The following is a 55102-nucleotide window of genomic DNA, read 5'->3' as shown; positions in this document are numbered from 1 at the left end:
TCGTCCAGGTTGCCGCCCTCGGCCGCGCGCACCATCTGCGTGGCGCACTCGACGATCTGGGCGCGCTGCGCCGGCGTGGCGCGGCGCGCGGCGCTGGCGGCGATCAGCTGTTCCAGCGCCCGCCGGGTCTGGATCAGGTCCATGTGGTCGGCCAACTGGATCATCGACACCCGCAGGCCGCGCCGCGGCTCCTGGCGGATCAGGCCGGCCGCCACCATGCGCAGCAAGGCTTCGCGCAGCGGGGTGCGGCCCAGGCCGGTCTTTTCGACCAGATCGGCTTCCACCACCGCGCTGCCCGGCTGCAATTGCAGGGTGGCGATCATGCTTTCGATCTGGTCATAGGCGACGTCGGCCGCGCGCCGTTTGGGTTCTGCTCCTGCCATCAACGGTTGTCTTCCTTCGTTTTGCGCCACTGCGTGTAGGCCAGCCATTCGCCGACGAACCCGCGCCGGAAGAACGACACGCACAGCACGAAAATCAACCCGATGACGATGGTGACGACATCGCCCAGGGTGGCCAGGTAATTCTGCAGGCTGACGACCAGCGTGGCGCCCACCACGGGGCCCCACACGGTGCCGATACCGCCCAGCAGCGTCATCAGCAGCACTTCGGTGGAGGTGGCCAGCGACACGTCGTTGAGCGCCACCAGCTGCAGCACCAGCGCCTTGAGCGAACCGGCCAGGCCGGCCACCGAGGCCGACAGCACGAACGCCAGCAGCTTGCACCGATCCGTATCGTACCCCAGCGAAATCGCCCGCGGCGCGTTGTCGCGGATGGTCTTGAGCACCTGTCCGAAGGGCGAATGGATGACCCGGTAGACGAACAGGAACCCCAGCACGAACACGCCCAGCGTGAAGTAATACATGTTGGTGTCGGCGCTCAGGTCGACCAGGCCCAGGAACTTGCCGCGCGGAATGCCCTGCATGCCGTCCTCGCCGCGCGTCCACCTGACCTGCACCGCCATGAAATAGGCCACCTGCGACAGGGCCAGCGTGATCATGGCGAAATAGATGCCGGTGCGGCGGATCGCCAGCCAGCCGATCGCGTAGCCGATGGCGGCGGCCATGGCCACGCCGCACAGGATGGCCAGCTCCGGCGGCATGCCGGCGGCGCCGTACAGGATCATCATCTCGCCGGCGGCATAGCCGGCCCAGCCGAAGAAGGCGGCGTGGCCGAACGACACCAGGCCGGTGAAGCCGGTCAGCAGGTTGAACGCCAGCGCGAACAGCGCGAAGCACAGCACCTTCATGACGAACACCGGGTACACCACCTGCGGGAACCACGGAACCAGCAGCGCCGGCACCAGCAGCAGCGCCAGGATGCGGATGGAAAGAGGGAAGCGCGACACCTTATTTCTCCTTGCCGAACAGGCCCGCGGGGCGCGTCAGCAGCACCACCGCCATCACGATGAACACGACCACGGTGGACGCCTCGGGATAGAACACCTTGGCCAGGCCTTCCAGCAGGCCCAGCGCCAGGCCGGTGACGATGGCGCCCATGATCGAGCCGAGGCCGCCGATCACCACCACCGCGAACACGATGTTGAGCAAGTTGGAGCCCATCAGCGGATTGATCTGCATGACGGGCGCGGCCAGCACGCCGGCCACGCCGGCCAGCGCCACGCCGAAGCCGTAGGTCAGCGTGATCATCACCGGCACATTGACGCCGAAGGCCTGCAGCAGCCGGGCGTTCTCGGTGCCGGCGCGCAGCAGCGCGCCCAGGCGGGTGCGCTCGAACAGGTACCAGGTCAGCAGGCACAGCGTCAGCGACGCCACCACCACGAAGGCGCGGTACGCCGGCAGGAACATGAAGCCCAGGTCGAAGCCGCCCTGCAGGATCTCGGGCGGCTCGTAGCCCACCCCGGAAATGCCGTAGAAGTAGCGAAAGCCGCCTTCCATCATCAGCGCGATGCCGAAGGTCAGCAGCAGGCCGTACAGGTGGTCCAGGTGGTAGAGCCGCTTGAGCAGCGTCTTCTCGATCACCACGCCGACCGCGCCGACCAGCAGCGGCGCCAGCACCAGCGCCGCCCAGAAATTGATTTGCGCGCCCGGGCCCAGCAGCTGCGGCAGCTGGGTGAAGCCGATCCACGCCAGGAATGCCGCCATCATGAACTGGGCGCCATGGGTGAAATTGACGATGTTGAGCAGGCCGAAGATGATGGCCAGCCCCATGCTGAGAATGGCGTAGAAGCAGCCGTTGATCAGCCCGACCAGCAGTTGGGCCAGCAGGGCGGGAAGCGAGATGTCGAACATAGTGGGCGGCGGGCGGACACGGGACGCGTCGGTTTGCGGGAGGCGCGCGTTGCCGCGCGCCGCGGGCGGATCGAACCGGCGCCGGGCGCGGACCGCCCGGCGCCGGCGGGCGTCATGACTTGTTCAGCGGGCAGGCGGCCTGCGGCTTGGGGAACACCTCGTCACCCTTCAGCACGGCCTTGACGTGGTAGTAGTCCCACGGCGCCTTGGATTCGGCCGGCGCCTTCACCTGCAGCAGCAGCATGTCGTGCACCAGCGCGCCATCGGCGCGCAGCTTGCCGTTGCGGATCACGGCGTCGTTGATGGTCATCTCGCGCAGCTTGGCCATGACCGCCGGCGCCTCGTCGGTGCCGGCCGCCTCGATCGCCTTCTGGTACGACAGCGTGGCCGAATAGACGCCGGCCTGCGACGCCGTCGGCATCTTCTTGGCTTTCTCGAAGAACTTCCTGGCCCAGGCGCGCGAGGCGTCGTCGTAGTCCCAGTAGAACGCCTCGGTCAGGTACATGCCATGCGCCTTGGCCAGGCCCATGCTGTGCACGTCCGAGATGTAGGTCAGCAGCGGCGCCACGATCTGCTTCTTGGTGATGCCGAATTCATTGGCCTGCTTGACCGCGTTGACGGTGTCGTTGCCGGCGTTGGCCAGGGCGATCACGTCGGCCTTGGAGGCTTGCGCCTTCAGCAGGAACGACGAGAAATCGTTGCCGGGGAAGGGGTGGCGCGAGACGCCGACGACGCTGCCGCCGTTCTCCTGGATGACTTCGGTGGCGTCCTTTTCCAGCGAGTGGCCGAAGGTGTAGTCGGCGGTGATGAAGTACCAGGTCTTCTTGCCTTCCTTGACCAGCGCGCGCGCCGTGCCGGCCGCCAGCGCGTAGGTGTTGGTGGTCCACTGCGCGTTCAGCGGCGAGCACTTCTCGCCCAGGATCGCCGTCGACAGGCCGGCGGACGGCATGGTCACGCGGTTCTTCTGGCGCGCGATCTCCATCACGGCCAGCGCGGTCGACGCGGTGGGGAAGTCGGTGATCATGTCGACCTTGCCCTGGTCGAACCATTCGCGCGCCAGGTTGGCGGCGACGTCGGGCTTGTTCTGGTGGTCGGCGGCCACCACTTCGACCGGCTTGCCCAGCACCTTGTTGCCCATTTCCTCGGCCGCCATGCGCGCCGCGATCACCGAGCCGTTGCCGGCCAGGTCGGAATAGACGCCTGACAGGTCGGTCAGCACGCCGACCTTGACGATGCCGTCGCTGATGCCGGCCTCGGCATGGGCGACGCCCGCCAGGCCAATGGCGCACAGCGCCGCTGCGATTCGATTCAATTTCATCTGACTACGCTCCGTATGGGAATGGGGGGACTGCGGTCGGAAGCACCACGGGAAACTGCAACGACGGGGAACTGCCCGCGACGGCCCTCAGATGCCGAGCAGGGCGTTGAGGCGGTCCTGCGACCGCTCGACTTCGGCCCGCTCGATCACGGCGGCCACCTGGCCATGCTCGATGACGTAATGGCGGTCGGCCAGGTGCCGGGCGAAGCGGAAGTTCTGCTCGACCAGCACGGTGGTGTAGCCGCGCTCCTGCAATTGCCGGATCACCCGGCCCAGCGCCTGCACGATGACCGGCGCCAGGCCTTCGGTGATTTCATCGAGCAGCAGCAGGCGGGCGCCGGTGCGCAGGATGCGCGCCATCGCCAGCATCTGCTGCTCGCCGCCCGACAGCCGGGTGCCGGGGCTGTGGGCGCGTTCCTTCAGGTTGGGGAACATCGTGTAGATCTCGTCCACCGACATGCCGTCCGGCCCCACCGTGGGCAGCAGCATGAGGTTTTCCTCGGCGGTCAGCGAGGCGTAGATGCCGCGCTCTTCGGGGCAATAGCCGATGCCCCGGCGCGCGATCTTGTGCGGCGGCAGGCCGATGGTTTCCTGGCCTTCCACCTTGATGGAGCCGCTGCGCCGGCCCACCAGGCCGAGCACCGACTTCAGGGTCGAACTGCGGCCGGCGCCGTTGCGGCCCAGCAGCGTGATGCACTCGCCGGCCTTCACGTCCAGGTCGATGCCGTGCAGGATGTGCGATTCGCCGTACCAGGCATGCAAATCGCGGATCTCCAGCATGGCGCGCGCGGTGGTCTTGTCATTCATCGTCCGCTCCCATGTACGCTTCGCGCACCGCGGGGTTCGCGGACACCTCTGCGTACGGGCCTTCGGCCAGGATCTCGCCGCGCTGCAGGACGGTGATGCGGTCGCAGATGTCGGCCACCACCTTCATGTTGTGTTCCACCATCAGGATGCTGCGGCCGGCCGAGACCTGCTTGATCAGGTGCTTGACGCGGTCCACGTCCTCGTGGCCCATGCCCTGGGTCGGTTCGTCCAGCAGCAACAGCTCGGGTTCCAGCGCCAGCGTGGTGGCGATCTCCAGCGTGCGCTTGCGGCCGTAGGGCAGGTCGCCGGCGGCCACGTCCAGTTGCGCGCGCAGGCCGACCTGGTCGAGCAGTTCCTCTACGCGCGCATGCAGCCGCTCCAGCGAGCGTTCGGAACGCCAGAAGCAATAGTCCACGCCCAGCTTGCGCTGCAAGGCCACGCGCACGTTCTCGCGCACCGACAGTTGCGGGAACACCGCCGAGATCTGGAACGAGCGCACGATGCCGCGCCGCGCCGTCTGCGCCGGCCGTTCGCCGGTGATGTCGACGCCCTCGTAGACGATCTCGCCGCGGGTCGGGATGTGGAACTTGGTGAGCAGGTTGAAGACCGTGGTCTTGCCGGCCCCGTTGGGACCGATCAGCGCATGGATCGCGCCGCGCCTGACGCTCAGGTTGACGTCGTTGACCGCCACGAAGCCGCGGAATTCCTTGGTGAGGCCGCGGGTCTGAAGGATGATGTCGCTGTGCATGGTGTCCGAGAGGCTGGCGGGAGGACGGCGCGCCACGGTCCTGCGGGCGCGCCGGTCCTGCTTCGGGCTGGGTCGTTTACTTCGACTTGTATTGCCGCGGCCGCTTGGCCAGCGCCGCTTCGATGATGCCGGCGCAGCGTTCGCGCTCGGCGCCCACCAGCGGCAGGCGCGGACGGCGCACGTGCTCGTTGCCGACGCCGGCCAGGGTCTCGGCCAGTTTGATGTTCTGCACCAGCTTGGTCGACACATCCAGGTGCAGCAGCGGCGTGAACCACTGGTACAGCGCCAGCGCTTCCTGCCACTTGCCGGCCTTCATCAGGTCGTACAGCGCCACGGTCTCGCGCGGGAAGGCGGTCACTAGGCCGGCCAGCAGGCCGTCGGCGCCCAGCGCCAGGGCTTCGAACGACAGGTCGTCGACGCCGATGAACAGCTGGAAGCGATCGCCCAGTCTGTTGCGCAGGTCGGTCACGCGGCGGATGTCGTCGCTGCTTTCCTTGATCGCCACCAGCCATTGGCAATCGGCCAGCTCGGCCATGTGCTCGGGCTTGAGGTCCACGCGATAGGCGACCGGATTGTTGTAGATCATGCAGGGCCTGGCAGCGGCCTCGGCCATGGTGCGGATGCTTTGCATCGCCTCGCGCGCATCGGCCACGTAGATCAGCGAGGGCATCAGCATGAAGCCATCCACGCCCAGCTCGACCGCCGCCTTGATGAAGCGCAGCGCCTCGCGGGTGCTGGTCTCGGACACGTTGGCCAGCACCGGGATGCGGCCGCGGCTGACTTCCACGGCGCAACGCGTCACCGCCAGCTTTTCCTCCAGCGTCAGGGTGCTGGCTTCGCCCAGCGAACCGCAGGTGACGAGGCCATGGACGCCGTTGTCGATCAGGAAGCCGAAATGCTCGCGCATCGCTTCGAAGTCGAGGGTTTCGTCGGCATGGAACTTACTGGTTACGGCAGGAAAGACGCCCTGCCAACGCACGTTACTCAACTGGATTCTCCTCGGATGGCCGGCGCCGCGAAGGAAGAGCGGCGGGTGGGAGAAAGTCTAATATCCGTTAAATATATTTAGAAGATATTTTGATATGGGAGTTTCCCGAGAGCGGGTTTTCCCCCGGGAACAGACGCGCTGGGTTGGATGAGGCGCTGGCGACGCGGGCCTGCCGCGTCAACCGGCCTTGCGCCGATAGGCGCGGCTGGCGTCCTTGATGAACGTCTTCACGGCGTCGTCGTACTGCTCGCCGCTGCGGAACGCGCCCGAATGGGTGGCGCCCTCGATCTTGACCAGCCGCTTCAGGTCGGGCGAGACGCTGCGCGCGGCGGCGTAGAGCTCGTCGCTCATGGTGTGGGGCACCACGCGGTCGGCGGTGCCGTGCATGAACAGCATTGGCGTGTGCATGGCGGCCAGCTTGTCGACCGAATCGAACGGCTGCGTCACCAGCAGGCTGGCGCCGGGCACGCGGCCCCACTTCAGGGTCGCCAGCATGGCGCTGATGCTGGTGAAGCTGGATTCGACGATCAGGCCGGCGAAGTCGGGCTGGTCCGGCCGCGCCGCCAGGTCGATGGCAATGGCGCCGCCCAGGCTATGGCCGTAGACGAAGCGGCGCGCCGGGTCGGGCTGCAGGCGGGCCAGTTCCTTCAACCCGGCCATCGCGTCTTCCAGCGCGCTGGCCTCGGACGGCAGGCGCGGCGTGGACGCGCCGAAGCCGCGGTAGTCGATCGCCAGGATCGAATAGCCCTTGCGGGTCCAGCCGTCGATGCGGAAGGCGCTGCCATTGAGGTTCCAGCGCGCGCCATGCAGGTACAGCACGGTGGGCGCGTCGGCCTGCGGACTTTGCCAGTACCAGGCGCGGACCTTGTCGCCGTTGGCCAGCGTCAGGTCGTAGACCTGGGTGCCCTTGGCCGGCTCGCGCCACCACGTCTGCGGCTCGGATTGCGGCGAGAAGATGGTCTGGCGCTGCCAGGAGTCGAGCTGCGAGCAGCCGACCACGCTGGCGGCGGCGAGCACGGCGGCGCCGATCAGGCGGCGCAAGGTCAGTCGGGGCAGGGCGGGCATGGGGAGTTTGACCCGCGCCAACGGGCGCGGTTCCGCCGCCAGCATACAACGCGCGAGGGTGGCCAGCCGCGTCAAGCGGTGTCCGGATGCATCTCCCGCGCCAGCGCCAGCCAGGCCTGCGCCGCGTGCGACAGATAGCCGCCGCGGCGCCACACCAGGCCCATCTCCCAATCCGTGCCGGCATCGCGCAGCGGCACCCGCGCCACGCCCGTGTGCCGTTCCTCGTTGGCCTTCAGGCGCGGCAGGAAGGCGACCCCCAAGCCGGCCATGACCAGCGCCGCGATGAAGTCGGTCTGGCCGCTGCGGGCGGCGATCGCCGGGGCGAAGCCGGCCCGCTGGCAGGCGTCCAGGATGACGCGGTTCAGCGCGAAGCCGGTCTCGAACAGGATGAAGGGAGAGTCGCGCAACTGCTCCAGGCCGATGGCGGCGGCGCGCGCGCCGGCGTGGTCGGCGGGCAGCAACGCGATCAGCGGCTCGCGCGCCACCGGCTGCCAGTCGAGTTCGCCGGATTCCGGCCGCAGCGAGGCCGCCAGCTCGATCTCGCCGGCCATCACCATTTCCTCGAGACGATGGCCGCCATGTTCCAGCAGGCTGATCTCGATCTGCGGATAGCGGCTGCGAAAGCGCGCGAACATCGGCGCGAACAGCGCGTTGCTGCCCAGCGGCGGCAGGCCCAGCCGCAGCACGCCGCGCTTCAGGCCGCGCAGCTCGTCCAGCTCGGCGTACAGATCGTCGCGTTCGGCCAACATCTTGACCGCGCGCCGGTAGACGATCTCGCCGGCCTCGGTCAGCCGCGGCGGCTGCGCCTGGCGGTCGAGCAGGGGCATGCCGATTTCGTCCTCCAGCTGGCGCACGGCCTTGCTGACCGTGGGCTGGGTGGCGAACACGGCCTTGGCCGCCTGGGAAAAACCGCCTTGGCGGACCACCTCCACCAACGCGCGCAAGGGGCGCAGATCCATGGTTATGCCTGATTGGAATGGGTTGAATTCGACAAATTCATTTTATCTATGCCCCGGCCAGGCGTAAAACGTTTCCATCCGCTGGAATCTTTTCCCATGTCTCGCCCACGCCATTTAGTCCTCCTGCGCAGCGTGCTGCGCCGCAGCCGCTTGCTGCAGATCGTCCTCATCACCCTGTTCGCCCTGTTGGGCCAGATGCTGGCCAACGCGGCCGGCCTGCCGGTGCCGGGCGGCGTCATCGGCATGGCGCTGGTGCTGGCGTTGCTGGCTTCGGGCCTGCTGCGGGTGCGCAACGTGCATCGCGGCGCCAGCTGGCTGCTGGGCGAGATGCTGCTGTTCTTCGTGCCGGCGGTGATGTCGCTGCTGGAGCACCGCGAATTCCTGGGCGTGCTGGGCGCCAAGCTGCTGGTCGTGATCCTGCTGGGCACGGCCCTGGTCATGGCCGGCACCGCGCTGACGATCGACCTCTGCTATCGCTGGATGAACCGCCATGCGGGCTGAATTCAATCTGCTGTTCTGGCCGCTGGCCACCGTGCTGGCCTATGCCTGCGCGCGCCTGTTCTACCGCCGCTATGCGTACTGGTGGACGTCGACGCTGGTGGTGGCGCCGGCCTTGCTGCTGATGCTGGCGTTGCTCCTGCACACCGGCTATCGCGACTACATGTCCGGCTCGCACTGGCTGATGATGATGCTGGGCCCGGTGATCGTCGCCTTCGCGCTGCCGCTGTACGAGCTGCGCGCGCTGATCCGCCGCTACTGGCCGGTGCTGGCGGCGGGCGTGGTGGTCGGCAGCGCCATCGCGGGCCTCAGCGCCTGGCTGCTGGGCAGCCTGCTGGACCTGCCACCCGATCTGCGGCTGAGCCTGTTGCCGCGCTCGGTGGCCACGCCGTTCGCGGTGGCGGTGTCATCGCACGTCGGCGGCGCGCCCGACCTGACCGCGGTGTTCGTCATCGTCACCGGGGTGTTCGGCGCGGCCATCGGCCAGTTCATGCGCCGCTGGCTGCCGCTGCGCTCGGCGCTGGCGCGCGGCGCCCTGTTCGGCATGGGCGCGCACGGCGCCGGCACCGCCAAGGCGCGCGAGCTGGCGGCCGAAGAAGGCGCGGTGGCCGGCCTGGTGATGGTGATGGCGGGGCTGTTCAACGTGCTGGTCACGCCCGCCGTGGTGGTGGCGCTGCTGGCCTGACCCCGCGGCCGCGCGACCGGCCGCGTCAGTGGAAGGCTTCCAGCGCCACCGGATACAGCGAGGCCACCAGCAGCAGCGCCATGCTGATGTTGAAGGCGCGGATCGCCCACGGCTTGTGCAGCACGCGCCGCAGGGCGGTGCCGAAGGTGACCCAGACGCCGATGCTCGGCAGATTGACGATGCCGCAGACCACGGTGGCGATGACCAGGTTGGCGAAGAAGCCGGCCTGCGGCGTGTAAGTGGCGATCACGCCGACGGCCATCACCCAGGCCTTGGGGTTGACCCACTGGAACGCGGCGGCCTGCAGGAAGGTCATCGGCTTGCCGCTGACCGCGCCGTCTTCCATGCCGCCCGAATTGGCGATCTTCCAGGCCAGGTACAGCAGATAGGCGGCGCCCACGTACTTGAGTACCGTGTACAGCTGCGGCACCTGCTGGAACACCGACCCCAGCCCCACGCCCACCAGGAAGATCATCAGGGTGAAGCCGAGGTTCACCCCCAGCAGGTGCGGCATGCTGCGGCGGAAACCGAAATTCAGGCCGGACGCGGCCAGCATGACATTGTTCGGCCCGGGGGTGATCGAACTGACCAGGGCGAACAGCGCCAGGGGACCCAGCAAGGACAGGGAAGCGAGCGGCACATCGGCCAGGCTGGCGGGGAACAACGTCATTTCTTGACTCCAATGATCGCGCGGCGTCCGCCGGCGATGACCACGATGACGGCGGCGGCGAACAGGTATGTGCCCGGATCCACCGCTTCGTCGAAAAACAGGGCTGCGGCCAGCACCGTCAGGAACGGCTGCAGCAATTGAATCTGCCCGACCCGGGCGATGCCGCCCGCGGCCAGGCCGCGGTACCAGGCGAAAAATCCCAGGAACATCGAGCCGAAGGCCAGATAGGCGCAGGCCGCGATCACGTTCGCGTCCGGCCAGCCGGGCTGCCGCGCGGCCATCCAGCCCACCGGCACGGCCAGCACTGGCGCGCTGATCACCAGCGCCCAGCAGATGGTGCGCCAGCCGCCGAGCGTGCGCGCGGCGCGGGCGCCCTCGGCATACCCCAGGCCGCCCAGCAGCACCGCCAGCAGTAGCCAGAAATCGCCGATCGACAGCGTGCCGTGGCCCTGGCGCAAGGCGAACGCCGCCACCAGCACGGCGCCCACCGCGGCCCAGGCCCAGAACGCGGGCGACGGCCGTTCACCGCTGCGCCAGGCCGCGAATACGGCGGTCGACAGCGGCAGCAGGCCGTTGAACACGGCGCCGTGCGACGACGGCACGGTCTGCATCGCCAGCGACGAGGCCAGCGGCCAGCCGACCACGATGCCCAGCGCGGCCAGGATCACGCCCGGCCATTCGGCGCGTCCGGGCCGGCGGCTGCGGGTCAGCCACAGCAGCGCCAGGGCCGGCGCCGCGGCCAGCAGGGCGCGTCCCAGGCCCACCAGCAGCGGCGGCAGTTCCGTCACCGCCACGCGCGTCATCGGCAACGTCAGCGAAAACACCAGCACCCCCAGGAAACCGTAGCCGTAGCCTTCCCAGGGCGACGCGACGGGGGCGGCCTGGATGGCGGGATACGGCACGGAGCGGCTCATGGCGGGGCGTTCGAGAAAAGGGGCTGTCCGCGGGACTTGCGGGTTGTAGCCATTGCTGTCACTCTACGCATAGTCATCGGTACAGTACCGGTACACTTATACATGTCACTTCAACCACTGGCCTGGTGAAATCCCCATGACAGTTGCTTCGCCCTCCATGCCCTGGCAGCCCGTGCGCCAGGCCGACGCCACGCTGGTGGCGCAATTGGCCGATGGCCTGGCCCGGCGCATCGACGAGCAGGGCCTGCGTCCGGGGACCCGCCTGCCGTCCATCCGCAAGATGGCCGAGCAGTCCGGCGTCAGCCGCTTCACGGTGGTGGAAGCCTACGACCGGCTGGTGGCGCGCGGCCTGGTGCAATCGCGCCGCGGGGCCGGTTTTTTCGTGCGCGCCCGCAGCGGGCCGCTGGCCCCGGTCCCCGTGCCAGCGTCGACGCAGAATCTGACGCCGCCGGCGCGGGTCGATATCGCCTGGCTGCTGCGCAGCATGTTCCGCGAGGGCGGCGGCCCTGGCATGCCCGGCGGCGCCGGCCTGCTGCCGGCCGACTGGCTCGATCCCGAAATGGTGGCGGGCGCGGTGCGCGCCGTGGGCCGTTCGGTGCGCGGCCATCTGGTGTCCTATGGCCATCCGCAGGGGTTTTCGCCGCTGCGCCAGCAGGTCGCCGCCTCGTTGCAGAGCGAGGGCGTGCCGGCCCATCCCGAGCGCAACCTGCTCACCACCAACGGCGTCACCCACGCGCTGGACCTGATCGCCCGCCTGCTGGTGCAACCCGGCGATACCGTGCTGGTCGAGGACCCGGCCTGGTTCGTCATCTTCGGCCGCCTGGCCGCCTTCGGCGCCCGCCTGATCGGCGTGCCGCGCGGGCCGGACGGCCCCGACACCGCCTTGCTCGAGCAACTGGCGGCGCAGCACAAGCCGAAGCTCTTCATCATCAACAGCGCGGTCCACAATCCCACCGGCCACACCCTGTCGGCCGGCGCCGCCTATGACATCCTGCGCATCGCCGAGCGCCACGATTTCATGGTGGTGGAAGACGACACCTACGGCGAGCTGCATCCGGGCGGCGCCATGAAGCTGGCGGTGCTGGACCGGCTCAACCGCGTCATCCTGGTCAGCGGCTATTCCAAGATGCTGGCGGCGAGCCTGCGCGTGGGCTATCTGGCCGCCAATCCCGACATCCTGCAGAAACTGGCCGACCTGAAAATGCTGGCCGGGCTGACCTCGCCCGAGCTGGGCGAACGGGTGGTGCACCGGGTGCTGATGGAAGGGCAGTACCGGCGCCATATCGAGCGCGTGCGGCTGCGGGTGGACGAGGCCCGGCAGCGCTGCCTGAAAGGCCTGCAGAAGCTCGGCCTGACGATCCCGCACGAGCCGCAGGCCGGCATGTTCGTGTGGGCCGATTGCGGGCGCGACAGCGAGGTGCTGGCCCGCGCCGCCGCCGACCAGGGCATGCTGCTGGCGCCCGGCACGCTGTTCTCGCCGTCGCAGGGGCCGTCGACCATGCTGCGCTTTTCGGTGCCGATGGTCGATGACCGCGGCGTCTGGAATCTGCTGGAAAAACTTTTCGCCTGAAACGGCTCCTACAATACCAGGCAGTCACCCCCCATCAAGGAATCGCCATGTCCGCACCGATCAAGCCCCTCACCGAGAATTTCGCCGTCGCCCCGCAACTGGGTCCCGACGACATGGCCGACGTGGCCGCCGCCGGCTACAAGAGCGTCATCATCAACCGTCCCGACTTCGAGGGCGGCCCCGACCAGCCGACCGCCGCCGACGTCTCCAGGGCCGCCGCCGCCGCCGGCCTGAAAATCGAATACCAGCCCGTCGTGGGCAGCGCCATGACCGCCGCCGACGTGGTCCGCTTCGCCGAACTGCTGCGCACCCTGCCTGGCCCCGTGCTGGCGTACTGCCGCACCGGCACCCGTTGCACCAATCTGTTCGCCGCCGCCCAGCAGCTGGGTTGACGCGCATCAAGGACCCCGGGTTCGCTTGATGTGAACCTGGCGGGTTTCCGGTAGCATGGAGATTCCTCTCAAACAGGAGCAGGCAAGATGTTCAAGAAGATCCTGATTCCCACCGACGGCTCGCCGCTGTCGGCCCAAGCCGCCAACGCCGGCATTTCCTTCGCGCGCTCCGTGGGCGCTGACGTCGTCGCCCTCTACGTGACGCAGCCGTTCGCCGCCACCATCGGTTTCGACGGCATGGCCGCGGCCTACGCCATCACCGACGAAGACTACGAAAAGGCCTCGGCCGAGCAGGCCGACAAGTACCTCAAGCAGATCACCGATCGCGCCGACACCGCCGGCGTGAAGTCCGAGGCGCGCGCCGTGTCGAACTTCAACGTGGCCGACGGCATCGTCCAGGCCGCCGCCGACGCCGGTTGCGACCTGATCTTCATCGGCAGCCACGGCCGCAGCGGCCTGTCGCGCCTGCTGCTGGGCAGCGTCACCGCCAAGGTGCTGTCGCTGGCCAGCACCGCCGTGCTGGTGTACCGCGTCAAGGAAGAAAAGAAGTAATCCCGGCCCCCGCGGCCTGAGTCAGGCCGCTGTCAGGCCCGCCGGCGCCAAGGCCGTGCCCAGCCCCTCCCACCGAGGGGCTTTTTCTTGCCCGCGGCATTCCCTATGGCGCTTATGGCTAAAGCTTGTAAACCGGCTCGCGGCGCGTAATATTTACGGATAAGTGCGGGCGCGGTTTCGCAACACCCGAGCACACCTCTCAACGCGGCATGGCGCCCGCCGCGGCAGTATCCGGTCGGACCTGCCGCCCATTCCTGGTGATTACTGCAAGGAACGAGGCCATGACTCGCAAGACGCCTATCGAGCTATACCGGAATATCGGCATCAGCGCCCACATCGACGCGGGCAAGACGACGACCACCGAGCGCATCCTCTTCTATACCGGTATCACTCACAAGATCGGCGAAGTGCATAACGGCGCCGCCGTGATGGACTGGATGGAGCAGGAACAGGAACGTGGCATTACCATCACGTCCGCCGCGACCACCGCCTTCTGGAAGGGCATGGGCGGCAACTATCCCGAACACCGCATCAACATCATCGACACGCCGGGCCACGTCGACTTCACCATCGAGGTCGAACGCTCCATGCGCGTGCTGGACGGCGCCGTCATGGTCTATGACGCGGTCGGCGGCGTGCAGCCGCAATCCGAGACGGTCTGGCGTCAGGCCAACAAGTACCGCGTGCCGCGGCTGGCCTTCGTCAACAAGATGGACCGCGTCGGCGCGGATTTCCTGCGCGTACAGCGGCAGATCACCGAGCGCCTGAAGGGCGACGCGGTGCCGGTGCAGTTGCCGGTGGGCGCCGAGGACGGCTTCGAGGGCGTGATCGACCTGGTCAAGATGAAGGCCATCATCTGGGACGACGCCAGCCAGGGCGTGCGTTTCGAGTACCGCGACATCCCGCCGGCGCTGCAGGCGCAGGCGCAGGAATGGCACGACAAGATGGTCGAGAAAGCGGCCGAGGCCAACGAGACGTTGCTGGAGAAATACCTGGGCGGCGAAGCGCTGACCGAAGCCGAGATCAAGCAGGGCCTGCGCCAGCGCACGGTCGCCAACGAGATCGTGCCGATGCTGTGCGGCAGCGCCTTCAAGAACAAGGGCGTGCAGGCCATGCTGGACGCGGTCATCGACTACCTGCCGTCGCCGGTCGACGTGCCCGCCATCAAGGGCCACGACGAGCGCGACCACGAAATCGAGCGCCATCCGACCGACAAGGAACCGTTCTCGGCGCTGGCCTTCAAGATCATGACCGACCCGTTCGTCGGCCAGCTGGTGTTCTTCCGCGTCTACTCGGGCGTGGTCAAGTCCGGCGACTCGGTCTACAACCCGATCAAGGAAAAGAAGGAGCGCCTGGGCCGCATCCTGCAGATGCACGCCAATGAACGGCGCGAGATCACCGAGGTCTACGCCGGCGACATCGCCGCCGCGGTGGGCGTCAAGGACGTGACCACCGGCGACACGCTGACCGACCCGTCGCACGTCATCGTGCTCGAACGCATGGTGTTCCCCGAGCCGGTCATCTCGCAGGCGGTCGAGCCCAAGACCAAGGCCGACCAGGAAAAAATGGGCATCGCCCTGGGCCGGCTGGCGCAGGAAGACCCGTCGTTCCGCGTGCGCACCGACGAGGAATCCGGCCAGACCATCATCTCCGGCATGGGCGAGCTGCACCTGGAAATCCTGGTCGACCGCATGAAGCGCGAGTTCGGCGTCGAGGCCACGGTGGGCAAGCCGCAGGTCGCCTACCGCGAGACCATCCGCAAGAGCTGTGACGAAGTCGAAGGCAAGTTCGTCAAGCAGTCGGGCGGCCGCGGCCAGTACGGCCACGTGGTGCTCAAGCTCGAACCGCAGGAACCGGGCAAGGGCTACGAGTTCGTCGACGCCATCAAGGGCGGCGTGGTGCCGCGCGAGTTCATCCCGGCGGTGGACAAGGGCATCCGCGAATCGCTCAACGCCGGCGTGCTGGCCGGCTATCCGGTGGTCGACGTGAAGGTGACGCTGTTCTTCGGTTCGTACCACGACGTGGACTCGAACGAAAACGCCTTCAAGATGGCCGGCTCGATGGCCTTCAAGGAAGGCATGCGGCGCGCCGATCCGGTGCTGCTGGAACCGATGATGCAGGTCGAGGTGGAAACGCCCGAGGACTTCACCGGCAACGTCATGGGCGATCTGTCGTCGCGCCGCGGCATGGTGCAGGGCATGGAAGACATCGCCGGGGGCGGCGGCAAGGTGGTGCGCGCCGAGGTGCCGCTGGCCGAGATGTTCGGCTACTCCACCTCGCTGCGTTCACTGACGCAAGGCCGTGCCACGTACACCATGGAGTTCAAGCACTACGCCGAAGCGCCGCGCCAGGTGGCGCAGGAAGTGATCGCGGCCCAGGGTTCGGGCCGCTGAATCCCGATCTGCCCGGAACAAGGGCCACCCGCGCGGGTGGCCCTTTTTTTCAGGCCGGGGCGGCAGCGCCAGCCGTCGTCGTCCGCATGCGCGAGGACGCCAGCTTCACGCCCAGCAGGATCATCACGAAGCCGTAGGCATGGAACAGCTGCGGCGCCTCGCCCAGCAGCGGCCAGGCCAGCAGCGCCGCATACACCGGCACCAGGAACATCGACAGGCCCGCGGTGGCGGGGCCGGCGCGGCTGATCAGCCGGCCGTAGACGTAATACGCGCCCAGGCTCGGCACGATCGCCAGGAACAGCAGCACCGCCGCCAGCCGCGGATCGCTCCAGGGCGGGGTGGCGCCGGCGGCGGCCTCGATCGCGGCGAACGGCGCCAGCGCGATCGCGCCGCCCAGCATCATCGCCGCCAGCCGCGCGCCATCGGGCACCGCCGGCAGCGTCAGGCGCCTTTGCAGCACCGTGTAGAACGCCCAGCCGGTGGCGGCCAGCAGCACCCACAGGTCGCCCTGGCCGAACGCCAGCCGCGCCAGCGCCCAGGCGTCGCCCCGCGTGAGCACCACCAGCACGCCGCCCAGCGCCAGCACCAGGCCGGTGGCGCGCAGGGGCGAAAGGGGTTTGCGCCAGAGAATCGCCTCCAGCAGCGCCACCAGGATCGGGCTGCACGAGAAGATCAGGGCGATGTTGGTGGCGCTGGTGCTCTGGGCGCCGATGTACTGCGGCGCCACCGCCACGCCCATGCCCAGCACCGCCAACGGCAGCAGCGTGGGCAGGCCGCGCCACAGCGCCTGGCGATGCCGCAGCAAGGCCGGCGCGGCCAGCGGCAACAGGATCAGGAAGGCGATCAGCCAGCGGCCGAAAGCCAGGAAAACGGGGGGAAGGGCGGCGTCATGGGCCCAGCGGGCGGCCACCATGTTGGAGGCGAATAGCGCCGGCGCGGCCAGGAGCATGGCGGTGCCGGACAGGCCCAGGCCGGTTCTTGCGGGTACTGCTGCTGCGTGAGACATGATTTCCCGCCGCGCGGATCGGCGCGCGGCACACTGCGGTGGACTACACCGGCGCCGGTGCCGGGTTGTGCCGCGGCGCGGGCGCTGGATCCGACGGGCGGGGTAATGCCCGTCTTGCTGGAAAGTCTACGACTGGGTCGGGAAAATAGGTTTCCTGATTCTCGCCATTCTGGCGGTGATAAAGGAATATATATCCTCTAGAATCCGGTTTTGCAGGGATATTCTCTTTTACGGATTTTCCGCCTTGTCCAACCCGCCCAAAATCGACGAAACCGACCGCAAGATCCTGCGCGCCCTGCGCGCCGACGGCCGCCTCACCAACCTGAAACTGGCCGAGCAGGTCGGCCTGTCGCCCACCCCCTGCTGGAACCGGGTCAAGGCGCTGGAGGACGCGGGCGTGATCGAGGGCTACGCGGCCCTGCTGAACCAGAAGGCGCTGGGCCTGCCCGATACCGTCATGATCGAGGTCACGCTCGAACACCACGACGATGACACGCTGGCGCGTTTCGGCGAGGCGATCACGCGCCTGCCGCAGGTGGTCGAGGCGTTCCTGGTGACGGGCGAATACGACTACCTGATCAAGGTCGCGGTGGCCGGCACCGAAGGCTACGAGGAATTCCTGCGCAAGCGGCTCTACAAGCTGCCCGGCGTGCGCCACAGCCGCTCGACCTTCGTGCTCAAGCGCCTCAAGCACACGCCGTCGGTCGAACCCTGACGGCGCGCGCGGCTCAGCCGCGCAGGAACGATTCGATGGCGCCGTTGAAGGCGCGCGGGTTGCCCAGGTTCATGCCGTGCGACGAGCCGGCGATGTCCAGCCGCCGCGATTGCGGCAGCCAACTCTCCAGGGCGTCGAGCACCGCGGGGTAGGGGGCCGGGCTCAATGCGCCGCCGATCAGCAGCGTTGGCAGGGTCAGCGAGGCGATCTGCTGCGGGCTCAGCGCGGCCGGTGTCACGCGGGCCTGGCCGAACAGCGTGCCGGCGTTGTCGCGCACCATTTCCTTGAACCAGGGCACCATGCGTTGCCAGGTGTCCGGCACCGTCACGGTATCGACGAACAGCGCCAGGCCTTCTTCCACGGCGCCGTCGCGGATCAGTTCGAGCGCCCGTTGGCGAAAGCCGCCCCGGGCATCGTCGTCGCCGGGCAGCGGCAGGCCGGGGTCGGCCAGCGTCAGGCTGCGCAGCGCGTCGGGGCGGGCCAGCGCCGCTTCCAGCGCCACCCGGCCGCCGCGCGAATGGCCCACCAGGTGGGCCGGCTCGCCGGCCACCTGGTCGATGAAGGCCAGCACGTCGGCGGCATGCTGCGCCACCGAGAAGCCGTCGCCTTCGCCATCCCAGGCCTCGGGCCAGTAGCGCCGCAGGCAGACTGCCAGCACGCGGAACGAGCGGCCCAGCGGCGCCATCTGCGATTTCCAGTAGCGGCAGTCCGACAGCGACCCGTGCACCAGCACCAGGGGCGCGCCCTCGCCGTATTCGGTGTAGGACATGGCGTAGCCGCCGACATCGACGGTTTGCAGGGGCAGGACGGGTTCGGAACGCATCGGGTTCGAGTAGGGAAAGCCAGGCCGGCATTCTAGCCCGTTAGCCCCCGTGGGCGCCGCCGTTGGGGCCGGGCGGCCGGGCTGATACACTCGATTCCCCCCTTCTCCCTCTCGCACGGAGCGCGCCCGATGTCCCCCGCCGATCTTCCCGAATCCGCCCAACGCGTTGCCCGCCTGCTGGCCGACCTGGGCCATGACAAGCCCGTGGTGGTGCTGCCGCAGACCGGCAAGACCTCGGCGGAAGCGGCGGCGGGCCTGGGCTGCGAAGTGGCGCAGATCGCCAAGTCGATCATCTTCCGCCGGGCCGCGGACGACGCGCCGGTGCTGGTCATCGCCAGCGGCATCAATCGCGTCGACGAGGCCAAGGTCGCCGAGCAGGTTGGCGCGCTGGCCAAGGCCGACGCCAAGTTCGTGCGCGAGATGACCGGCTACGCCATCGGCGGCGTCTGCCCCATCGGCCACGCGGTCAAGCCCGTGATGCTGCTGGACCAGGACCTGTTCCAGTACGACAGCCTGTGGGCGGCGGCGGGCCATCCGCACGCCGTGTTCAACCTGACGCCGCGGCAATTGGCCGCCATGACCGGCGCGCCGGTCGCCGACGTGGCGCAGCGCGCCTAGCGTTTCCAGGTAGTGAGCGCGCCGCCAGGGCGCGGGGGAAAAGGGCGTCCGCCGTATCAGTGCGGGTGGGCTTCCAGGTCGTCGATCAGCACCTGCAACCGTCCCTGCGAGCAGGCCTCGACCCGGCCGCGCACGCCGTACACGGCGGCCAGCGAGGCCGGCGTGATGACCTCGGCCGGCGCGCCCGCGGCGACCAGCTTGCCGCCGTGGATCATCACCGCCCGGTCGGCGTGCTGCAGCGCCACGTTCAGGTCGTGCAGCACGATCACCGTGATCAGGCCGTGCTGCGCGGTTTCCTGTTTCAGCAGCCGCATCACATGGAACTGGTAGTTCAGGTCCAGCGCCGACAGCGGCTCGTCCAGCAGCAGCACCCGCGGCCGCCGCACCAGCGCCTGGGCCAGTCCCACCAGTTGCTTCTGGCCGCCGGACAGCGCGTCCAGGTACGACAGCGCCAGATGACCAATGCCCAGCCGCACCAGCAGCCGGTCGATCGCATGCAGGTCGGCGGGCGGTCCCTCGGCCTCGCTGGCGCGCGCCGCCACCAGCACCGACTCGAACACCCGCAAATGCACGGCCGCGGGCAAGCTTTGCGGCAGGTAGACCAGATGGCGCGCGCGTGCCGCGAAGTCCAGCCGGACCAGATCCTTGCCGTCCAGCAGGGCGTGGCCGGCGCGCACCTTCACCAGGCCCGCCAGGGCCTTGAGCAATGTCGATTTGCCGCTGCCATTGGGGCCCAGCAGGGCCGTGACCTCGCCGGCGCCCAGGGGCGGCAGCGACAGGCCATGCAGCACGTCCTGGCCGCCATAGCCGGCGGTGATGGCCGAGATGGCCAGCGTTGGCGCCGCGCTCACGGCATGCTCCGGCGCAGCACCACCGCCACGAAGAACGGAATGCCGATCAGCGACGTGACGATCCCCACCGGCACGATGACGCCGGGCGCGAGGTTCTTGGACGCGACCGACGCCAGCGACAGGATGACGCCGCCCACCAGGGCGCTGCCCGGCAGGAAGAAGCGATGGTCCTCGCCCACCAGGCGGCGGGCGATATGGGGCGCGATCAGGCCGATGAAGCCGATGGTGCCGACGAACGCCACCGCCAGCGCCGACAGCAGGCTGACGCGCGCCAACGCCGTCACCCGCACCCGGCGCACGTCCACGCCGAAGCTCGCCGCGCGTTCCTCGCCCAGCCGCAGCGCGGTCAGTTTCCAGGACTGGCGCATGGCCAGCGGCAGCGCCACGGCGAATGCCAGCCCCAGCGCGGCCACGGTGGTCCAGCTTGAACGCGACAGGCTGCCCATGGTCCAGAACACCAGGTTCTGCAGCGCCTCGGCGCTGGCGGTGAACTGCACCAGCGACACCAGCGCGTTGAAGGTGAACACCATGGCGATGCCGAACAGCACCACGCCCGAGCTGTTCATGCCGCCGCGGCGCGCCACGCCATCGAGCAGCAAGGCCGCCAGCATGGCGAACAGAAAGGCGTTGCCGGCGATCAGCCAGCCGTCGGGCACGCCGGGCAGTCCCAGGTGCAGCACGATGGCCAGCGACGCGCCAAAGGCGGCGGCGGACGACACGCCCAGCGTGAACGGGCTGGCCAGGGGATTGTTCAGGATGGTCTGCATCTCGGCGCCCGCCAGCCCCAGCGCCATGCCGACCAGCGCGGCCATCAGGGCATAAGGCAGCCGGATGTCCCAGACGATGACGCGCAGCGTCGGGTCGGCCGACGCCGGCGCGCTCAGGGTGCGCCACAGCTCGCCCCAGCCCAGGCCCGAGGGGCCGAGCGTGAAGTCGAGCAGCAGCCCAATGCAAATCGCCGCCAGCAGCAGGGCGATGAGCCCTGCCCGGCGGCGCAGGATGTGCCGATAGGCGGCGACCGCGGAGGCGGCTTCCGCCATTACTGCAGCAGTTGCAGGCGGCTCTTGGCCGTGTTGGCGGCCGGCGTGGTCGGGTAGTCGCGAACGATGCGCTGCAGCGTGGTCTTGGCGCCGGCGCGGTTGTTCATCTCGATCTGGCTGCCGGCGATGACCAGCAGGGCGTCGGGGGCGCGGGCGTTGTCGGGCGCCTTCTGCACCATGGCGTTCAACTGCTCGATGGCGCCCTTGAAGTCCTTCAGCGCGTAGCGGCTGCTGCCCAGGTAGAACTGGGCGCTGGGCGCGAGCTGGCTGGCGGGGTAGAGCGCGGTGAAGGCGGCCAGCGATTCGGACGCTTCCTTGTACTGGCCCTTGCGGAACAGGTCGATGGCGCCGTCGTAGGCGGCCTGCTCCTGCGGATCACCGGCCGTCGCGCCCGGCGGGTTGGCGCCGCCGGCGGCACCGCCCGGTTTGTTGGCGCTGGGCTGCTGGCGCGACACCAGTTCCAGCTGGTCGCGCAACTGGGCCACTTCCTGCTGCAGCGCCTGGATCTGGTCGGCCAATTGCAGCTTGGCGCGTTGGCTCTGCTCGTTCTGCTGCTGCACCTGCTGGCGCAAATCCAGGATGGCCTTGCGGGCCTCGTCATCTGAGAAAGCGTGGGCGGGCGCCGTCAGGGCGGCCAGCACCAGGCCGGTGGCCGCCATCAAGGGACGCAGGGACAGAACGTTATCGCGCATGAAAATTCCCGGGGGATAAAAACAAACGTCGGGACGGCCGGTTGACCGTCCCGACGCGTGGTGGGGCACTTAACTATACGAAAAGCTTAGCGCTGATAAACGATATCGGCGCGGCGGTTTTCCGCAAAGTCGGCTTCCGACGAGCCAGTCGCCTTCGGCTTTTCTTTACCGAAGCTGATGGTTTCGATCTGGTTGTCGCTGACGCCCAGCAGGGTCATCATGCGACGCACGGCGTCGGCACGGCGCTGGCCCAGGGCCAGGTTGTATTCGGCGCCGCCGCGTTCGTCGGTGTTGCCTTCGATCTTGATTTTCTGCTGCTGGTGCGAAGCCAGGTAACGGGCGTGGGTTTCCACCAAGCCGCGGTACTGGTCGGACACCGTGTAGCTGTCGAAGTCAAAGTATACCGAGCGCTGTTGCGCCAGGATGCTTTGGGGGTTGAAGGGATCAAGGATCTGGCCGGAGGCCGAGGATCCTTGGCCAGCGCCTCCGCCCTGACCCGCTTTATCGTCGAGAGGGACGGAGCTGCAAGCTGCCAGGGTGGCGGCCAGAGCGGCGATGGTTAGGCTTTTGGCAATGCGCGACTTCATGATAGTTCCTTTGCAAAGAGAGTCACACGTGTTATCGGGTAAATGGGCCCCAAGTCGGTTCACGTATTTCCCCGTTCAGTACCGAAAGCGTCTGCCGTACGCGGCCATCACTCGAAACGCCTGCAAGCACGCTACGTCCGTTTTGGATCGCGGCGTAGAGGACTTGCATGCCGTTCGGCGCGAAGCTTGGCGACTGATCGTCACGACCATCGGTCAACAAGTTCTCCGAGCCGGAGGACAGGTTCAACGATGCGATTCGGAACGCGCCGTCGCGTCTGGCAACGTACAGCAGCGTCGATCCATCGGGGGAAATTCGGGGTGAGATGTTGTAACCACCATTAAACGTGAGGCGGCGAGCATCGCCACCGTCCAGGCCGGTTTGATAAATTTGCGGCCCGCCGCTGCGGTCACTGGTAAAGATAATGGAACGGCCGTCCGGCGTAAAGCTCGGCTCGGTGTCAATCCCGGGAGAACGCGTAACTCGCTTCATATTCGAGCCGCCGGCCGCGCTAACGATGTAAATTTGCGACAGACCGTCACGCGTCAGGGCCACCGCCAGCTGGGTGCCGTCGGGCGACCAGCCGGGGGCGCTGTTGTTGCCCTTGAAGTTGGCGACCGGCACGCGGGCGCTGGTGGCCAGCGTGTGCACGTACACCACCGGCTTGCCGGATTCGAAGCTCACGTACGCCAGCTTGGAGCCATCGGGCGACCAGGCGGGCGAGATGATCGGCTCGCGCGAGCGCAGCGCGACCTGGGGATTCTGGCCGTCGGCGTCAGCCACCTGCAGTTCGTAGGTGGCGCCTTGCTTGAGCACGTAGGCGATGCGGGTCGAGAACACGCCGCGCACGCCGGTGATCTTTTCATAGATGCGGTCGGCGATCTGGTGGGCGACGCGGCGCAGTTCCTGCTCGGTGCCGGAGAACGCGACGCCGTCCAGCTGGCCCTTCTTGACCGTGTCGGCCAGGCGGTAGCGCACGTCGTAGCGGCCATCGGCGCCACGCACGATGCTGCCGTAGGCGATGAAGTCCGCGCCCTTGGCGCGCCAGTCGTCATGGGCGATGGGCGAATCGACGTTCAGGCCCGAGCCGGCGGCGCTGATCAGGCGGAACTGGCCCGTGCGGGTCAGGTCGGCGCGGATCACTTCGGCCAGGGCGCGGCCGTGGGCATCATCCACCGCGAAATCGGCGATGGCAACGGGGTATTGGGTGGCGCCGGTGCCGGAAATGTCGACACGCAGCTGGGCCTGGGCGGGCTTGAGCGCCATCAGGCACGCAAGCGCCAGCAGCAACAGGCCGAATCCATACGATCGCCAGAGAACGAGGGGGGAAGCTCGTCGGCTATGGGCGGGAGTCATAATCAGCAATCTCCTGTCAATCATACATTCTGTACACAACGTCAATGATGGGCTCGTAGCGGCCGGTCGAGGGCTTGGGGAAGGGGTTGCAACGGCGGATGCCGGTCTCGACCGCGCGGTCGAAGCCCGGGTTGCCGGAAGAACTGGTCAGCGTGACGCCGTTAACCTTCCCGTCAGAACCTAACTGTACCCGGTATTGGGCCGTCGGATTGTCCGAGCCGCTGCGCGGCGGCGGCGGGTAGGCCACGCCGGGCTGCACGCAGGCGCGCACCTTGGCGCCGTAGCCGCTGTCGCGGCCGCCACCGGCCTGGTTGCGGTCGGCGGTGCCGCCGGGGATGCCGGCAGCGCCCAGGGCGTCGTTGCGGAACGCGTCCTTCAGGGCCTTGTCGGCAGCGGCCTTCTTGGCGGCTTCTTCCTTGGCCTTCTTCTCGGCAGCGGCCTTTTCGGCGGCGGCCTTGTCAGCCGCGGCTTTCTCGGCGGCCGCCTTGTCCGCGGCGGCCTTGTCGGCGGCGGCTTTCTCGGCCGCCTTCTTGGCGGCGTCGTCCTTGGCCTTCTTCTCGGCGGCAGCCTTGTCGGCAGCGGCCTTTTCCGCGGCGGCCTTGTCGGCGGCAGCCTTGTCCGCGGCCGCCTTCTCGGCGGCCTGGCGTTCCTGTTCGAGGCGCTTCTTTTCCTTCAGCTCGGCCTGCTTGCGCTCTTCCTCCAGGCGCGCCTTTTCCTTGGCGGCCTCGGCGGCCTGGCGCGCCTGCTCTTCCTGCTCGCGCTTCTTCTTGGCTTCCTGCAGCGCGATTTCCGGATCCACCTCGTCAGGCTTGGGCTGGGCTTGCGGTTCCGGCTTGGGCGGCGGCGGGGGAGGCGGCGGCTCCGGCGTCTTTTCCGGTTCCGGCTGGGGTTGCGGCTTGGGCTGGGGCTTGGGCGGTTCGGGCTGGGGTTGCGGCGGGGGCGAGACGGGCGAATTGCCGTCGGCCCACAGCTGCACTTCCACCGGGCCCGGGGCTTCGGTGCGCCAGTTCAGGTTGAAGATCAACACGGCCAGCAGCAGCGCGTGCACCAGCAACGCCAGGATCAGGGCGATCCGGTTGTCGTTGTTGGGCGGCGTGGCCGGGGGGCCGCTGTGGTGTCGAATGATGGGTGGCGTCATGAGCGTTGCAGGCCGGCGGCGCCGGCGGAAGGCGTCGCGTTAGCGTTTTTTCGCGGGGGCGGGCTGGTTGCCGCCGGCGGACTGGTCCACCAGCAGGCCCAGGCGGGTGATGCCATTGGTACGCAGCTCGTCCATGACCTTCACGACCGTCTCGTAGGGCACCTTGCCGTCGGCCGCGATCACCACCGGGGTTTCCGCGGTGATGCGCGAGCGCACTTGCGCCACCAGCTCGGGACGGGCGATGTCCTGCAGGGTGGCGCCGGGTTCGCGCATGCGCAGCGCGATCTTGCCGTCTTCCGAAATCTGGACTTCCAGCGGCTTGACCGGCACATCGGACGCCGCGCCCACCGAGGGCAGCTGGATCAGGCCCGGCGTGATCAGCGGCGCGGTCACCATGAAGATGACCAGCAGCACCAGCATCACGTCGATGTAGGGCACCACATTGATGTCGGCCTTCATGCGGCGGCCGGACCTGCCGCGCGAGCTTACCGAGGGCATTAGCGTACCTGCCGTTGCAGAATGTTCAGGAATTCATCGACGAAACTGTCGAAACGGATCGAGATGCGGTCGATGTCGTTGGTGAAGCGGTTGTACGCGACCACCGCGGGGATGGCGGCGAACAGGCCGATGGCGGTGGCGATCAGCGCTTCGGCGATGCCGGGGGCCACCGAGGCCAGCGTGGCCTGCTGCATGTTCGACAGGCCGATGAAGGCGTGCATGATGCCCCAGACCGTGCCGAGCAGGCCGATGTAGGGCGAGACCGAGCCGGCCGAGGCCAGGAAGTTCAGGTGCGATTCCAGCGAATCCATCTCGCGCTGGTAGGCGGCGCGCATGGCGCGGCGCGGGCCGTCGAGCAGGGCGGTGGCGTCACTGCTGGCGTTGCCGCGGCGGGCCTTCAGGAATTCGGTCATGCCGGCGTCGAAGATGCGGGCCAGGGCGCCTTGCTCGTCGCGGCGCGAGGCCACGGCCTGCTGCAGCATCGACAGGTCGCCGCCGGACCAGAAGTCATCCTCGAAGCGGCGGGTCTGGGCATGGGCGCGCTTGATGGCCAGCCGCTTGGCGAAGATGTAGGTCCAGGACATGATCGAGATGCCCAGGAGCATCAGCATGATCAGCTGAACCGGCACGCTGGCGTGCGAAATCAACGAAAGCAACGACATGTCGTTGGTGGCTTGCATGGTTATTCCTGAATTGATTCCAGTTTGGCGCGGACGTCGGCCGGTAGTTCCACCGGCCGCATGTTGACGGCATCGACGCAGCAGACTTGGATATTGCCTTCGGCAAGCAGTTCCCCGTCTCGTTCTGCGCGCTGCGCGAAGTGTATCGAAGCGCGGCCCAGTCGTGTGACCCGGCTGCGTATGGTAAGCAAATCGTCCAGTTTGGCTGGCTTGCGGTAGGACATGTCCAGCGAGCGGACGACGAACAGGCGTTGTTCGCTGGCGGCCAGGCCGGATTGGTTGACTCCCAGGTCGCGCAGCCACTCGGTGCGGGCGCGTTCCAGGAATTTTAGGTAGTTGGCGTAGAAAACCACCCCGCCCGCGTCCGTGTCTTCATAGTAGACGCGGACCTGCAGGCGGGATTCGGCGGACTTCGGATCGGTCACGATGCGGGCTTCGATGATGCGGGTCGGGACGCGAAAAGTCCGTGGTTACTTTAGGGTTTACAGCGTGTCGAGTTTCGTCAGCACGGCTTCAAGCGCGGACTCTACCGGAATCTTGGCCGCTTCGGTTTCCCGACGGGCCTGCAATTCCACCACACCGTCGTTCAGGCCGCGTTCTCCAACTGTTACACGGAGCGGCGCGCCGATCAATTCCCACTCGGCGAACATCACGCCGGGGCGGGCATCGCGGTCGTCCAGGATGACGTCCACGCCGCGCGCCAGCAGCGATTCGTACAGCTTCAGGGAGGTGTTACGCACGGTTTCGCTTTTGCCCCAGCCGACCGGGCAGATCACCACTTCGAACGGCGCCAGGGCGCGCGGCCAGATGATGCCGCGGGCGTCGTGGTTCTGTTCGATGGCGGCGCCGACGATGCGGGTCACGCCGATGCCGTAGCAGCCCATTTCCAGCACGGCCGGCTTGCCGGTCTCGTCCAGGAAGGTGGCCTTGAGGGCTTCCGAGTATTTTTTACCCAGATAGAAAACGTGTCCCACCTCGATGCCGCGCTGGATCGACAGCGTGCCCTTGCCGTCCGGCGAGGGGTCGCCGGCGACCACGTTGCGCAGGTCGGCCACCAGTTCGGGCTCGGGCAGGTCGCGGCCCCAGTTCACGCCCTGGATGTGGAAGTCCTCGCGGTTGGCGCCGCAGACGAAGTCGGCCATGTTGGCCACGGTGCGGTCGGCGATGACGTGCACCGGGCGCGCGGTGCGGACCGGACCCAGGTAGCCCGGCTTGCAGCCGAAGTGCTCGACGATCTCGCTCTCGGTGGCGAAGCGGAAGCCCGCCAGGCCCGGCAGCTTGGCGGCCTTGATTTCGTTCAGCTCGTGGTCGCCGCGCAGCAGCAGCAGCCAGACGTCGACCTTGCCCTTGTCGCCGTCGGTGGCCAGCACGATCGACTTGATCGTCTGCTCCAGCGGCAGGCCCAGCAGGCGGGCCACGTCCTCGCACTTGGCGGCGCCGGGGGTGGCCACGTCGGCCATCGCCTGGGTGGCCGCGCCTCGCGTGGGGTACAGGCCGGGGGCCTCGGCCAGCTCGATGTTGGCGGCATAGTCGGAGTCGGCGTTGTAGACCAGCAAGTCCTCGCCGGTGTCGGCGATCACCTGGAATTCATGGCTGCGGGTGCCGCCGATGGAGCCGGTGTCGGCCGCCACCGCGCGGAATTCCAGGCCCAGGCGGCCGAAAATGCGCATGTACGCGGCGTACATGGTGTCGTAGCTGCGCTGGGCGCCGGCTTCGTCGCGGTCGAAGGAGTAGGCGTCCTTCATGGTGAATTCACGGCCGCGCATCAGGCCGAAGCGGGGACGGCGCTCGTCCCGGAACTTGGTCTGGATGTGATAGAAGTTCAGCGGCAGCTGGCGGTAGCTGTGGATCTCGTTGCGGGCGATGTCGGTGATCACCTCTTCCGAGGTCGGCTGCAGCACGAAATCGCGCTGGTGCCGGTCCTTGATGCGCAGCAGTTCCGCGCCGTACTGTTCCCAGCGGCCGGATTCCATCCAGAGCTCGGCCGGCTGGACCACCGGCATCAGCAGTTCGATGGCGCCCGAGGCGTTCATTTCCTCGCGGACGATGGCCTCGACCTTGCGGATGACCTTGAGGCCGAGGGGCATGTAGGTGTAGATGCCGCCCGCCAGCTTGCGGATCATCCCGGCCCGGGTCATGAGCTGGTGGCTGGCGACTTCCGCTTCGGAAGGGGCTTCTTTGAGGGTGTTGATGTGGTAGTTGGATGCGCGCATGTTTAAAGGTGGCAGCAGATACGTATAATCGACTGTAATTGTATTGAATTCGGTGGGGGTGGCCCATGCTTGACCGCGAAGGCTACCGCCCCAATGTCGGCATCATTCTCGTCAATAGCAGAAACGAGGTCTTTTGGGGCAAGCGTATCAGGGAACATGCCTGGCAGTTCCCGCAGGGCGGCATCAAGTACGGCGAAAGCCCGGTGCAGGCCATGTATCGCGAGCTCCATGAAGAGGTGGGCTTGAAGCCCGAGCATGTCCGTATTTTGGGGCGTACACGCGATTGGTTACGTTATAACGTGCCCGATCACTTCGTCCGGCGTGAGTGGCGTGGCCACTATAAAGGACAAAAGCAGATTTGGTTCTTGTTGCGCCTGGTGGGACGTGACAGCGACGTTTGCCTGCGCGCGACGCAGCATCCGGAATTCGACGCCTGGCGCTGGAGCCAGTACTGGGTGCCGCTGGATGCCGTGATCGAGTTCAAGCGGGACGTCTATACCCAGGCGTTGAACGAGTTGTCGGCAATCCTCTTTCGGCGTCACCACGAAACCCGCTACCTGCGTCAGCGCGTGCATGGGCAGCGGGCGGCAGAGAACTTGCCCGAAGGAACGGACGGTCATGCGCATATTATTGGTTGAAGATGAACGGGACATGGCGTCCTGGCTGATGCGCGCGCTCGCGCAGAGCGGGTTCGTGCCGGACCACGCGGCCGACGCCCGCACGGCCGAAGCGTTCATGGCGGGCACCGAGTACGACGCCATCGTCATGGACCTGCGCCTGCCCGACAAGCATGGCCTGGTGGTGCTGCGCGAAATGCGCAACCGCGACGACCGCACCCCGGTGCTGCTGCTGACCGCCCAGGGCGCGCTACAGGACCGCGTGCGCGGCCTGAACCTGGGCGTCGACGACTTCCTGACCAAGCCGTTCGCCCTCGAAGAGCTGGAAGCCCGCCTGACCGCGCTGGTGCGCCGCAGCCGCGGCCGCCAGCATCCGCGCCTGCAATGCGGCTCGCTGTCCTACGACAGCGAAAGCCGCGCCTTCACGCTCGACGGCTCTCTGCTGTTCCTGACCCCGCGCGAGCACGCCGCCCTGGCGGCGCTGCTGACGCGCAGCGGCTATCCGGTGGACAAGTCGCAGCTGTTCGGCAAGGTCTTCACCCACGACAGCGAAGCCAACCCCGACGCCATCGAGGTGGTGCTGCACCGCCTGCGCAAGAAGCTGGCTGGCAGCGACGTGCGCATCGTGACCGTCCGCGGCCTGGGCTACATGCTGGAAAGCGTGGCCAGCGAAGCCGCCGACTCCTGACCCCCTCGTGAGCCTCCGGATCCCTGGGTTGCCGCGGGTCGGCATCCGCGCGCTGCTGATCATCCTGCTGCTGCCCGGCGTGGTGGCGCTGCTGGTCATCGACAGCCTGAACGACTACCGCACCCTGTCCGAGATCACCAACGAGGCCTACGACAGCGCCCTGGTCGAGCCCGCCCGCGTGCTCGAGAGCAGCCTGGAATTCGCACCCGACGGTTCGCTGCAGGTGGCCACGCCGCTGTACGCTCAGGTCATGCTTGAGTCGCGCGCCGGCCTGCGCAAGTATTTCCGCATCGAGCAGATCGACCCGCCCCTGCCGGACGATTCGCCGGTGCCGGCCGAGCAGGGCAAGACCCTGCTGGGCATGCCCGAACTGCCGCGGCCGCCCACCTGGCCGCGTTCCAATGGCCTGCCGGTGTTCTACGACGGGGTCTACCGCAACGACCCGGTGCGGGTGGTGTCGCTGGTGCGCGACCTGTATTACCAGGGCGTCCACCGCCAGGTGCTGGTGCTGGTGGCCGAAAGCACGGGCAAGCGCATCGAGGCCGAAGACAGCGCCCGCCGCCAGGAAATCCTGCGCGACGCCCGCATGCTGGCGCTGGTCGTGCTGCTGGTCTGGTGGGGCGTGTCCTGGGCCCTGAAGCCGTTGCGGCGGCTGCGCGCCGACATCCGCAACCGCCGGCCCGAGGACCTGACCCCGCTCGACGCCTCGCGCGTGCCCAGCGAAGTGGCGCCGCTGGTCGACGCCGTCAATCACCACATCGCCCGCTACCGCCGCGTGCTGGACGAACAGTCGCACTTCCTGGCCGACGCTTCGCACCAGCTGCGCACGCCGCTGGCCATCATGCTGACCCAGGCCCAGTACGCCCTGCGCGAGCGCGACCCGGCGCGCGCCCAGGAAGGCTTGCGCGCCATCGTCGACCAGCTGGGACGCACCCGCCGCCTGACCGAACAGCTGCTGTCGCTGGCGCACGCCAACCAGGCCGACCAGCTGCCCCGCCAGTTGCTCGACCTGAACGCGGTCTCGCGCGAGGTGGTGCTGCAATACCTGCCCCTGGCGCACGAGAAACAGCAGGACCTGGGCTGGGTGCAGGCCACCAACGAGCAGGGCCACGAGGTCGACGTCCCGGTCTCCGGCAACGAGGCCGAGCTGCACGAGGCCCTGTCCAACCTGGTGCACAACGCCATCCATTACGCGCCCGTGGGGGCGCGCATCACGGTCTCGGTCAGCCGCGTCGGCGATCGCACCGAAGTCGCCGTGTCCGACAACGGCCCGGGGCTCGATCCGGACCTGCGCGCGCGCGCCTTCGCCCGCTTCGAGCGGGTCGGCACGGACAAGCCGGTCACGTCCTCCGGCTCCGGCCTGGGATTGGCGATCGCGCGCGCCTACGCCCGCCGCAATGACGGCGACATCGAATTGCGCGATGGCGAGCCCAACGCGCAGGGCGGCATGGGCCTGGCGTCCGTCCTGTGGCTGCCGCCGGCCGCGACGGTGTCGCAGTACCCGCGACCCGCCGACGTCGAGTTCACCGGCGACCAGTAATCGCCGAAGCTTTCATTCTTTCTCCCTAGCCTTCATTGCGCAGTACGCGGATTTCCATCAGGGATAACCCCCGAATTCAGGAGGGCGACAGCGCATAGAAAGCGAATTAGCAGCTTCCTTCCTTAACCTGCGAACCGGCCTGTTGTTGAAAAGGCCGGGTGGCGTTCGTTCCGGGCGGCATCCCAGGGGCCCGCACGGCCCTGCTTCAGGAGGATGGAAGTGCAAAAAACAATTAATAGAAAGGACTATTACGGCGGCGCGCTGATGGTCCTTATCGGATTGGGGGCGATCTACGGTGGTACGGACTATCACATTGGAACGCTCAGCCACATGGGCCCCGGGTTCTTCCCCGCGGCATTGGGCGGCCTGCTCGCATTGACGGGGATCCTGATCGCCATTTCGGCGCGTTCCGGCGATGCCACGCCGCCCGCGCCGGGCGACGGCCACGCGCACGGCCTGCCGGATTTCCGCGGCAGCGCCTGCATCCTGCTGGGCACGCTGGCGTTCCTGCTGCTGGGCCACTATGGCGGCCTGCTGCCCGCGACCTTCGCCATCGTCTTCATCTCCGCCCTGGGTGACCGCAAGAACACGGTCAAGCAGGCGTTCGTACTGTCGCTCGGCATGTCCGTGATCGCGGTGGTGGTTTTCTGGTGGGCGCTGCAACTGCAGCTGCCGCTGTTTCGCTGGGGTTGATGCGCCATGATTTCTCAATCTTTGACCGACCTCTGGTACGGCTTCGGCGTCGCGTTCCAGCTCCACAACCTGATGTGGTCGTTCTTCGGCGTGCTGGTGGGCAACCTCATCGGCGTGCTGCCCGGCATGGGCGCGCTGTCGGCGATCTCGATCCTGCTGCCGCTGACCTACGTGATGCAGCCGGTGCCCGCCATCCTGATGCTGGCCGGTATCTTCTACGGCTCGCAGTACGGCGGCGCCATCGGCGCGATCCTGCTCAACCTGCCTTCGCACCCGCCGCACGCGGTGACGTGTCTTGACGGATATCCACTGACCAAACAGGGCAAGGGGGGGACAGCGCTCGGCATCACGATGATCTGCTCGTTCTTCGCGGCCTCGGTCGGCATCATCGTCATGATCTTCGCCTCGCCGCTGCTGGTCGAAGTCGCCTTCAAGTTCGGCCCGACCGAGATCTTCTCGATCATGCTGCTCGGCCTGCTGGCCGGCGCCACCATGTCGCGCGGCTCGCCGCTGAAAGGCGTGGCCATGACGCTGTTCGGCCTGATGTGCGGCGTGGTCGGCACCGACGTGAACACCGGCACCATCCGCTTCTCGTTCGGCCTGCTCGACCTGTCCGACGGCCTGGAACTGGTGGCGATCTCGATGGGCCTGTTCGGCGTGGCCGACTTCCTGATGAGCGTCAACCGCATGACCATCATCGGCAGCGGCGCCAAGCTGCGCCTGCGCGACATGCGTCCCAGCAAGCAGGAACTGAAGACCGCCTTCTGGCCGATGGTGCGCGGCACCGCCGTGGGCACGCTGTTCGGCGCCATGCCCGGCACCGGCCCGACCATCACCACCTTCGTGGCCTACGCGCTGGAACGCAAGATCTCCAAGACGCCCGAGAAGTTCGGCACCGGCATGATCGCCGGCGTGGCCTCGCCCGAAGCGTCGTCGCACTCGAAGACGCAGGTCGACTTCATCCCCACGATGAGCCTGGGCATTCCCGGCGACGCGGTGATGGCGCTGATCCTGGGCGCGCTGCTGATCCAGGGCATCCAGCCCGGTCCGCAGCTGATCACCGAGCATCCGGACATCTTCTGGGGCCTGATCGCCAGCTTCTGGGTTGGCAACGTGCTGCTGATGGTGCTCAACGTGCCGCTGATCGGTGTCTGGGTCAAGCTGCTGCAGGTGCCTTATCGCTACCTGTTCCCGTCGGCGCTGTTCTTCATCGCGGTGGGCGTGTTCAGTACCCAGAACAGCCTCTTCCAGATCTGGGAAGTGCTGGCCTTCGGTGTGATCGGCGCCATCCTGATGACGCTCGAATTCTCGGTCGCGCCGATCCTGCTCGGCTTCGTGCTGGGGCCCATGGTCGAAGAGAACTTCCGCCGCGCCCTGCTGCTGTCGCGCGGTGACCTGGCGGTGTTCGTGCAACGCCCGATCAGCGCCTGGTTCATCGCCGCCAGCGCGCTGCTGGTCCTGCTGCAAGTGTGGGCCTTCCTGCGCCGCGGCAAGAACAAGAACAAGCCGACGGTCACGCAGACGGCCTGATCGTCCCGCGTCACCCGCTCTGAAAACGGCCCGGCTTCATGCCGGGCCGTTTGATTTACGGCCCGTCTTCCCCCATGCTTGCGGTTTCCCGAGCCCGTCCGGATTCCCGCCATGCACATCCTCTTCGCCTGCCCTCTGCACGACCCCGACGTCTGGGTCCCACGCCTGGAAGCCGCCATGCCCGGCTGTCGCATTTCCGTCTGGAATCCCGACGGCCCACCCTCGGGCGCCGAGGTCGCGCTGGTATGGAAGCCGCCGGTGGAACTGTTCCAGCACGAGACCCGCATCGAGACGCTGTTCAACCTGGGCGCGGGCGTGGACGCCTTGCTCAAGATGAAAGAAATCCCGCCGCACGTGCGCATCGTCCGCCTCGAGGACGCCGGCATGTCGGTGCAGATGGCCGAGTACGCGCTCTACGCCTTGCTGCGCGTGTCGCGCGATTTCGAGGCCTTCGACCAGTCGCAGGCGCGCCAGCACTGGGACACGCGCGAAGGCACGCGCCAGGCCGACTGGCCGGTGGGCGTGCTGGGCCTGGGGCAGGTCGGCGCGCGGGTGGCGCAGACGCTGGCCGAGTTCGGTTATCCGGTGGCGGGCTGGTCGCGCACCCCGCGCGAGATCGCCGGCGTCGAGTCGTTCTCCGGCCAGGAGGCCCTGCCGGCCTTCCTGGCGCGCACGCGCTTCCTGGTGAACGTGCTGCCGTTGACGCCCGATACCCGCGGCATCCTCAACCGCGACACGCTCGGCCAGTTGCTGCCCGAGGCGCACCTGGTCAACGTCGGCCGCGGTGAACACCTGGTCGAGGAAGACCTGGTGCAGATGCTCGAAGAAGGCGAGATCGCCGGCGCCACGCTCGATGTGTTCCACACCGAGCCGCTGCCGCAGGATCATCCGTTCTGGCGCGATCCGCGCGTGCACGTCACGCCGCACATCGCCGCCCGCACCCTGCGCGACGAGAGCATCGCGCAGATTGCCGCCAAGGTCGCCAGGCTGATGCGCGGCGAGCCGATCACCGGCGTGGTCGAGCGTACGCGCGGCTACTGAGCGACGGGCGCGGCGGCGCCTTGCTTTTCCAGCCGCTGGTAGGTGGGAGGCAGGCGCTCCGACAGGAAGTCGAGCAGCGTGCGCACGGCCGGCATCATGCCGCGGCGCGACGGATAGATGCAGTGGACGATGCCTTCGGGCGATTGCCATTGCGGCAGCACCGGCACCAGCTGGCCGCGGCGCAGTTCCTCCTGGGTCGCGATCGATGGCAGCAGCGCGATGCCGCGGCCGCGCACGGCGGCTTCCACCAGCACGATGAAGTCGTTGCACGACAGCTGTGGCTTCAGTTCGATATGCACTTCCTCGCCCTTGTCGTTGCGCAGCGGCCAGCGCACCTCGTTCTGCGGATCGCTGAAGCTCAACGTGGTGTGCGAGGCCAGGTCCTGCGGGGTGTCGGGCGCGCCGTGGCGTTGCAGATAGCCGGGGCTGGCCACCAGCGTGCCGCGCGCGGTGCCCAGGTGGCGCACCACCAGTTCGGCGTCGGTATCGAGCTTGGTCCGCACGCGCAGGGCCAGGTCCACGCCTTCGCGGATCAGGTCGACCCGGCGGTTGGTCACCAGCAGCTGCACCGAGATCGCCGGCCAGGCATCCAGGAATTCCGGCAGCAGCGGCGCCAGCACGTCCTGCGCGATCGACACCGGGCAGCTGACCACCACGGGCCCGGTGGGTTGGGATTGCAGCTGGCGCATGGCGTCGTCGGCCGCACGGGCCGAGGCGGCCATCTCGCGGCAGTAATGCAGGTAACGCTCGCCGGCCGCGGTCAGGCGCAGGCGCCGGGTGGTGCGTTGCAGGAGCCGTACCCCCAGGCTTTCCTCCAGGTGCGAAATGCGGCGCGACAGGCGCGATTTGGGAATGTCCAGCGCGCGTGCTGCGGCGCTGAAGCCGCCTTGCTCGACGACTTGGGAAAAGTAATAGAGGTCGTTTAGGTCTTGCATGATTGTTCTATGCCTGGAACGAATAGTTCATCATACATGGGTTTATGTGAACAATTAAGCGATCTACAGTGACGCCATGCACTCAGGACACGCGCTTTTCGCGGTCCGCACTGGAGATCACGTTATGAAGACCCTTGTCATCCTGTCCTCGATTCTGGGCGACCGCTCGCACAGCAAGCAATTGGCCGACCACATGGTCGCCCGCATCAAGCAGGCCGATCCGGCCGCCGCCGTCACCCTCCGCGATATCGGCGCCCAGCCACTGCCGTACTTCGACGGCGCGACCGCCGGCGCCCTGTTCACGCCGGCCGACGCCCGCAGCGTCGAGCAGCAACGCATCGTCGAACGCAGCGATGCCCTGGTGGCCGAGCTGATGCAGGCCGACCGTATCGTGTTCGCCGTGCCGGTCTACAACTTCAACCTGCCGGCGCAGTTCAAGACCTATCTGGACCACGTCGCCCGTGCCGGCGTCACGTTCCGTTATACGCCGGAAGGCGTGCCCGAGGGCCTGGTGAAGGGTAAGCAGGTGTTCGTGCTCACGGCGCGCGGCGGCAAGGCCGAAGGCACGCCCGCCGACACGATGACGCCGTACCTGCGCCAGATGCTGGCTTTCCTCGGCATGAACGAGGTGACCTTCATCGCCGCCGAAGGCATGGCGATGGGCGAAGTCGCCGCGCTCGAAGGCGTGTCGCTGGCGCGCCAGCGCATCGACGCGCTGGACCTGGGCCGACCGCAAGCCGCGCTGCAAGCGGCCTGACGTAAAAAAACGGACCCGAGGGTCCGTTTTTTTCATACCGGTGGCGGTGTCAGTCGCGTAGCCGCTTGATCAGGCTGGACGTATCCCAGCGGCCGCCGCCCATCTTCTGCACGTCGCCGTAGAACTGGTCCACCAGCGCCGTCAGCGGCAGGCGGGCGCCATTGTGGCGCGCCTCGGCCAGCACCAGGCCCAGGTCCTTGCGCATCCAGTCGACCGCGAAGCCGAAGTCGAACTTGTCGTCGACCATGGTGCCGCCGCGGTTCTCCATCTGCCAGCTCTGCGCGGCGCCCTTGCTGATGACGTCCAGCACCAGCTTCATGTCCAGGTCGGCGGCCTGGCCGAACGCCACGGCTTCCGACAGGCCCTGCACGATGCCGGCGATACAGATCTGGTTGACCATCTTGGCCAGTTGGCCGGCTCCCGGCGGGCCCACGCGCGTCACGGCGCGCCCGAACGCTTGCGCCACCGGCTTGACGGCGTCGAACACCGCCTGCTCGCCGCCGCACATGATGGTCAGCACGCCGTTGACGGCGCCCGCCTGGCCGCCGGATACCGGCGCGTCGATGAAGTTCAGGCCCAGGTCCTTGGCTTGCGCGTAGAGTTCGCGCGCCACGTCCGCCGAGGCGGTGGTGTGGTCCACGAACACCGCGCCCGGCGCCATGCCGGCGAACGCGCCATCCGGCCCGAGGGTGACGCTGCGCAGGTCATCGTCGTTGCCGACGCAGGCGAACACGATCTGCGCGCCCGCCACGGCTTCGCGCGGCGTCACGGCGCTGCGGCCGCCGAATTCGCTGGCCCAGGCCTGCGCCTTGGACGGCGTGCGGTTGTAGACGGTGACGTCGTGCCCGGCGCGGGCCAGGTGGCCGGCCATGGGCAGGCCCATCACGCCCAATCCGAGGAATGCGACTTTCTGGGCCACGACTGCGTCGTAGCTCTTGGTACCGATCGATGCCATGCAGGGAACTCCGCTGTGGAAAGGAAAACCTGAGGCAGTAACCTTAACGCAATCAAAAGCCGGCGGCGAGTCCGTCGCGACGGCTGTCGCTGGCGCTGACGTAGCCATCGACCGCCGGATCGCCCAGGCGCCAGATGAACTGGCCCGAGCCGAAGTCCATATAAGGGTCGTCGATGCCCTCGAGCACGTGGCCGCGCGTGCGCAGGCCCTGCGCCACCGCGGGCGGCATGGAGGCCTCCATGTCGATCGCCAGTCCCTGGTTCCACTTCCAGCGTGGCGCGTCGCAGGCGGCCTGTGGCTGCTGGCCGTAGTCCAGCATGCGCACCAGCGTCTGCACCTGGCCTTGGGGCTGCATGTTGCCGCCCATCACGCCGAAACTCATGACCGGCGCGCCATCGCGCATCAGGAAGCCCGGGATGATGGTGTGGAAGGGGCGCTTGCCGCCCGCCACCACGTTGGGGTGATCGGCTTGGATGCTGAAACAGTGGCCGCGGTTCTGCAGGCTGACGCCGGTGCCCGGCACCACCACGCCCGAGCCGAAGCCCATGTAGTTGGACTGGATGAAGCTCACCATCATGCCGTTGCGGTCGGCGGCCGTCAGGTAGACCGTGCCGCCCTGCGGCGCATGGCCGCAGGCGAAGGCCTGGGCCACGTTCGGGTCGATCAGGCGGGCGCGCTCGGCCAGATAGTCGGCGCGCAGCATCTGCTCCGGCGACAGCCGCATGTGGCGGCCGTCGGCGACGTGCGTGTAGACGTCGGCGAAGGCCAGCTTCATGGCCTCGATCAGCAGATGCTGGGTTTCCGGGTGATCCACCGGCCGGGCCGCCAGATCGAAGTTCTGCAGGATGCCCAGCGCGATCAGGGCGGCGATGCCCTGGCCGTTGGGCGGGATCTGGTGCAGCGTGTGGCCGCGGTAGGACTGGCTGATCGGCGTCACCCATTCCGGCGCGTAGTCGCGCAGGTCGGCCAGCGTCATGGCGGCTTCGTGGGCCTGCGCATGGGCGACCAGCTTGTGGGCCGTCTCGCCTTCGTAGAAGTCGCGGCCGCGGGTGGCGGCGATGCGCTTGAGCGTGGCCGCGGCGGCCTTCAGCACGAAATGCTCGCCGATGTGCGGCGCCCGGCCGCGCGGTAGGAAGTGTTCGGCGAAGCCGGGTTGGGGCTGCAGCACGTCGGCCTGCGCCGCCCATTTCTGCCGCACCATGGGGCTGATGGCGAAGCCGCGTTCGGCATAGTCGATCGCGGGGGCCAGCACGTCGGCGAACGGCAGCTTGCCCAGCTTTTCATGCAGCGCCGCCCAGCCGGCCACGCAGCCCGGCACCGTGACGCTGTCCCAGCCGCGGGTCGGTATCGCGCCCTGGTGCTTGCGGCGGAAATAGTCCAGGTTCCAGGCCGCCGGCGCCGGCCCCGAGGCGTTCAGGCCGTGCAGTTTCGAGCCGTCCCAGACGATGGCGAAGCAATCCGATCCCAGGCCGTTGCTGACCGGTTCGGTCAGTGTCAGCGTCGCGGCCGCGGCGATCGCCGCGTCCACCGCATTGCCGCCGCTGGCCAGGATGCGCAGTCCCGCCTGCGCCGCCAGCGGCTGCGAGGTGGCAACGACGTTGCGGGCAAAGACCGGCGTGCGCGTGGTGGGATAGGGGTTGTTCCAGTCGAAGTTCATGTCGAATCATCGCGTGGGGGTAAACCCGTAGCTTAACGTAGATGCCCCGACCCTGGGGTACACCCTGTATTGGACTGTAGTGTTTTGTTGCTTGGGCCTGTGTCTGTGCCTGCGTCGGGGCGGCGCGGGACTGGGCCTGGCGGGCGGCTATCGCGCGCCCAAAGAAAAACCCCCGGCGGACCGGGGGTTCGGAAGGCGCGGAGCACCGCCGCCTGGCGGCGGCGGGCAGGGCCTTAGTCTTCTTCGACGAAGGTTTCTTCGCGCTTCTTGCGGATCGCCGGCAGGGCCACCAGGATCACCAGGAACACCGCCACGGCCAGCAGCGAGGCCGACAGCGGACGCGTCACGAAGGTGCTGAAGTCGCCGCGCGACAGCAGCAGGGCGCGACGGAAGTTTTCTTCCATCATGGGTCCGAGCACCAGGCCCAGCAGCAGCGGCGCGCCTTCGCACTTCAGCTTCGACCAGACATAGCCCACGATGCCGAACATGGCGGTCGTGAAGATGTCGAACGAGTTGTAGTTGAGCGAGTACACACCGATGGTGCAGAACACCAGGATCGCCGGGAACAGGATGCGGTAGGGCACCTTGAGCAGCTTGACCCACAGGCCGATCAGCGGCAGGTTCAGGACCACCAGCATCAGGTTGCCGATCCACATCGAGGCGATCAGGCCCCAGAATAGCTCGGGGTGGCTCGTCATCACTTGCGGGCCGGGCTGGATGTTGTGGATCGTCATCGCGCCGACCATCAGCGCCATCACGGCGTTGCCCGGGATACCCAGGGTCAGCAGCGGGATGAACGAAGTCTGCGCGGCCGCGTTGTTGGCCGATTCCGGGCCCGCCAGGCCGGCCGGGTGGCCCTTGCCGAAGCGTTCCGGATTCTTCGAGATCTTCTTTTCCAGCGTGTAGGACGCGAACGACGACAGCACCGCGCCACCGCCCGGCAGGATGCCCAGGGCCGAACCCAGGGCCGTGCCACGCAGCACGGCGGGCGCGGATTCCTTGAATTCCTGCTTGTTCGGGTACAGCGAGCCGATCTTGTCGGTGATATCGACGCGGTTTTCCTTCTGCTCGAGGTTGGTCATGATTTCGGCGAAGCCGAACACGCCCATGGCCACGATGGCGAAGTCGATGCCGTCCTGCAGTTCCGGCACGCCGAAGTCGAAGCGGGCCACGCCCGAGTTGACGTCGGTGCCGACCATGCCCAGCAGCAGACCCAGGATGATCATCGCGATCGCCTTGGGCAGCGAGCCCGAGGCCAGCACCACGGCGCCGACCAGGCCCAGGCACATCAGCGAGAAGTACTCGGCGGGGCCGAACTTGAAGGCGACTTCAGCCAGCGGGGGCGCGAAGGCGGCCAGCAGCAGCGTGGCCACGCAGCCGGCGAAGAACGAACCCAGGGCGGCGATTGCCAGCGCGGCGCCAGCACGGCCGTTGCGGGCCATCTGGTGACCGTCCAGCACGGTCACCACCGCGGACGTTTCCCCTGGCAACGCCACCAGGATGGCCGTGGTCGAGCCACCGTATTGCGCACCGTAATAGATACCGGCCAGCATGATCAGGCCGGCCACCGGGGGCAGCACGTACGTGATCGGCAGCAGCATCGCGATGGTCGGGACGGGGCCGATACCCGGCAGCACGCCGATCAGCGTACCCAGGACGCAGCCCAGCAGCGCGTACAACAGGTTCTCGGGCGTGAACGCCACCGAGAAACCCAACATCAGGTTGTCAAACAATTCCATGACCGGTTGCTCCTCAGTTCATGCCCAGAAACGACGGCCACAGCGGGAAAATCAGCCCCAGGCCCTTGACGAACGCCAGATACGAGAACAGCACCAGGAAGATGCCGTTGGCGACGGCGACCTTGAGGCTGAACTCGTGGCTGGCCAGGCTGCTGATCACCACCAGAATGAACACCGAGATATAGATGCCCAGCAGTTTCAGGACCAGGCCATAGATGACCACGGACCCGACCACCAGGAAAACGATGCGCCAGTCGAACTTGTCGACGTGGGTCTCGTGGGCCTTCTTCGACATCGAGCCAAGCAGCACGATGGCACCCAGCAATGCGAGAACGATGCCCAGCCAGAAAGGAAAATACCCGGGGCCCATCCGGGCGGCAGTACCCATTTGGTAGCTGCTGGCTTGCCAGGCGAATCCCAGTCCAAGGGCGATGAACATCACCCCCGACCAGAAGTCCTGTCGATTGCGTAGCTGCATGATTGGTTGGCTCCTGTTTACAGCATGTAGATAAAAAAGAGGCTTGTGATCTGTCCGGGCTGCCGGAAAGCCAGGTGACAGGCACAAAAAAGGCACATCGTGGTGCCCGGTGTTCTTCTGAAAGCTTCGGCGTGGCTTCTTGAAAGGGCGAATGGTAATGGACGCCCGCCACGATGCAAACCCTGTAAGCTAGGTGAAAGCCTGGGGTTTTCCCTAAAATTGGGGAACTCCCGATCCCCAGATGTAACGGGGCGGGCAGATTGAGGGTTGTTTGAAAGCTAAGTGAAAGTTGATAGAAAGAAATGCGAAAGCAGGCCCGCTTGACCTGCCGCTTGCCGGGCGCGAGGGACTTTTCTAGTTGGGCCTGATCGGGTATGTTGCCCGCCGCCGGCAATGCCGCCTGCATTTCCTACTGAATATTGCCGTGTTTCTCACCTTGCGTGAAGCGGCCCGATTCCCCCCTGGATGGTTTACGATAGCGCCCATGCTGCAAGACCTAGACCAACTCGCCGCCCGTATCGGGCAACTGGTGCAACGCACCCGGCAACTCCATGCCGAGCGTGACGCATTGCGTATGCGCCTGAACGAAACCGAAGCCGAGCAGCGCGTGCTCAAGCAGCGCGCCGCCGAGCGCGATGCCGACATCGCCGCGCTGCAGGGCAAGCTGCAAGACAACGACGGCGCCGTCACCGCGATGCTGGAGCAGGCGCAGAAGGCCGAAGTGGCCCTGCGCGAACAGCTCGCTCGCGAAACCGCCGAGCGCCAGTCGCTCGAGGCGCGTTTCACGGCTCGGGAAACCGAGATGCAGGGCACCCTGCAAAGCCGCGACACCGAACTACAGCGCCTGCGCGTGGCCGCCGCCGCGGCCCGCGAGCGCATCGACGCCGTCCTGGCCCGTCTGCCGGGTGCGCCGTCCGGAGAGCAACACTGATGGAACGCGTAGATGTAACGATCCTGGGGCGCGACTACTCGCTGGCCTGCTCGGCCGAGGAAAAGCCCACGCTGGTGGCCGCCGTGCGCCACGTCGATCAGCTCATGCTGCGCATCCAGGGCACGGGCAAGGTCTCCAGCAACGAGCGCATCGCCGTCATGGCCGCGCTGCAGGTGGCTGGCGAACTGCTCGCCATGAAAGCGCCGGATGGTCCGCTGGGCGGTTTGGCGGTCGGCGACTTCAAGCGTAGAATCGAGGACATGAACGCAGTGCTGGACGACGCGCTGTCGGGCCAGGAAAAACTCCTCTGACGTTCATAAGCGGTTTTCACCAAGGTTTTTTCAGTATTTTCAGTTTGTCCCTGCCGTGTCCGTGACCTGGCCATACATTCTCTGAACCTATGTCTTATGGCATATTGGTTGCGGGAGTGCAGAGCTGGAGCGATTGTCTCTCGTAGACGAACCCGACGCTCTTCGGAACGCGACCACCTTGAACCTCAGGGTTCGAGATGCCGGCCTTGACGGCACAGGCGGGGCATCTATCCCAGCGGGCCTGCCATGAGCGCAGGTCCGCGCCGGGCGCCTCCCCCCATCGTCCTCCCTCATAGGACCAGTCCATGTTGAAATCCCCCGTTTTTTCGCTGACCAAACTTGGCGCGGCGTGCGCGGCCGTGGCCGCTTTGTCGATGGCGCAACCCGTCTTCGCGCAGAACCCGGCGCCGGCGCCCGCCGCGGCGGAATCCGCCGCCAACCGGTCGCCGGAACTGACCCTGCAAGCCACCGCGTCTTCCGAGGTCAAGCAGGACACGGTGCGCATTTCGCTGTCGGCCGAGACCGAAGCGGCCGACCAGCCCACCGCCGGCAAGAAGCTCACGGAGATGCTCGACGACGTGGCCAAGCGCGCGCGTGACACCAAGGGCGTCGACGTGCGCACCGGCAGCTTCAACGTCTGGCCCAATTCCACCAGCAGCAGCAAGGGCAAGACCAGCACCACCTGGCGCGGCCAGGGCGAGATCATTCTCGAATCGAAGGATTTCGCGGCGGCCGCCGCGCTGGCGTCCAAGCTGTCCGACAAGACCGCCATTTCCAACATCAGCTTCTCGCTGTCGCGCGAAGTGCGCGACGCCGAGGAACGCAAGCTGCTCAAGGAAGCCGCGCAGGCCTTCAAGGACCGCGCGCTGGCCGCGGCCAACGCCTTCGGCTTTTCGGGCTACCGCCTGAGCAAGCTGGAACTGGGCGGCGCCGGCGGCGTCACGCCGATGCCGCGCATGATGGGCGCGATGGCCAAGGACGCCTCCGGCGGCGCCGGCTACAGCGCGGACGTCCCCCTGGAAGCGGGAGACGTCACGGTCAGCATCTCGGTCAACGGGACGATCGTTTTGCAGTAAGCACGAACATGATGGCGCCCAGGGCGACCATCGGCAGGGACAGCCACTGTCCCATGCTCAACCCGCCCGCGAGCAGGCCCAGGAAGTTGTCCGGCTCGCGGGTGAATTCCACCAGGAAACGGAACGTTCCGTAGCCCATCAGGAATACCGCGCTCACCTGGCCCAGGGGGCGCGGCTTGCTCGAGAACCACCACATCAGCGCGAACAGCACGATGCCTTCCAGGCCCAGCTCGTACAGTTGGGACGGATGGCGCGGAACGCCGTCGCCGCTGCTCGGGAAGATCATCGCCCACGGCACGTCGGTCGGGCGGCCCCACAGTTCACCATTGATGAAGTTGCCCAGGCGGCCGAAACCCAGCCCCAGCGGGATCAGTGGCGCGATGAAGTCGCTGACGGCGAAGAACGGCAGGCGCTTCTTGCGGGCGAACAGCAGCATCACCAGGATCACGCCGATCAGGCCGCCGTGGAACGACATGCCGCCTTCCCACAGGTAGGCCACTTCCAGCGGATGCGCCAGGTAATAGCTGGGCTTGTAGAACAGCACATAGCCCAGACGCCCGCCCAGCACCACCCCCAGCACACTGTAGAAGATCAGGTCTTCCAGGTCGCGCACGTTCAGGGACGTGGTGTGGCCGCTGGTGATGCGGCGCCGGCCCAGTACGTACACCAGGGCGAAGCCCGCCAGATACATCAGTCCGTACCAATGGATGGCCAAGGGCCCGATCTGCAGGGCAACGGGGTCGAATTTTGGATATTGCAGCATGTTCCGCCCGACACAATGAAGTTGAATGATAATAACCGGCGAGCCCTGCGGTAGACCGACACGCAAGCGCATTGTCCTTGCGCGCCGGCCCACCCCGAGATTCGCCCGTGAGCGAACTGGCCACCCTCCCGGGCGCGGTCGCCATGTCCGCGCCCTGACGGCCGACAGGAGACAACAGACCATGTCGCACAACGAACGTTCCCGCCACATCACGCACGGCGTCGCCCGCGCGCCCAATCGCGCCATGTATTACGCGCTGGGCTACCAGGAAGCCGACTTCGAAAACCCGATGATCGGCGTGGCCAATGGCCATTCGACCATCACGCCATGCAACAGCGGCCTGCAGCGCCTGGCCGATGCCGCCATCGAGGCCATCCGCGGCGCCAAGGCCAATCCGCAGGTGTTCGGCACGCCAACGATTTCCGACGGCATGTCCATGGGCACCGAGGGCATGAAGTACTCGCTGGTGTCGCGCGAAGTCATCGCCGACTGTATCGAGACCGCCGCGCAGGGCCAGTGGATGGACGGCGTGGTGGTCATCGGCGGCTGCGACAAGAACATGCCGGGCGGCATGATCGCGCTGGCGCGCATGAACGTGCCGGGCATCTACGTCTACGGCGGCACCATCAAGCCGGGCCGCTACCAGGGCAAGGACCTGACCATCGTCTCGGTGTTCGAGGCGGTCGGCGAATACACCATGGGCCGCATGGAAGAGGCCGACTTCAAGCAGATCGAGAAATGCGCCATCCCCGGCTCGGGCTCCTGTGGCGGCATGTACACCGCCAACACCATGAGCTCGGCCTTCGAGGCCATGGGCATGAGCCTGCCGTATTCCAGCACCATGGCCAACGAGGACGACGAGAAAGTCGTCTCGGCCGCGGAATCGGCCCGCGTGCTGGTGGATGCCGTCCGCCGCGGCCTGCGCCCGCGCGACATCATCACCCGCGAGTCCATCGAGAACGCCGTCTCCGTCATCATGGCGACGGGCGGCTCGACCAACGCGGTGCTGCATTTCCTGGCCATCGCGCATGCCGCCGAAGTGCCCTGGACCATCGACGACTTCGAGCGCATCCGCCAGCGCGTGCCAGTGCTGTGCGACCTCAAGCCGTCCGGCAAGTACGTGGCCACCGACCTGCATCGCGCTGGCGGCATCCCGCAGGTCATGAAGCTGCTGCTCAACGCCGGGCTGCTGCATGGCGATTGCGTCACCATCACCGGCCAGACCATCGCGCAGTCCCTGGCCGACGTGCCCGATACGCCGCGCGCCGACCAGGACGTCATCATGCCGCTGGATCGCGCCCTCTACCCCCAGGGCCATCTGGCCATCCTCAAGGGCAACCTGTCGCCGGAAGGCTGCGTGGCCAAGATCACCGGCCTGAAGAATCCGGTGATCACCGGGCCGGCGCGCGTCTTCGATTCCGAGGACGATGCCATGGCCGCCATCATGGCGCGCCAGATCCGCGATGGCGACGTGGTGGTGATCCGCTACGAAGGCCCCAAGGGCGGACCCGGCATGCGTGAAATGCTGGCGCCGACCTCGGCATTGGTCGGGCAGGGGCTGGGCGAAACCGTGGGCCTCATCACCGATGGCCGCTTTTCCGGCGGCACCTGGGGCATGGTGGTCGGCCACGTCGCGCCCGAGGCCTTCGTGGGCGGCCCCATCGCGCTGATCCAGGAGGGAGATTCGGTTACCATCGATGCCCACAAGCTGCTGTTGCAGCTCAATATCAGCGACGAAGAGATGGCGGCTCGTCGCCAGGCCTGGGTCCAGCCCAAGCCGCGTTATACACGCGGTGTGCTTGCCAAGTTCGGCAAGCTCGCCAGCACCGCGAGCCGTGGGGCGGTAACCGATGCATTTGATACGTAGTCTGTTGGCGGTCGCCGCCGGCCTGTTGGTTGCCGGCGCGGCCCAGGGGCAAACCACCGGCCTGGATCTGGCCAAGAGCAAAGCCTGCATGGCCTGTCACCAGGTCGACGTCAAGCGCGTCGGACCGCCGCTGGCCAGCGTGGCCGAACGCTATGCCGGGCAGGGCGATGCCATGGTGGACTACCTGGCGGGCAAGATCCGCGGGGGCGGCCGCGGCGCCTGGGGCGCCGTGCCGATGCCGGCGCAGACCCACGTCAGTCCGGAAGACGCCCGCCTGCTGGCCGAATGGATCCTGACGCTGGCGCCAGCCAAGAAGTAGTCGTATCGTCTCTGGAAAGTCTCAAAGGAATCGTCATGGCAGAACAACCCTCCCCGGGCAATGAGGTCGCCGTTCTCGGCGGCGGCTGTTTCTGGTGCGTCGAGGCGGTCTTCACCGACCTGCGCGGCGTCAAGAGCGTGCTGCCCGGCTACAGCGGCGGACACGTCGACAACCCCAGCTACGAACAGGTTTGCGGCAAGGACACCGGCCACATCGAAGTGGCTCGCGTCGAATTCGATCCGGCCGAACTGTCCTACAGCGACCTGCTGCGCGTGTTCTTCGCCACCCACGACCCGACCACCCCGGGCCGCCAGGGCAATGACGTCGGCCCGCAGTACGAGTCGGCCATCTTCTGGCAGAACGACACCCAGCGCGAGCAGGCCGAAGCCGTCATCGCCGAGGTCGAGGCGCAGAAAGTCTACGACGCGCCCATCGTCACCAAGCTGCTGGCGCCCGCGCACTTCTGGCAGGCCGAGGACTATCACCGCGACTACTTCGCGCTGCATCCCGAGCAGGGCTATTGCCAGTTCGTGATCGCGCCCAAGGTCGCCAAGTTCCGCAAGCAGTTCCAGGATCGCCTGAAGAAATAAGGCAGGCGAAAAAAAACCTCGCGCAAGGCGAGGTTTCAAGGCCAGCGCCGGGCACATGGCTACCGGCGCTGGAGGGGGAAGCGGTCAGTCGACGGTCTTCACCACGCCGCGGCGCATCTGGTCCAGTTCGATGGACTCGAACAGCGCCTTGAAATTGCCTTCGCCGAAACCGTCGTTGCCCTTGCGCTGGATGATCTCGAAGAAGATCGGGCCGATCTGGTTCTCGGTGAAGATCTGCAGCAGCAGGCCGCCGTCGGGGGCGCCGTCCAGCAGGATGCGGTTCTTCTGCAGGCGCGGCACGTCTTCGCCATGGTTGGGCAGGCGGCGGTCCAGCAGCTCGTAGTAGGTCTCTGGCGTATCCAGGAACACCACGCCATTGGCGCGCAAGGCCTCGATCGTGCCGTAGATGTCCTCGGTGGCCATGGCGATGTGCTGGATGCCTTCGCCGCGGTACAGGTCCAGGTATTCCTGGATCTGGCCCTTCTCCTCGGTGCCTTCCTCGTTGATGGGAATGCGGATGTTGCCGCACGGCGAGGTCATGGCCTTGGACTTCACGCCCGTCACCTTGCCCTCGATGTCGAAGTAGCGCACCTCGCGGAAGTTGAACAGGCGCTCGTAGAACTCCGACCACTCGGCCATGCGGCCCTTGTGCACGTTGTGCGTCAGGTGGTCCACCAGCGTCAGCCCGGCGCCGCGGTGGTTGAGGTCGGCCTGCGCGTTCTGCGGATCCACCGGCACGAAGTCGACGTCATAGATGCTGATGTCGCCGATGCCGCCGTGGCCTTCCTTGCCAGTCCAGCGGTCGACCAGGTAGATCAGCGAATCGCCGATGCCCTTGATCGCGGGGATGTTCAGTTCCATCGGGCCGCTGTGCGAGTCGAATCCCCAGGCGCCCAGCTCCAGCGCGCGCTTGTACGCGGCGGCGGCATCCTGCACCCGAAAGCCGATCGCACAGATCGACGGGCCATGCAGGCGGGCGAAACGCTGCGCGAAGGAATCGGGTTCGGCGTTGATCAGGAAATTCACGCCGCCCTGGCGGTACAGCGTCACGTCCTTGTGGCGGTGCTTGGCGATTGCCTTGAAGCCCAGCAGTTCGAACACCTTGCGCAGCGCGGCGGGATCCGGCGCGGCATATTCGATGAATTCGAACCCGGCGGTGCCCATCGGGTTGTCCCAGGGTTGGAAAGCGCTGCTCATGAGTCTGCTCCCTTGAGTCGTTGTAGAGGCGACTTGTCGTTCAAGTCTAGGATGAAGATTGTAGGGAGGAAAGGCAGGCAGACAATTGCAAACATGTCGCGAAAGTGGCAAGGTTGAGCAATAATATTGCCCAAGATAAAAAATATGGGGCTGAAAATGTCTGACATAGAGCTGGATAGGACAGATATAAGGATCCTGGCCGAATTGCAACGCGATGGCCGCCTGAGCAACCAGGAGCTGGCCGACCGCGTCTCCCTGTCGCCCAGCCCTTGCCTGCGTCGGGTGCGGCGGCTGGAAGAGAAGGGCTTCATCAAGAAATACGTGGCGCTGATCGACGCCGAGAAAGTCGGGCTGGGCCTGCTGGCCTACGTCAACATCCGCCTGAACAAGCACAGCGGTTCCAGTCATGCGCCCATGAGCGACTTCGCTCGCGATGTCCAGCTCTGGCCCGAGGTGGTCGAGTGCTACGCCATGTCTGGCGACATGGACTACCTGCTGCGCATCCAGGTCGCCGACCTGGCGCATTTCTCCAAGTTCGCGATGGATACCCTGATGCGCCATCCCGCGGTGGTCGACATGCGGTCGTTCTTCGCCCTCCAGCAGATCAAGGAAACGACGGAGCTGCGGCTGTAGCGCAGTGGGATGTGTCCCCCGTGCCTATCGGGCCTTCTATATGGGATGTCTATATATAGAGAGACCGGAGCGCGCCGCGGTGGGCTGGATGCTTCCCGTCCAAGGCGCCCTTATATATATAGGGCGCCATCAGGGATAGGGGAGGGGCTCTCGGCAAGATCCACCGAATCATGGGTGAGGGCGAAAACGAAGCCACCTATATATAGAGTAGGGACGTATCCCCAGCCCGGCGTGCTGTCGGGTACCCCTCAGCGACTTGGCGCCGCGGGCAGGGAGCGCTCCCCAGGAATACGCACTCTATATAGGGCAGACGCCGCAGACCGGATGACTTTCCCATGGCAAATGCGGGGTGCGTCCCCGGAAATCATCATCTTTCTGCAAAACGATTGTCATCCTGGCGTGACAAGCCAAAATTCTGTGCTATAGTCTCGCTCCTTCGCAGTTCAAGCAGTTTTGAGCAGCGGGGTCAGGCAAGTGCAACGGATCTGAACGCTACGGCGAACGGATCTGCCGCAGGGCAGCAAGGCGGCGAGTCAGCAATGATTCTCTCGAACCAGCGGTCAGCGAATTTTGCAAAAGGTGGTGCAAATCAGGCAGAAGCCAGTTGCATAACCTGCAAAAATTGTGCTATAGTCTTGGGCTTGGCTGGTGATGGCAAATCAGGGTTTACCCGGTAGGGTGGTCTGAAAAGCGTTGCAAGCCAACTGGGCGGTAACCAACCTCTGGAGTGATCCAGGGCTGCTGTGAAAGTGAAGTGATTCACCGGCGCGGCGGGGTTGCAAGATAGGATGCAAATTAGGCAAAAGCCGGTTGCATAATCTGCAAAAGTTGTGTTATAGTTTCAGGCTTGGCAGTTACCGAAAACTTAGGGTTAACCCTGATATTTCGATAGCTGCTAAAGAGAAAGCCGGGTGCGAGCCTGGTGAGACCTGAAGGGGTCGTAGGCAAGAAAGCGAAGTGATCAAACGACGCTGACTTGACAAACGATAAAAACTTCTTCATAATCTCGTTTCTCTGCTGCTGACACAGCGATCGACGCGAAAGCGAAATCGCCGAAGAAAGCAGAAGATGCAGTAAGTAGTACAGAATTTAGCAGTACCGCTCTTTAACAATTAAACAACCGATAAGTGTGGGCGCTTGATGCGAGTGCATAGTGACTGGGTTTTAAACCCCGGCCACAAGCACAATGAAATCAAGTGCTCACTAGAAGTGAAGTACCTTAGACGTCAAGTTTAAGAACATACCTCACTTCCTTTGAGTAGCGACGTATGACTCGGTTCTTCGGAACTAAGAAATACGAAACAAATACAGAGATTAAACTGAAGAGTTTGATCCTGGCTCAGATTGAACGCTAGCGGGATGCCTTACACATGCAAGTCGAACGGCAGCACGGACTTCGGTCTGGTGGCGAGTGGCGAACGGGTGAGTAATGTATCGGAACGTGCCCAGTAGCGGGGGATAACTACGCGAAAGCGTAGCTAATACCGCATACGCCCTACGGGGGAAAGCAGGGGATCGCAAGACCTTGCACTATTGGAGCGGCCGATATCGGATTAGCTAGTTGGTGGGGTAACGGCTCACCAAGGCGACGATCCGTAGCTGGTTTGAGAGGACGACCAGCCACACTGGGACTGAGACACGGCCCAGACTCCTACGGGAGGCAGCAGTGGGGAATTTTGGACAATGGGGGAAACCCTGATCCAGCCATCCCGCGTGTGCGATGAAGGCCTTCGGGTTGTAAAGCACTTTTGGCAGGAAAGAAACGTCATGGGTTAATACCCCGTGAAACTGACGGTACCTGCAGAATAAGCACCGGCTAACTACGTGCCAGCAGCCGCGGTAATACGTAGGGTGCAAGCGTTAATCGGAATTACTGGGCGTAAAGCGTGCGCAGGCGGTTCGGAAAGAAAGATGTGAAATCCCAGAGCTTAACTTTGGAACTGCATTTTTAACTACCGAGCTAGAGTGTGTCAGAGGGAGGTGGAATTCCGCGTGTAGCAGTGAAATGCGTAGATATGCGGAGGAACACCGATGGCGAAGGCAGCCTCCTGGGATAACACTGACGCTCATGCACGAAAGCGTGGGGAGCAAACAGGATTAGATACCCTGGTAGTCCACGCCCTAAACGATGTCAACTAGCTGTTGGGGCCTTCGGGCCTTGGTAGCGCAGCTAACGCGTGAAGTTGACCGCCTGGGGAGTACGGTCGCAAGATTAAAACTCAAAGGAATTGACGGGGACCCGCACAAGCGGTGGATGATGTGGATTAATTCGATGCAACGCGAAAAACCTTACCTACCCTTGACATGTCTGGAATGCCGAAGAGATTTGGTAGTGCTCGCAAGAGAACCGGAACACAGGTGCTGCATGGCTGTCGTCAGCTCGTGTCGTGAGATGTTGGGTTAAGTCCCGCAACGAGCGCAACCCTTGTCATTAGTTGCTACGAAAGGGCACTCTAATGAGACTGCCGGTGACAAACCGGAGGAAGGTGGGGATGACGTCAAGTCCTCATGGCCCTTATGGGTAGGGCTTCACACGTCATACAATGGTCGGGACAGAGGGTCGCCAACCCGCGAGGGGGAGCCAATCCCAGAAACCCGATCGTAGTCCGGATCGCAGTCTGCAACTCGACTGCGTGAAGTCGGAATCGCTAGTAATCGCGGATCAGCATGTCGCGGTGAATACGTTCCCGGGTCTTGTACACACCGCCCGTCACACCATGGGAGTGGGTTTTACCAGAAGTAGTTAGCCTAACCGCAAGGGGGGCGATTACCACGGTAGGATTCATGACTGGGGTGAAGTCGTAACAAGGTAGCCGTATCGGAAGGTGCGGCTGGATCACCTCCTTTCAGAGCTTAGTGCTCGTGTTAAGCGTCCACTCTTATCGGTTGTTTGATATATAGCTGGGATCGGTTGTGGGCTTGGGTAGAGGGATTCCTCCCTATGTCCATGACTCCTGACTACTGATCCGAGAAGGTTTTGGGTCTGTAGCTCAGTCGGTTAGAGCACCGTCTTGATAAGGCGGGGGTCGTTGGTTCGAATCCAACCAGACCCACCAAGTATTCGCAGGTAGTTGATACCGTGAATATGGGGGTGTAGCTCAGCTGGGAGAGCGCCTGCTTTGCAAGCAGGATGTCATCGGTTCGATCCCGTTCACCTCCACCACTACCTGGTGCGGTCGTAGAGGCTAACTCATAACACTGCGAGCAGTGCTATGAGTTAGGTTTTACCTAACAGCTATATTCGTTCTTTAACAATCTGGAAGAAGCACAACGAAATGTACTTATCAAGTACTCGGCGCAAGCTGATGAAGATAAGTACGGGTTGTGATTGCATTAATTTTGTTCCAAGTTCTCAAGACTGGGGTGAATAACCTCAGACTGCTTTGAAACTTATGAACGGCACAAACGCTAATACTCAGGTCCTATAGCCTACAGCGTTATAGGATCAAGCGACTAAGTGCATATGGTGGATGCCTTGGCGATCACAGGCGATGAAGGACGTAGTAGCCTGCGAAAAGCTGCGGGGAGCTGGCAAACAAGCTTTGATCCGCAGATATCCGAATGGGGAAACCCACTCCGTAAGGAGTATCCCTGACTGAATACATAGGTCAGTGGAAGCGAACCGGGTGAACTGAAACATCTCAGTAGCTCGAGGAAAAGAAATCAACCGAGATTCCGAAAGTAGTGGCGAGCGAAATCGGAAGAGCCTTTACGTTTTAGCACGCAAGATAGTCGAACGGAATGGAAAGTCCGGCCGTAGCAGGTGATAGCCCTGTAGACGAAATTTTGTGTGTGGAACTAAGCGTAAGAAAAGTAGGGCGGGACACGTGAAATCCTGTTTGAAGATGGGGGGACCATCCTCCAAGGCTAAATACTCGTGATCGACCGATAGTGAACCAGTACCGTGAGGGAAAGGCGAAAAGAACCCCGGAAGGGGAGTGAAATAGATCCTGAAACCGTATGCATACAAACAGTAGGAGCCTCCTTGTGGGGTGACTGCGTACCTTTTGTATAATGGGTCAGCGACTTACATTCAGTGGCAAGGTTAACCGAATAGGGAAGCCGTAGCGAAAGCGAGTCCGAATAGGGCGATTCAGTCGCTGGGTGTAGACCCGAAACCAGATGATCTATCCATGGCCAGGTTGAAGGCACGGTAACACGTGCTGGAGGACCGAACCCACTAATGTTGAAAAATTAGGGGATGAGCTGTGGATAGGGGTGAAAGGCTAAACAAATCTGGAAATAGCTGGTTCTCTCCGAAAACTATTTAGGTAGTGCCTCAAGTATTACTGCGGGGGGTAGAGCACTGTTATAGCTAGGGGGTCATGGCGACTTACCAAACTATGGCAAACTCCGAATACCCGCAAGTACAGCTTGGGAGACAGAGCACCGGGTGCTAACGTCCGGACTCAAGAGGGAAACAACCCAGACCGCCAGCTAAGGTCCCGAATTATCGCTAAGTGGGAAACGAAGTGGGAAGGCATAGACAGTCAGGAGGTTGGCTTAGAAGCAGCCATCCTTTAAAGAAAGCGTAATAGCTCACTGATCGAGTCGTCCTGCGCGGAAGATGTAACGGGGCTAAGCGATAAACCGAAGCTGCGGGTGTGCACTTTTAGTGCACGCGGTAGGAGAGCGTTCTGTAAGCCTGCGAAGGTGGCTTGTAAAGGCTGCTGGAGGTATCAGAAGTGCGAATGCTGACATGAGTAGCGATAAAGGGGGTGAAAAGCCCCCTCGCCGTAAGTCCAAGGTTTCCTGCGCAACGTTCATCGGCGCAGGGTGAGTCGGCCCCTAAGGCGAGGCAGAGATGCGTAGCTGATGGGAAGCTGGTTAATATTCCAGCACCGTCGTACAGTGCGATGGGGGGACGGATCGCGGAAGATCATCAGGGTGTTGGATGTCCCTGTTGACGTATCGAAGATGGCGCTTAGGCAAATCCGGGCGCGTAAATCAAGGGTACGGCACGAGCGAGCATTGCTTGCGAAGTGATTGGAAGTGGTTCCAAGAAAAGCCTCTAAGCTTCAGCTGTACGAGACCGTACCGCAAACCGACACAGGTGGACGGGATGAATATTCCAAGGCGCTTGAGAGAACTCAGGAGAAGGAACTCGGCAAATTGATACCGTAACTTCGGGAGAAGGTATACCCCGGTAGTGTGAAGCGCCTGCGCGCTTAGCATGATGGGGTCGCAGAGAATCGGTGGCTGCGACTGTTTATTAAAAACACAGCACTCTGCAAAGACGAAAGTCGACGTATAGGGTGTGACGCCTGCCCGGTGCCGGAAGGTTAAGTGATGGGGTGCAAGCTCTTGATCGAAGCCCCGGTAAACGGCGGCCGTAACTATAACGGTCCTAAGGTAGCGAAATTCCTTGTCGGGTAAGTTCCGACCTGCACGAATGGCGTAACGATGGCCACACTGTCTCCTCCTGAGACTCAGCGAAGTTGAAGTGTTTGTGATGATGCAATCTACCCGCGGCTAGACGGAAAGACCCCATGAACCTTTACTGTAGCTTTGCATTGGACTGTGAACCGGCCTGTGTAGGATAGGTGGGAGGCTTTGAAGCGTGGTCGCTAGATCACGTGGAGCCATCCTTGAAATACCACCCTGGTTTGTTTGCGGTTCTAACCTTGGTCCGTTATCCGGATCGGGGACAGTGCATGGTGGGCAGTTTGACTGGGGCGGTCTCCTCCCAAAGTGTAACGGAGGAGTTCGAAGGTACGCTAGGTACGGTCGGAAATCGTGCTGATAGTGCAATGGCATAAGCGTGCTTGACTGTGAGACTGACAAGTCGAACAGGTGCGAAAGCAGGACATAGTGATCCGGTGGTTCTGAATGGAAGGGCCATCGCTCAACGGATAAAAGGTACTCTGGGGATAACAGGCTGATACCGCCCAAGAGTTCATATCGACGGCGGTGTTTGGCACCTCGATGTCGGCTCATCTCATCCTGGGGCTGTAGCCGGTCCCAAGGGTATGGCTGTTCGCCATTTAAAGAGGTACGTGAGCTGGGTTTAAAACGTCGTGAGACAGTTTGGTCCCTATCTGCCGTGGGCGTTGGATACTTGACGGAGCCTGCTCCTAGTACGAGAGGACCGGAGTGGACGTACCTCTGGTGTACCGGTTGTCATGCCAATGGCATTGCCGGGTAGCTAAGTACGGAAGAGATAACCGCTGAAGGCATCTAAGCGGGAAACTCGTCTGAAGATTAGGTATCCCGGGGACTTGATCCCCCTAAAGAGTCGTTCGAGACCAGGACGTTGATAGGTCGGGTGTGGAAGCGCAGTAATGCGTTAAGCTAACCGATACTAATTGCTCGTGAGGCTTGATCCTATAACACTGATGGTTATGACCTGGTGGTATAGCGTTCCAAGTGTCGTTCAATACAAAATCTGGCTGCCCCGTCAGCAGCCAGCCAACACCAATTACACCCACTGTGCGGGATCATCGAGCTAGTCTCTGATCCCCCACACGTTGCGCTTCTTCCAAGATTGGAGCGGTTGTCCCCCAAAGACAATCTCTCAACCAGTTACGCCTGACGACCATAGCAAGGTGGTACCACTCCTTCCCATCCCGAACAGGACAGTGAAACGCCTTTGCGCCGATGATAGTGGACGGACGTCTGTGAAAGTAGGTCATCGTCAGGCTTTTATTCCGCAAAACCCCATAGGCTCTCGCCTGTGGGGTTTTGTCTTTGTGAAAAGCCCGCTTATGTGCGCGACACGATTATTGAGCCAGGCTCTGATCGTCGCGAACGAAGCTGGCC

Annotated in this window: 52 protein-coding genes, 2 tRNA genes, 3 rRNA genes and 1 other RNA gene (1 of these 58 only partly in view); 28 read left to right on the top strand and 30 right to left on the bottom strand. The window is 65.3% G+C overall.

Annotation, left to right across the window (positions count from 1 at the left end):
• From AC1HFW_RS16930 to AC1HFW_RS16890, 9 genes are all read right to left on the bottom strand, one after another.
• Positions 1-383 carry the 5' portion of a GntR family transcriptional regulator gene (locus AC1HFW_RS16930; RefSeq protein ID WP_006392889.1) on the bottom strand. 268 nt of this gene lie to the left of the window's left edge, so the window shows 383 of its 651 coding nt (coding positions 1-383); its start codon is at positions 381-383; the stop codon falls past the left edge of the window.
• Positions 383-1348, bottom strand: a complete 966-nt coding sequence (locus AC1HFW_RS16925; protein ID WP_479284521.1) for a branched-chain amino acid ABC transporter permease — start codon at positions 1346-1348, stop codon at positions 383-385. The genes AC1HFW_RS16930 and AC1HFW_RS16925 overlap by 1 nt, the downstream gene beginning before the upstream one ends.
• A 1-nt stretch (position 1349) precedes the next feature.
• Positions 1350-2252 (bottom strand): branched-chain amino acid ABC transporter permease, encoded by a 903-nt coding sequence (locus AC1HFW_RS16920; protein WP_006392891.1) that lies wholly within the window; start codon positions 2250-2252, stop codon positions 1350-1352.
• 112 nt (positions 2253-2364) lie between these two features.
• The gene (locus AC1HFW_RS16915; protein WP_479284519.1) at positions 2365-3570 is read right to left on the bottom strand and encodes an ABC transporter substrate-binding protein; all 1206 of its coding nucleotides are present in this window, start codon (positions 3568-3570) and stop codon (positions 2365-2367) included.
• An 87-nt stretch (positions 3571-3657) separates the two neighbouring features.
• The gene (locus tag AC1HFW_RS16910) at positions 3658-4377 is read right to left on the bottom strand and encodes an ABC transporter ATP-binding protein (RefSeq protein ID WP_006392893.1); all 720 of its coding nucleotides are present in this window, start codon (positions 4375-4377) and stop codon (positions 3658-3660) included.
• A complete protein-coding gene (locus tag AC1HFW_RS16905; protein WP_479284517.1) occupies positions 4370-5125 on the bottom strand; it encodes an ABC transporter ATP-binding protein in 756 nt (251 codons plus the stop codon). Before AC1HFW_RS16905 ends, AC1HFW_RS16910 begins: the two co-directional genes overlap by 8 nt.
• 76 nt (positions 5126-5201) lie before the next feature.
• Positions 5202-6113 (bottom strand): dihydrodipicolinate synthase family protein, encoded by a 912-nt coding sequence (locus AC1HFW_RS16900; protein WP_479284516.1) that lies wholly within the window; start codon positions 6111-6113, stop codon positions 5202-5204.
• A 177-nt stretch (positions 6114-6290) separates the two neighbouring features.
• Positions 6291-7178, bottom strand: a complete 888-nt coding sequence (locus AC1HFW_RS16895; RefSeq protein WP_479284514.1) for an alpha/beta hydrolase — start codon at positions 7176-7178, stop codon at positions 6291-6293.
• A gap of 71 nt (positions 7179-7249) precedes the next feature.
• Positions 7250-8137, bottom strand: coding sequence for a LysR family transcriptional regulator (locus tag AC1HFW_RS16890; protein ID WP_006392897.1), 888 nt, complete (start codon positions 8135-8137; stop codon positions 7250-7252).
• Between the two features lie 96 nt (positions 8138-8233).
• Here AC1HFW_RS16890 and AC1HFW_RS16885 point away from each other — a divergent pair, with 96 nt between their 5' ends.
• Together AC1HFW_RS16885 and AC1HFW_RS16880 are read left to right on the top strand one after the other, a co-directional pair.
• Complete coding sequence (locus AC1HFW_RS16885; protein ID WP_061072444.1) at positions 8234-8638, top strand: CidA/LrgA family protein; 405 nt, start codon at positions 8234-8236, stop codon at positions 8636-8638.
• Positions 8628-9320: an LrgB family protein gene (locus AC1HFW_RS16880; protein WP_479284511.1), complete on the top strand. Its 693-nt coding sequence runs from the start codon at positions 8628-8630 to the stop codon at positions 9318-9320. The genes AC1HFW_RS16885 and AC1HFW_RS16880 overlap by 11 nt, the downstream gene beginning before the upstream one ends.
• Positions 9321-9345: 25 nt before the next feature.
• Here the strand turns inward: AC1HFW_RS16880 and AC1HFW_RS16875 are convergent, their stop codons facing one another.
• The gene (locus AC1HFW_RS16875) at positions 9346-9990 is read right to left on the bottom strand and encodes a LysE family translocator (RefSeq protein ID WP_006392900.1); all 645 of its coding nucleotides are present in this window, start codon (positions 9988-9990) and stop codon (positions 9346-9348) included.
• Positions 9987-10904 carry a DMT family transporter gene (locus AC1HFW_RS16870; RefSeq protein ID WP_479284510.1) on the bottom strand — a complete coding sequence of 306 codons (918 nt, stop codon included), beginning with the start codon at positions 10902-10904 and terminating at the stop codon, positions 9987-9989. The genes AC1HFW_RS16875 and AC1HFW_RS16870 overlap by 4 nt, the downstream gene beginning before the upstream one ends.
• 136 nt (positions 10905-11040) lie before the next feature.
• Here AC1HFW_RS16870 and AC1HFW_RS16865 point away from each other — a divergent pair, with 136 nt between their 5' ends.
• The 4 genes from AC1HFW_RS16865 to fusA all read left to right on the top strand — a co-directional run bounded on the left by AC1HFW_RS16865 (position 11041) and on the right by fusA (position 15811).
• Positions 11041-12474 (top strand): aminotransferase-like domain-containing protein, encoded by a 1434-nt coding sequence (locus tag AC1HFW_RS16865; protein ID WP_162876210.1) that lies wholly within the window; start codon positions 11041-11043, stop codon positions 12472-12474.
• Between the two features lie 47 nt (positions 12475-12521).
• Positions 12522-12866 carry a protein tyrosine phosphatase family protein gene (locus AC1HFW_RS16860; protein WP_006392903.1) on the top strand — a complete coding sequence of 115 codons (345 nt, stop codon included), beginning with the start codon at positions 12522-12524 and terminating at the stop codon, positions 12864-12866.
• A gap of 87 nt (positions 12867-12953) precedes the next feature.
• Positions 12954-13418 (top strand): universal stress protein, encoded by a 465-nt coding sequence (locus AC1HFW_RS16855; RefSeq protein ID WP_006388728.1) that lies wholly within the window; start codon positions 12954-12956, stop codon positions 13416-13418.
• Between the two features lie 281 nt (positions 13419-13699).
• Positions 13700-15811 (top strand): elongation factor G, encoded by a 2112-nt coding sequence (gene fusA, locus AC1HFW_RS16850; RefSeq protein ID WP_006392904.1) that lies wholly within the window; start codon positions 13700-13702, stop codon positions 15809-15811.
• 49 nt (positions 15812-15860) lie between these two features.
• Here the strand turns inward: fusA and AC1HFW_RS16845 are convergent, their stop codons facing one another.
• On the bottom strand, positions 15861-16817 hold the full coding sequence (locus tag AC1HFW_RS16845; RefSeq protein ID WP_479284507.1) for a DMT family transporter: 957 nt from the start codon (positions 16815-16817) through the stop codon (positions 15861-15863).
• Between the two features lie 244 nt (positions 16818-17061).
• Here AC1HFW_RS16845 and AC1HFW_RS16840 point away from each other — a divergent pair, with 244 nt between their 5' ends.
• Positions 17062-17532, top strand: a complete 471-nt coding sequence (locus tag AC1HFW_RS16840; RefSeq protein ID WP_006392906.1) for an Lrp/AsnC family transcriptional regulator — start codon at positions 17062-17064, stop codon at positions 17530-17532.
• Positions 17533-17545: 13 nt separating this feature from the next.
• Here the strand turns inward: AC1HFW_RS16840 and AC1HFW_RS16835 are convergent, their stop codons facing one another.
• Positions 17546-18355, bottom strand: coding sequence for an alpha/beta fold hydrolase (locus AC1HFW_RS16835; RefSeq protein ID WP_479284506.1), 810 nt, complete (start codon positions 18353-18355; stop codon positions 17546-17548).
• Positions 18356-18484: 129 nt separating this feature from the next.
• On the opposite strand from AC1HFW_RS16835, the gene AC1HFW_RS16830 reads away from it, so the two are divergent.
• Complete coding sequence (locus tag AC1HFW_RS16830; RefSeq protein ID WP_006392908.1) at positions 18485-18973, top strand: YbaK/EbsC family protein; 489 nt, start codon at positions 18485-18487, stop codon at positions 18971-18973.
• Positions 18974-19029: 56 nt separating this feature from the next.
• Here AC1HFW_RS16830 and AC1HFW_RS16825 read toward each other — a convergent pair whose 3' ends face one another.
• The 10 genes from AC1HFW_RS16825 to AC1HFW_RS16780 form a co-directional block, all read right to left on the bottom strand.
• A complete protein-coding gene (locus AC1HFW_RS16825; RefSeq protein WP_479284505.1) occupies positions 19030-19824 on the bottom strand; it encodes an ABC transporter ATP-binding protein in 795 nt (264 codons plus the stop codon).
• Complete coding sequence (locus AC1HFW_RS16820; RefSeq protein WP_238891446.1) at positions 19821-20864, bottom strand: FecCD family ABC transporter permease; 1044 nt, start codon at positions 20862-20864, stop codon at positions 19821-19823. Before AC1HFW_RS16820 ends, AC1HFW_RS16825 begins: the two co-directional genes overlap by 4 nt.
• Complete coding sequence (ybgF, locus tag AC1HFW_RS16815; RefSeq protein ID WP_006392911.1) at positions 20864-21556, bottom strand: tol-pal system protein YbgF; 693 nt, start codon at positions 21554-21556, stop codon at positions 20864-20866. The genes AC1HFW_RS16820 and ybgF overlap by 1 nt, the downstream gene beginning before the upstream one ends.
• 86 nt (positions 21557-21642) lie before the next feature.
• On the bottom strand, positions 21643-22143 hold the full coding sequence (gene pal, locus AC1HFW_RS16810) for a peptidoglycan-associated lipoprotein Pal (RefSeq protein WP_006388738.1): 501 nt from the start codon (positions 22141-22143) through the stop codon (positions 21643-21645).
• 31 nt (positions 22144-22174) lie between these two features.
• The gene (gene tolB, locus AC1HFW_RS16805) at positions 22175-23497 is read right to left on the bottom strand and encodes a Tol-Pal system beta propeller repeat protein TolB (RefSeq protein WP_241073080.1); all 1323 of its coding nucleotides are present in this window, start codon (positions 23495-23497) and stop codon (positions 22175-22177) included.
• Positions 23498-23513: 16 nt separating this feature from the next.
• Entirely contained in the window at positions 23514-24635 is a 1122-nt protein-coding gene (gene tolA / locus AC1HFW_RS16800) for a cell envelope integrity protein TolA (RefSeq protein ID WP_061072436.1), read from the bottom strand.
• A gap of 39 nt (positions 24636-24674) precedes the next feature.
• Entirely contained in the window at positions 24675-25133 is a 459-nt protein-coding gene (locus tag AC1HFW_RS16795) for an ExbD/TolR family protein (protein ID WP_006392914.1), read from the bottom strand.
• Positions 25133-25813, bottom strand: a complete 681-nt coding sequence (tolQ, locus tag AC1HFW_RS16790) for a protein TolQ (protein ID WP_006392915.1) — start codon at positions 25811-25813, stop codon at positions 25133-25135. Before tolQ ends, AC1HFW_RS16795 begins: the two co-directional genes overlap by 1 nt.
• A gap of 2 nt (positions 25814-25815) precedes the next feature.
• Positions 25816-26238 carry a tol-pal system-associated acyl-CoA thioesterase gene (gene ybgC, locus AC1HFW_RS16785; RefSeq protein WP_006392916.1) on the bottom strand — a complete coding sequence of 141 codons (423 nt, stop codon included), beginning with the start codon at positions 26236-26238 and terminating at the stop codon, positions 25816-25818.
• A gap of 57 nt (positions 26239-26295) precedes the next feature.
• The gene (locus AC1HFW_RS16780) at positions 26296-28026 is read right to left on the bottom strand and encodes a proline--tRNA ligase (protein WP_006392917.1); all 1731 of its coding nucleotides are present in this window, start codon (positions 28024-28026) and stop codon (positions 26296-26298) included.
• 65 nt (positions 28027-28091) lie between these two features.
• Here AC1HFW_RS16780 and AC1HFW_RS16775 point away from each other — a divergent pair, with 65 nt between their 5' ends.
• The 6 genes from AC1HFW_RS16775 to AC1HFW_RS16750 all read left to right on the top strand — a co-directional run bounded on the left by AC1HFW_RS16775 (position 28092) and on the right by AC1HFW_RS16750 (position 34135).
• Positions 28092-28664 (top strand): RNA pyrophosphohydrolase, encoded by a 573-nt coding sequence (locus tag AC1HFW_RS16775; RefSeq protein ID WP_006392918.1) that lies wholly within the window; start codon positions 28092-28094, stop codon positions 28662-28664.
• Positions 28645-29331 carry a response regulator gene (locus tag AC1HFW_RS16770; protein WP_479284500.1) on the top strand — a complete coding sequence of 229 codons (687 nt, stop codon included), beginning with the start codon at positions 28645-28647 and terminating at the stop codon, positions 29329-29331. The genes AC1HFW_RS16775 and AC1HFW_RS16770 overlap by 20 nt, the downstream gene beginning before the upstream one ends.
• A 7-nt stretch (positions 29332-29338) precedes the next feature.
• Complete coding sequence (locus AC1HFW_RS16765; protein WP_479284498.1) at positions 29339-30871, top strand: sensor histidine kinase; 1533 nt, start codon at positions 29339-29341, stop codon at positions 30869-30871.
• A 213-nt stretch (positions 30872-31084) separates the two neighbouring features.
• Positions 31085-31564, top strand: coding sequence for a tripartite tricarboxylate transporter TctB family protein (locus AC1HFW_RS16760; protein WP_035359983.1), 480 nt, complete (start codon positions 31085-31087; stop codon positions 31562-31564).
• Positions 31565-31570: 6 nt separating this feature from the next.
• Positions 31571-33094 (top strand): tripartite tricarboxylate transporter permease, encoded by a 1524-nt coding sequence (locus tag AC1HFW_RS16755; protein WP_035359984.1) that lies wholly within the window; start codon positions 31571-31573, stop codon positions 33092-33094.
• A 111-nt stretch (positions 33095-33205) separates the two neighbouring features.
• On the top strand, positions 33206-34135 hold the full coding sequence (locus tag AC1HFW_RS16750) for a 2-hydroxyacid dehydrogenase (RefSeq protein ID WP_006392923.1): 930 nt from the start codon (positions 33206-33208) through the stop codon (positions 34133-34135).
• On the opposite strand, the gene AC1HFW_RS16745 is transcribed toward AC1HFW_RS16750, so the two are convergent.
• The gene (locus tag AC1HFW_RS16745) at positions 34129-35070 is read right to left on the bottom strand and encodes a LysR family transcriptional regulator (RefSeq protein WP_006392924.1); all 942 of its coding nucleotides are present in this window, start codon (positions 35068-35070) and stop codon (positions 34129-34131) included. The genes AC1HFW_RS16750 and AC1HFW_RS16745 overlap by 7 nt on opposite strands.
• Positions 35071-35194: 124 nt before the next feature.
• Here AC1HFW_RS16745 and AC1HFW_RS16740 point away from each other — a divergent pair, with 124 nt between their 5' ends.
• Positions 35195-35827 (top strand): FMN-dependent NADH-azoreductase, encoded by a 633-nt coding sequence (locus AC1HFW_RS16740; protein WP_006392925.1) that lies wholly within the window; start codon positions 35195-35197, stop codon positions 35825-35827.
• A 49-nt stretch (positions 35828-35876) separates the two neighbouring features.
• On the opposite strand, the gene AC1HFW_RS16735 is transcribed toward AC1HFW_RS16740, so the two are convergent.
• From AC1HFW_RS16735 to AC1HFW_RS16720, 4 genes are all read right to left on the bottom strand, one after another.
• Entirely contained in the window at positions 35877-36782 is a 906-nt protein-coding gene (locus tag AC1HFW_RS16735) for an NAD(P)-dependent oxidoreductase (RefSeq protein ID WP_241074343.1), read from the bottom strand.
• 52 nt (positions 36783-36834) lie between these two features.
• Positions 36835-38439, bottom strand: coding sequence for a gamma-glutamyltransferase family protein (locus AC1HFW_RS16730; protein ID WP_479284494.1), 1605 nt, complete (start codon positions 38437-38439; stop codon positions 36835-36837).
• A 233-nt stretch (positions 38440-38672) separates the two neighbouring features.
• Positions 38673-40178: a tripartite tricarboxylate transporter permease gene (locus AC1HFW_RS16725; protein WP_006392928.1), complete on the bottom strand. Its 1506-nt coding sequence runs from the start codon at positions 40176-40178 to the stop codon at positions 38673-38675.
• 13 nt (positions 40179-40191) lie between these two features.
• The gene (locus tag AC1HFW_RS16720) at positions 40192-40656 is read right to left on the bottom strand and encodes a tripartite tricarboxylate transporter TctB family protein (RefSeq protein WP_006392929.1); all 465 of its coding nucleotides are present in this window, start codon (positions 40654-40656) and stop codon (positions 40192-40194) included.
• 484 nt (positions 40657-41140) lie between these two features.
• On the opposite strand from AC1HFW_RS16720, the gene AC1HFW_RS16715 reads away from it, so the two are divergent.
• The 4 genes from AC1HFW_RS16715 (at position 41141) to AC1HFW_RS16700 (ending at position 42974) form a co-directional block, all read left to right on the top strand.
• Positions 41141-41587 carry a hypothetical protein gene (locus tag AC1HFW_RS16715; protein WP_081105080.1) on the top strand — a complete coding sequence of 149 codons (447 nt, stop codon included), beginning with the start codon at positions 41141-41143 and terminating at the stop codon, positions 41585-41587.
• Positions 41587-41898, top strand: a complete 312-nt coding sequence (locus tag AC1HFW_RS16710) for a cell division protein ZapA (RefSeq protein WP_006392931.1) — start codon at positions 41587-41589, stop codon at positions 41896-41898. The genes AC1HFW_RS16715 and AC1HFW_RS16710 overlap by 1 nt, the downstream gene beginning before the upstream one ends.
• Before the next feature lie 44 nt (positions 41899-41942).
• Positions 41943-42127: non-coding RNA, 6S RNA (ssrS, locus tag AC1HFW_RS16705), on the top strand.
• 76 nt (positions 42128-42203) lie between these two features.
• Complete coding sequence (locus AC1HFW_RS16700) at positions 42204-42974, top strand: SIMPL domain-containing protein (protein WP_006392932.1); 771 nt, start codon at positions 42204-42206, stop codon at positions 42972-42974.
• On the opposite strand, the gene lgt is transcribed toward AC1HFW_RS16700, so the two are convergent.
• A complete protein-coding gene (gene lgt / locus AC1HFW_RS16695; protein WP_006392933.1) occupies positions 42949-43737 on the bottom strand; it encodes a prolipoprotein diacylglyceryl transferase in 789 nt (262 codons plus the stop codon). The genes AC1HFW_RS16700 and lgt overlap by 26 nt on opposite strands.
• A gap of 181 nt (positions 43738-43918) precedes the next feature.
• Between lgt and ilvD the strand changes: the two genes are divergently transcribed.
• The 3 genes from ilvD to msrA are packed head-to-tail and all read left to right on the top strand — an operon-like array spanning position 43919 to position 46513.
• Positions 43919-45604 carry a dihydroxy-acid dehydratase gene (gene ilvD / locus AC1HFW_RS16690; RefSeq protein ID WP_061072433.1) on the top strand — a complete coding sequence of 562 codons (1686 nt, stop codon included), beginning with the start codon at positions 43919-43921 and terminating at the stop codon, positions 45602-45604.
• Positions 45588-45923 carry a c-type cytochrome gene (locus AC1HFW_RS16685; RefSeq protein ID WP_035361233.1) on the top strand — a complete coding sequence of 112 codons (336 nt, stop codon included), beginning with the start codon at positions 45588-45590 and terminating at the stop codon, positions 45921-45923. The genes ilvD and AC1HFW_RS16685 overlap by 17 nt, the downstream gene beginning before the upstream one ends.
• 35 nt (positions 45924-45958) lie before the next feature.
• On the top strand, positions 45959-46513 hold the full coding sequence (gene msrA / locus AC1HFW_RS16680) for a peptide-methionine (S)-S-oxide reductase MsrA (RefSeq protein ID WP_006392936.1): 555 nt from the start codon (positions 45959-45961) through the stop codon (positions 46511-46513).
• Positions 46514-46597: 84 nt separating this feature from the next.
• Here the strand turns inward: msrA and hppD are convergent, their stop codons facing one another.
• Positions 46598-47710, bottom strand: coding sequence for a 4-hydroxyphenylpyruvate dioxygenase (hppD, locus tag AC1HFW_RS16675; protein ID WP_006392937.1), 1113 nt, complete (start codon positions 47708-47710; stop codon positions 46598-46600).
• A gap of 156 nt (positions 47711-47866) precedes the next feature.
• Between hppD and AC1HFW_RS16670 the strand changes: the two genes are divergently transcribed.
• From AC1HFW_RS16670 to rrf, 6 genes are all read left to right on the top strand, one after another.
• A complete protein-coding gene (locus AC1HFW_RS16670) occupies positions 47867-48343 on the top strand; it encodes an Lrp/AsnC family transcriptional regulator (protein ID WP_006392938.1) in 477 nt (158 codons plus the stop codon).
• 1316 nt (positions 48344-49659) lie between these two features.
• Positions 49660-51190: ribosomal RNA gene (locus tag AC1HFW_RS16665) — 16S ribosomal RNA — on the top strand.
• A gap of 132 nt (positions 51191-51322) precedes the next feature.
• A tRNA-Ile gene (locus AC1HFW_RS16660) sits at positions 51323-51399 on the top strand.
• 31 nt (positions 51400-51430) lie between these two features.
• Positions 51431-51506 (top strand) — tRNA-Ala (locus AC1HFW_RS16655).
• A gap of 280 nt (positions 51507-51786) precedes the next feature.
• A 23S ribosomal RNA gene (locus AC1HFW_RS16650) occupies positions 51787-54669 on the top strand.
• 201 nt (positions 54670-54870) lie between these two features.
• Positions 54871-54983 (top strand): 5S ribosomal RNA (gene rrf, locus AC1HFW_RS16645).
• The 16S, 23S and 5S rRNA genes sit together here with 2 tRNA genes alongside, the layout of an rRNA operon.
• Positions 54984-55102 lie beyond the last annotated feature (119 nt).

The sequence above is a fragment of the Achromobacter sp. ISS7 genome (assembly GCF_056523125.1).
Note: the sequence above shows the minus strand (reverse complement) of the source record. Positions and strands in the feature narration are given on the sequence as shown.

Coding starts and splice junctions, on each gene's coding strand:
- AC1HFW_RS16920 (WP_006392891.1), bottom strand. CDS start 2,252: ATGTTCGACATCTCGCTTCCCGCCCTGCTGGCCCAACTGCTGGTCGGG.
- AC1HFW_RS16915 (WP_479284519.1), bottom strand. CDS start 3,570: ATGAAATTGAATCGAATCGCAGCGGCGCTGTGCGCCATTGGCCTGGCG.
- AC1HFW_RS16910 (WP_006392893.1), bottom strand. CDS start 4,377: ATGAATGACAAGACCACCGCGCGCGCCATGCTGGAGATCCGCGATTTG.
- AC1HFW_RS16905 (WP_479284517.1), bottom strand. CDS start 5,125: ATGCACAGCGACATCATCCTTCAGACCCGCGGCCTCACCAAGGAATTC.
- AC1HFW_RS16895 (WP_479284514.1), bottom strand. CDS start 7,178: ATGCCCGCCCTGCCCCGACTGACCTTGCGCCGCCTGATCGGCGCCGCC.
- AC1HFW_RS16890 (WP_006392897.1), bottom strand. CDS start 8,137: ATGGATCTGCGCCCCTTGCGCGCGTTGGTGGAGGTGGTCCGCCAAGGC.
- AC1HFW_RS16885 (WP_061072444.1), top strand. CDS start 8,234: ATGTCTCGCCCACGCCATTTAGTCCTCCTGCGCAGCGTGCTGCGCCGC.
- AC1HFW_RS16880 (WP_479284511.1), top strand. CDS start 8,628: ATGCGGGCTGAATTCAATCTGCTGTTCTGGCCGCTGGCCACCGTGCTG.
- AC1HFW_RS16875 (WP_006392900.1), bottom strand. CDS start 9,990: ATGACGTTGTTCCCCGCCAGCCTGGCCGATGTGCCGCTCGCTTCCCTG.
- AC1HFW_RS16870 (WP_479284510.1), bottom strand. CDS start 10,904: ATGAGCCGCTCCGTGCCGTATCCCGCCATCCAGGCCGCCCCCGTCGCG.
- AC1HFW_RS16865 (WP_162876210.1), top strand. CDS start 11,041: ATGACAGTTGCTTCGCCCTCCATGCCCTGGCAGCCCGTGCGCCAGGCC.
- AC1HFW_RS16860 (WP_006392903.1), top strand. CDS start 12,522: ATGTCCGCACCGATCAAGCCCCTCACCGAGAATTTCGCCGTCGCCCCG.
- AC1HFW_RS16855 (WP_006388728.1), top strand. CDS start 12,954: ATGTTCAAGAAGATCCTGATTCCCACCGACGGCTCGCCGCTGTCGGCC.
- fusA (WP_006392904.1), top strand. CDS start 13,700: ATGACTCGCAAGACGCCTATCGAGCTATACCGGAATATCGGCATCAGC.
- AC1HFW_RS16845 (WP_479284507.1), bottom strand. CDS start 16,817: ATGTCTCACGCAGCAGCAGTACCCGCAAGAACCGGCCTGGGCCTGTCC.
- AC1HFW_RS16835 (WP_479284506.1), bottom strand. CDS start 18,355: ATGCGTTCCGAACCCGTCCTGCCCCTGCAAACCGTCGATGTCGGCGGC.
- AC1HFW_RS16830 (WP_006392908.1), top strand. CDS start 18,485: ATGTCCCCCGCCGATCTTCCCGAATCCGCCCAACGCGTTGCCCGCCTG.
- AC1HFW_RS16820 (WP_238891446.1), bottom strand. CDS start 20,864: ATGGCGGAAGCCGCCTCCGCGGTCGCCGCCTATCGGCACATCCTGCGC.
- ybgF (WP_006392911.1), bottom strand. CDS start 21,556: ATGCGCGATAACGTTCTGTCCCTGCGTCCCTTGATGGCGGCCACCGGC.
- pal (WP_006388738.1), bottom strand. CDS start 22,143: ATGAAGTCGCGCATTGCCAAAAGCCTAACCATCGCCGCTCTGGCCGCC.
- tolB (WP_241073080.1), bottom strand. CDS start 23,497: ATGACTCCCGCCCATAGCCGACGAGCTTCCCCCCTCGTTCTCTGGCGA.
- tolA (WP_061072436.1), bottom strand. CDS start 24,635: ATGACGCCACCCATCATTCGACACCACAGCGGCCCCCCGGCCACGCCG.
- AC1HFW_RS16795 (WP_006392914.1), bottom strand. CDS start 25,133: ATGCCCTCGGTAAGCTCGCGCGGCAGGTCCGGCCGCCGCATGAAGGCC.
- tolQ (WP_006392915.1), bottom strand. CDS start 25,813: ATGCAAGCCACCAACGACATGTCGTTGCTTTCGTTGATTTCGCACGCC.
- AC1HFW_RS16780 (WP_006392917.1), bottom strand. CDS start 28,026: ATGCGCGCATCCAACTACCACATCAACACCCTCAAAGAAGCCCCTTCC.
- AC1HFW_RS16775 (WP_006392918.1), top strand. CDS start 28,092: ATGCTTGACCGCGAAGGCTACCGCCCCAATGTCGGCATCATTCTCGTC.
- AC1HFW_RS16770 (WP_479284500.1), top strand. CDS start 28,645: ATGCGCATATTATTGGTTGAAGATGAACGGGACATGGCGTCCTGGCTG.
- AC1HFW_RS16760 (WP_035359983.1), top strand. CDS start 31,085: ATGGAAGTGCAAAAAACAATTAATAGAAAGGACTATTACGGCGGCGCG.
- AC1HFW_RS16755 (WP_035359984.1), top strand. CDS start 31,571: ATGATTTCTCAATCTTTGACCGACCTCTGGTACGGCTTCGGCGTCGCG.
- AC1HFW_RS16750 (WP_006392923.1), top strand. CDS start 33,206: ATGCACATCCTCTTCGCCTGCCCTCTGCACGACCCCGACGTCTGGGTC.
- AC1HFW_RS16745 (WP_006392924.1), bottom strand. CDS start 35,070: ATGCAAGACCTAAACGACCTCTATTACTTTTCCCAAGTCGTCGAGCAA.
- AC1HFW_RS16740 (WP_006392925.1), top strand. CDS start 35,195: ATGAAGACCCTTGTCATCCTGTCCTCGATTCTGGGCGACCGCTCGCAC.
- AC1HFW_RS16735 (WP_241074343.1), bottom strand. CDS start 36,782: ATGGCATCGATCGGTACCAAGAGCTACGACGCAGTCGTGGCCCAGAAA.
- AC1HFW_RS16730 (WP_479284494.1), bottom strand. CDS start 38,439: ATGAACTTCGACTGGAACAACCCCTATCCCACCACGCGCACGCCGGTC.
- AC1HFW_RS16725 (WP_006392928.1), bottom strand. CDS start 40,178: ATGGAATTGTTTGACAACCTGATGTTGGGTTTCTCGGTGGCGTTCACG.
- AC1HFW_RS16720 (WP_006392929.1), bottom strand. CDS start 40,656: ATGCAGCTACGCAATCGACAGGACTTCTGGTCGGGGGTGATGTTCATC.
- AC1HFW_RS16715 (WP_081105080.1), top strand. CDS start 41,141: ATGCTGCAAGACCTAGACCAACTCGCCGCCCGTATCGGGCAACTGGTG.
- AC1HFW_RS16710 (WP_006392931.1), top strand. CDS start 41,587: ATGGAACGCGTAGATGTAACGATCCTGGGGCGCGACTACTCGCTGGCC.
- AC1HFW_RS16700 (WP_006392932.1), top strand. CDS start 42,204: ATGTTGAAATCCCCCGTTTTTTCGCTGACCAAACTTGGCGCGGCGTGC.
- lgt (WP_006392933.1), bottom strand. CDS start 43,737: ATGCTGCAATATCCAAAATTCGACCCCGTTGCCCTGCAGATCGGGCCC.
- ilvD (WP_061072433.1), top strand. CDS start 43,919: ATGTCGCACAACGAACGTTCCCGCCACATCACGCACGGCGTCGCCCGC.
- AC1HFW_RS16685 (WP_035361233.1), top strand. CDS start 45,588: ATGCATTTGATACGTAGTCTGTTGGCGGTCGCCGCCGGCCTGTTGGTT.
- msrA (WP_006392936.1), top strand. CDS start 45,959: ATGGCAGAACAACCCTCCCCGGGCAATGAGGTCGCCGTTCTCGGCGGC.
- hppD (WP_006392937.1), bottom strand. CDS start 47,710: ATGAGCAGCGCTTTCCAACCCTGGGACAACCCGATGGGCACCGCCGGG.
- AC1HFW_RS16670 (WP_006392938.1), top strand. CDS start 47,867: ATGTCTGACATAGAGCTGGATAGGACAGATATAAGGATCCTGGCCGAA.